At 63.5% G+C, this 40,966-nt stretch carries 41 protein-coding genes; 17 read left to right on the forward strand and 24 right to left on the reverse strand.

What is annotated here, in order from left to right; all coding sequences use genetic code 11:
- Positions 1–97 precede the first annotated feature (97 nt).
- Positions 98–1,063 (forward strand): integron integrase, encoded by a 966-nt coding sequence (locus H6X51_RS17525; protein ID WP_185268761.1) that lies wholly within the window; start codon positions 98–100, stop codon positions 1,061–1,063.
- Positions 1,064–1,214: 151 nt separating this feature from the next.
- Here H6X51_RS17525 and H6X51_RS17530 read toward each other — a convergent pair whose 3' ends face one another.
- Together H6X51_RS17530 and purL are read right to left on the reverse strand one after the other, a co-directional pair.
- Positions 1,215–1,574, reverse strand: a complete 360-nt coding sequence (locus tag H6X51_RS17530) for a hypothetical protein (protein ID WP_185268762.1) — start codon at positions 1,572–1,574, stop codon at positions 1,215–1,217.
- 165 nt (positions 1,575–1,739) lie between these two features.
- The gene (gene purL / locus H6X51_RS17535; protein WP_185268763.1) at positions 1,740–5,633 is read right to left on the reverse strand and encodes a phosphoribosylformylglycinamidine synthase; all 3,894 of its coding nucleotides are present in this window, start codon (positions 5,631–5,633) and stop codon (positions 1,740–1,742) included.
- Positions 5,634–5,804: 171 nt separating this feature from the next.
- On the opposite strand from purL, the gene mltF reads away from it, so the two are divergent.
- On the forward strand, positions 5,805–7,244 hold the full coding sequence (gene mltF, locus H6X51_RS17540) for a membrane-bound lytic murein transglycosylase MltF (protein WP_185268764.1): 1,440 nt from the start codon (positions 5,805–5,807) through the stop codon (positions 7,242–7,244).
- Between the two features lie 357 nt (positions 7,245–7,601).
- On the opposite strand, the gene tadA is transcribed toward mltF, so the two are convergent.
- From tadA to H6X51_RS17560, 4 genes are all read right to left on the reverse strand, one after another.
- Positions 7,602–8,054 carry a tRNA adenosine(34) deaminase TadA gene (gene tadA, locus H6X51_RS17545; protein ID WP_185268765.1) on the reverse strand — a complete coding sequence of 151 codons (453 nt, stop codon included), beginning with the start codon at positions 8,052–8,054 and terminating at the stop codon, positions 7,602–7,604.
- A 104-nt stretch (positions 8,055–8,158) separates the two neighbouring features.
- The gene (cysN, locus tag H6X51_RS17550; RefSeq protein ID WP_185268766.1) at positions 8,159–10,063 is read right to left on the reverse strand and encodes a sulfate adenylyltransferase subunit CysN; all 1,905 of its coding nucleotides are present in this window, start codon (positions 10,061–10,063) and stop codon (positions 8,159–8,161) included.
- 24 nt (positions 10,064–10,087) lie between these two features.
- Entirely contained in the window at positions 10,088–10,993 is a 906-nt protein-coding gene (cysD, locus tag H6X51_RS17555) for a sulfate adenylyltransferase subunit CysD (RefSeq protein ID WP_185268767.1), read from the reverse strand.
- A gap of 119 nt (positions 10,994–11,112) precedes the next feature.
- Positions 11,113–11,871 (reverse strand): Nif3-like dinuclear metal center hexameric protein, encoded by a 759-nt coding sequence (locus H6X51_RS17560; protein ID WP_185268768.1) that lies wholly within the window; start codon positions 11,869–11,871, stop codon positions 11,113–11,115.
- 139 nt (positions 11,872–12,010) lie between these two features.
- On the opposite strand from H6X51_RS17560, the gene H6X51_RS17565 reads away from it, so the two are divergent.
- Positions 12,011–13,150: a S1C family serine protease gene (locus H6X51_RS17565; RefSeq protein ID WP_185268769.1), complete on the forward strand. Its 1,140-nt coding sequence runs from the start codon at positions 12,011–12,013 to the stop codon at positions 13,148–13,150.
- Positions 13,151–13,166: 16 nt separating this feature from the next.
- Here H6X51_RS17565 and hisC read toward each other — a convergent pair whose 3' ends face one another.
- The 10 genes from hisC to H6X51_RS17615 form a co-directional block, all read right to left on the reverse strand.
- A complete protein-coding gene (hisC, locus tag H6X51_RS17570; protein ID WP_185268770.1) occupies positions 13,167–14,228 on the reverse strand; it encodes a histidinol-phosphate transaminase in 1,062 nt (353 codons plus the stop codon).
- Positions 14,229–14,474: 246 nt separating this feature from the next.
- Positions 14,475–15,785: a histidinol dehydrogenase gene (gene hisD / locus H6X51_RS17575; RefSeq protein ID WP_185268771.1), complete on the reverse strand. Its 1,311-nt coding sequence runs from the start codon at positions 15,783–15,785 to the stop codon at positions 14,475–14,477.
- A 32-nt stretch (positions 15,786–15,817) separates the two neighbouring features.
- Complete coding sequence (gene hisG / locus H6X51_RS17580; protein WP_185268772.1) at positions 15,818–16,459, reverse strand: ATP phosphoribosyltransferase; 642 nt, start codon at positions 16,457–16,459, stop codon at positions 15,818–15,820.
- An 11-nt stretch (positions 16,460–16,470) separates the two neighbouring features.
- On the reverse strand, positions 16,471–17,736 hold the full coding sequence (gene murA / locus H6X51_RS17585; protein ID WP_185268773.1) for a UDP-N-acetylglucosamine 1-carboxyvinyltransferase: 1,266 nt from the start codon (positions 17,734–17,736) through the stop codon (positions 16,471–16,473).
- A 25-nt stretch (positions 17,737–17,761) separates the two neighbouring features.
- The gene (locus tag H6X51_RS17590) at positions 17,762–18,001 is read right to left on the reverse strand and encodes a BolA family protein (protein ID WP_185268774.1); all 240 of its coding nucleotides are present in this window, start codon (positions 17,999–18,001) and stop codon (positions 17,762–17,764) included.
- Complete coding sequence (locus H6X51_RS17595) at positions 17,988–18,332, reverse strand: STAS domain-containing protein (protein ID WP_185268775.1); 345 nt, start codon at positions 18,330–18,332, stop codon at positions 17,988–17,990. Before H6X51_RS17595 ends, H6X51_RS17590 begins: the two co-directional genes overlap by 14 nt.
- Positions 18,329–18,976 carry an MlaC/ttg2D family ABC transporter substrate-binding protein gene (locus H6X51_RS17600; RefSeq protein WP_185268776.1) on the reverse strand — a complete coding sequence of 216 codons (648 nt, stop codon included), beginning with the start codon at positions 18,974–18,976 and terminating at the stop codon, positions 18,329–18,331. The genes H6X51_RS17595 and H6X51_RS17600 overlap by 4 nt, the downstream gene beginning before the upstream one ends.
- A 12-nt stretch (positions 18,977–18,988) precedes the next feature.
- Entirely contained in the window at positions 18,989–19,453 is a 465-nt protein-coding gene (gene mlaD, locus H6X51_RS17605; RefSeq protein ID WP_105646303.1) for an outer membrane lipid asymmetry maintenance protein MlaD, read from the reverse strand.
- 18 nt (positions 19,454–19,471) lie between these two features.
- Positions 19,472–20,254, reverse strand: a complete 783-nt coding sequence (gene mlaE, locus H6X51_RS17610) for a lipid asymmetry maintenance ABC transporter permease subunit MlaE (protein WP_185268777.1) — start codon at positions 20,252–20,254, stop codon at positions 19,472–19,474.
- A complete protein-coding gene (locus H6X51_RS17615) occupies positions 20,251–21,069 on the reverse strand; it encodes an ATP-binding cassette domain-containing protein (RefSeq protein WP_185268778.1) in 819 nt (272 codons plus the stop codon). Before H6X51_RS17615 ends, mlaE begins: the two co-directional genes overlap by 4 nt.
- A gap of 408 nt (positions 21,070–21,477) precedes the next feature.
- Between H6X51_RS17615 and H6X51_RS17620 the strand changes: the two genes are divergently transcribed.
- From H6X51_RS17620 to H6X51_RS17665, 10 genes are all read left to right on the forward strand, one after another.
- Positions 21,478–22,449: a KpsF/GutQ family sugar-phosphate isomerase gene (locus H6X51_RS17620; RefSeq protein ID WP_185268779.1), complete on the forward strand. Its 972-nt coding sequence runs from the start codon at positions 21,478–21,480 to the stop codon at positions 22,447–22,449.
- The gene (locus H6X51_RS17625) at positions 22,446–22,976 is read left to right on the forward strand and encodes a KdsC family phosphatase (protein WP_185268780.1); all 531 of its coding nucleotides are present in this window, start codon (positions 22,446–22,448) and stop codon (positions 22,974–22,976) included. Before H6X51_RS17620 ends, H6X51_RS17625 begins: the two co-directional genes overlap by 4 nt.
- On the forward strand, positions 22,973–23,542 hold the full coding sequence (gene lptC / locus H6X51_RS17630; protein WP_185268781.1) for an LPS export ABC transporter periplasmic protein LptC: 570 nt from the start codon (positions 22,973–22,975) through the stop codon (positions 23,540–23,542). The genes H6X51_RS17625 and lptC overlap by 4 nt, the downstream gene beginning before the upstream one ends.
- Positions 23,529–24,065 (forward strand): lipopolysaccharide transport periplasmic protein LptA, encoded by a 537-nt coding sequence (lptA, locus tag H6X51_RS17635; RefSeq protein WP_185268782.1) that lies wholly within the window; start codon positions 23,529–23,531, stop codon positions 24,063–24,065. Before lptC ends, lptA begins: the two co-directional genes overlap by 14 nt.
- Positions 24,052–24,777: an LPS export ABC transporter ATP-binding protein gene (gene lptB / locus H6X51_RS17640; protein ID WP_185268783.1), complete on the forward strand. Its 726-nt coding sequence runs from the start codon at positions 24,052–24,054 to the stop codon at positions 24,775–24,777. The genes lptA and lptB overlap by 14 nt, the downstream gene beginning before the upstream one ends.
- 96 nt (positions 24,778–24,873) lie before the next feature.
- Positions 24,874–26,376 (forward strand): RNA polymerase factor sigma-54, encoded by a 1,503-nt coding sequence (locus H6X51_RS17645; protein ID WP_185268784.1) that lies wholly within the window; start codon positions 24,874–24,876, stop codon positions 26,374–26,376.
- 96 nt (positions 26,377–26,472) lie between these two features.
- Entirely contained in the window at positions 26,473–26,781 is a 309-nt protein-coding gene (gene hpf / locus H6X51_RS17650; RefSeq protein WP_185268785.1) for a ribosome hibernation-promoting factor, HPF/YfiA family, read from the forward strand.
- A gap of 16 nt (positions 26,782–26,797) precedes the next feature.
- Complete coding sequence (gene ptsN, locus H6X51_RS17655; RefSeq protein WP_185268786.1) at positions 26,798–27,253, forward strand: PTS IIA-like nitrogen regulatory protein PtsN; 456 nt, start codon at positions 26,798–26,800, stop codon at positions 27,251–27,253.
- Between the two features lie 4 nt (positions 27,254–27,257).
- Positions 27,258–28,112 (forward strand): RNase adapter RapZ, encoded by an 855-nt coding sequence (gene rapZ, locus H6X51_RS17660; RefSeq protein ID WP_185268787.1) that lies wholly within the window; start codon positions 27,258–27,260, stop codon positions 28,110–28,112.
- A complete protein-coding gene (locus tag H6X51_RS17665; RefSeq protein ID WP_185268788.1) occupies positions 28,109–28,387 on the forward strand; it encodes an HPr family phosphocarrier protein in 279 nt (92 codons plus the stop codon). Before rapZ ends, H6X51_RS17665 begins: the two co-directional genes overlap by 4 nt.
- Before the next feature lie 124 nt (positions 28,388–28,511).
- Here H6X51_RS17665 and pmbA read toward each other — a convergent pair whose 3' ends face one another.
- Positions 28,512–29,870, reverse strand: coding sequence for a metalloprotease PmbA (pmbA, locus tag H6X51_RS17670; protein ID WP_185268789.1), 1,359 nt, complete (start codon positions 29,868–29,870; stop codon positions 28,512–28,514).
- Positions 29,871–29,965: 95 nt separating this feature from the next.
- Between pmbA and yjgA the strand changes: the two genes are divergently transcribed.
- From yjgA to egtB, 3 genes are all read left to right on the forward strand, one after another.
- Positions 29,966–30,493, forward strand: a complete 528-nt coding sequence (gene yjgA, locus H6X51_RS17675) for a ribosome biogenesis factor YjgA (RefSeq protein WP_185268790.1) — start codon at positions 29,966–29,968, stop codon at positions 30,491–30,493.
- A 114-nt stretch (positions 30,494–30,607) separates the two neighbouring features.
- Complete coding sequence (gene egtD, locus H6X51_RS17680) at positions 30,608–31,591, forward strand: L-histidine N(alpha)-methyltransferase (protein ID WP_185268791.1); 984 nt, start codon at positions 30,608–30,610, stop codon at positions 31,589–31,591.
- On the forward strand, positions 31,588–32,808 hold the full coding sequence (egtB, locus tag H6X51_RS17685; protein WP_185268792.1) for an ergothioneine biosynthesis protein EgtB: 1,221 nt from the start codon (positions 31,588–31,590) through the stop codon (positions 32,806–32,808). Before egtD ends, egtB begins: the two co-directional genes overlap by 4 nt.
- A 167-nt stretch (positions 32,809–32,975) precedes the next feature.
- On the opposite strand, the gene H6X51_RS17690 is transcribed toward egtB, so the two are convergent.
- The 7 genes from H6X51_RS17690 to bioB form a co-directional block, all read right to left on the reverse strand.
- A complete protein-coding gene (locus H6X51_RS17690; protein WP_185268793.1) occupies positions 32,976–34,781 on the reverse strand; it encodes a phenylacyl-CoA dehydrogenase in 1,806 nt (601 codons plus the stop codon).
- A 419-nt stretch (positions 34,782–35,200) separates the two neighbouring features.
- The gene (locus tag H6X51_RS17695; RefSeq protein ID WP_185268794.1) at positions 35,201–35,509 is read right to left on the reverse strand and encodes a flagellar basal body rod C-terminal domain-containing protein; all 309 of its coding nucleotides are present in this window, start codon (positions 35,507–35,509) and stop codon (positions 35,201–35,203) included.
- 48 nt (positions 35,510–35,557) lie between these two features.
- On the reverse strand, positions 35,558–36,262 hold the full coding sequence (bioD, locus tag H6X51_RS17700) for a dethiobiotin synthase (RefSeq protein WP_185268795.1): 705 nt from the start codon (positions 36,260–36,262) through the stop codon (positions 35,558–35,560).
- 12 nt (positions 36,263–36,274) lie between these two features.
- Entirely contained in the window at positions 36,275–37,069 is a 795-nt protein-coding gene (gene bioC, locus H6X51_RS17705) for a malonyl-ACP O-methyltransferase BioC (protein WP_185268796.1), read from the reverse strand.
- Complete coding sequence (locus H6X51_RS17710) at positions 37,062–37,778, reverse strand: alpha/beta fold hydrolase (RefSeq protein ID WP_185268797.1); 717 nt, start codon at positions 37,776–37,778, stop codon at positions 37,062–37,064. Before H6X51_RS17710 ends, bioC begins: the two co-directional genes overlap by 8 nt.
- Entirely contained in the window at positions 37,775–38,947 is a 1,173-nt protein-coding gene (bioF, locus tag H6X51_RS17715; RefSeq protein ID WP_185268798.1) for an 8-amino-7-oxononanoate synthase, read from the reverse strand. Before bioF ends, H6X51_RS17710 begins: the two co-directional genes overlap by 4 nt.
- A gap of 30 nt (positions 38,948–38,977) precedes the next feature.
- The gene (bioB, locus tag H6X51_RS17720; RefSeq protein ID WP_185268799.1) at positions 38,978–40,027 is read right to left on the reverse strand and encodes a biotin synthase BioB; all 1,050 of its coding nucleotides are present in this window, start codon (positions 40,025–40,027) and stop codon (positions 38,978–38,980) included.
- 79 nt (positions 40,028–40,106) lie between these two features.
- On the opposite strand from bioB, the gene H6X51_RS17725 reads away from it, so the two are divergent.
- Positions 40,107–40,823, forward strand: coding sequence for a ComF family protein (locus tag H6X51_RS17725; protein ID WP_185268800.1), 717 nt, complete (start codon positions 40,107–40,109; stop codon positions 40,821–40,823).
- Positions 40,824–40,966: the final 143 nt, after the last annotated feature.

The following is a 40,966-nucleotide window of genomic DNA, read 5'->3' on the forward strand; positions in this document are numbered from 1 at the left end:
TCAAGAGGTCGATCCTGTTTCACTATGGTGGACTATGCATGGCACCTAACCCATACGAATAAGTGAAGAGCCATAAAAAACCAGAAAGGACTTCCCGATGGATCACCTACCAGCCAAGCCGCGCCTGCGGGAGCAGTTCCGCTCTGTGATTCGCCTGAACCATTACAGTATCCGTACAGAAAAAAGCTACTGGTACTGGATTCGTTACTACATTCGCTTTCATGGTATGCGCCACCCTCTGGAGCTGGGCCCTGGGGACGTGAACGCCTTTCTCAGCTGGCTGGCAACTGACCGTCAGGTCGCCGCTGCTACTCAGAATCTGGCTCTAAATGCCTTGGTGTTTCTTTACGCACGAGTGTTTGAACGTCCCTTGGGTGATATTGGTAATGCTATTCGGGTAAAACGCCCTCCCAGGCTACCCGCCGTACTGACGCATCAGGAGGCAATGTCAATCATAGAGCGGCTGACAGACCCTTATCAGCTGTTGGCATCGCTGATGTATGGTGCAGGGCTGCGGGTGGTCGAGTCAGCACGCCTGCGGGTTAAGGACATCGACTTCCAGCGCCAGGTTATTACTGTCCGGGACGGCAAAGGTGGCAAGGACCGCACCACCTTGCTGCCTGCATCCCTGATTGCGCCGTTGCTGCGGCGCAAAGAGGAAATCCAGACCGGATGGAGGCATCACGAGTCGTTTTACAAGATTCCCGTTTCTCTGCCTTTTGCGCTGCGGCGCAAGTATCCCAATGCCTCTCGTTCACTGGAGCGGCAGTGGCTTTTCCCTTCCAGCGCCATTTGCCTTGATGATGAAGGGCAGAGCGTACGGCATCATTTGCATGTCAGCACCATTCAGCGCGCAGTTAAGTTGGCTGTGCGCGACGCCGGAATTAACAAGCCTGCTGGTTGCCATACGTTCCGCCATACGTTCGCCACCGAGCTGCTGCGCCGTGGGAGCGATATCAGAACGGTGCAAACCCTGTTGGGCCATGCGGATGTTCGGACGACTCAGATATATACCCATGTGCTTGGACAAGGTTTCGCAGGTGTTCAAAGTCCATTGGGGTAGTTTCCCCATGGTTTCGGGCACGCTACCGCCCTACCCGTTCATCCCGAGCATAACCATTATTATCTGGTGGGATATGGAGGCTGTCCGATGCTTGTAAAGGAGAGTCTGCAATCCCTGCTTGGCTTAACCATAATGCAGGCATCTGGCCATTTCAATCAGGGTTGGGGCAGTCGATGGTCTCATAGCCGGTGCCGTGGGCTTTGTTGATCAGCTTGTTTGCTTGTTCATAGCCGAGGCGCTTGGCTTTCGGCACATCGCTGGTTTTGATTTCGTGGAGGTGGATGCCCAGGGTTGGGGCGCCGCAGACGGTTATTACGGCCATGCCGGTTTGGGTGGCGCAGGTTGAGGTCAGGACGTTGATGCCGGCGTTGGTTAGGGTGGTGGTGCTGTCGGTTAGGGTGGTGGTTGGGGGTTGGCATTGTTTGGTGCCGTCGGGTTTATAGATGTGGGTGGTTTGGGTTGTGCAGGCGGTGGTTAGGAGGAGTGTGGCTGTTAGGGTTGTTGCTTTCATGGGTTGGTCTCTGTAATGAATGAACTATGGGGAATATATTAGCTCTTTCCCCCTCTCCCCAGCCCTCTCCCGCGAGGGGAGAGGGAGCGGTGATGTGTTAGCGGGTAGCGTGTGCATACAAAAATCCCGGCGCTGGGCCGGGATTTTTGTGGTGCGGGTTGAGGGTTAGCCTACCCATACTCTTGCGTTGCGGAACATGCGCATCCAGGCGCCGTCTTCGCTCCAGTCATCGGGGTGCCAGGAGTTTTGTACGGTGCGGAATACGCGCTCCGGGTGCGGCATCATGATGGTGACGCGGCCGTCGCGGTTGGTCAGGCCGGTGATGCCGCGGGGGGAGCCGTTGGGGTTGGCTGGGTACCGGTCGGTCATGCGGCCGTTGTTGTCGACGAAGCGCAAGGCGACGCTGCTGCTGGCTTCGCAGGCGTCCACGGCGGCGCTGTCGGCGAACTCGGCGTAGCCTTCGCCGTGGGCGATGGCGATCGGCATGCGGGAGCCGACCATGCCGCTGAGGAATACCGACGGTGACGGTTGCACTTCGACCATGGCCACCCGTGCTTCGAACTGCTCGGAGCGGTTGCGTACGAAGCGCGGCCAGTGGTCGCTGCCGGGGATGAGTTCGCGCAGGTTGGACAGCATCTGGCAACCGTTGCACACACCCAGGGTGAAGGTATCCGGGCGGGCGAAGAAGTCGGTGAAGGCCTGGCGCGCCTGTTCGTTGAACAGGATCGACTTGGCCCAGCCTTCGCCGGCGCCCAGTACGTCACCGTAGGAGAAGCCGCCACAGGCGACCAGGCCGCGGAAGTCGGCCAGGTCGATGCGACCGCTGAGGATGTCGCTCATGTGTACGTCGATGGCAGTGAAGCCGGCGCGGGTGAACGCGGCGGCCATTTCCACCTGACCGTTGACGCCCTGCTCACGCAGGATGGCTACCGCCGGGCGCATGCCGGTGTTGATGAAGGGTGCGGCGACGTCTTCGTTGATGTCGTAGCTGAGCATGGCCTGCAGGCCGGGGTTGCGGTCGTCGGCCAGGCGTTCGTGCTCCTGGTCGGCGCATTCGGCGTTGTCGCGCAGGCGCTGGATCTGCCAGCTGGTCTCGCTCCAGGCCTGTTGCCAGTCGGCGCGGGTACCGTTGAGTACGGTTTCGCCGGCGAACCAGAAGTTCAGCACCTGCTCTTCGGTCGGACGGCCGATGACGGCGCTGCAGTCGCCCAGGCCGGCGGCGGACAACTGGCTGAGGACGGCTTCGGTGTCATCCTGGCGTACCTGGATCACCGCACCCAGTTCTTCGTTGAACAGCGCGGCAGGCAGGTCGCTGGCGTTGTCAGCCAGTACATCGAGGTTGATATCCAGGCCGCAACGACCGGCAAAGGCCATTTCCGCGACGCTGGCCAGCAGGCCGCCGTCGGAGCGGTCGTGGTAGGCCAGCAGCAGGTCATCCTGGTTCAAGCCTTGGATCACGGCGAAGAAGGCCTTGAGGTCTTCGGCGTCGTCCAGGTCCGGAGCCTGTTGGCCGATGCGGTTGTACACCTGCGCCAGCGCGGAGCCGCCGAGGCGGTTCTGGCCGCGGCCCAGGTCGATGAGGATCAGGTCGGTATCGCCCTGATCAACGCGCAGTTGCGGGGTCAGGGTGCGACGTACGTCCTGTACCGGGGCGAAGCCGGTGACGATCAGCGACATGGGCGAGGTGACGCTCTTGTCCTGGCCGTTGTCGTTCCAGCGGGTCTGCATGGACATGGAGTCCTTGCCCACCGGGACGGTGATGCCCAGTTCCGGGCACAGTTCCATGCCGACCGCCTTGACCGTGTCGTACAGGCGGGCGTCTTCGCCGGGGTGGCCGGCGGCGGCCATCCAGTTGGCGGACAGGCGGATGTCCGACAGATTTTCAATGCGCGCGGCGGCCAGGTTGGTGACCGTCTCGGCCACCGCCATGCGACCGGAGGCCGGGGCATCCAGCAGCGCCAGCGGGGTACGCTCGCCCATGGCCATGGCTTCGCCGGTATGCACGTCGAAGCTGCTGGCGGTTACCGCGCAGTCGGCAACCGGCACCTGCCAGGGGCCGACCAGCTGGTCGCGGGCGACCAGGCCGGTGATGCTGCGATCACCGATGGTGATCAGGAAGTTCTTGCTGGCCACGGCCGGCAGGCGCAGTACGCGCAGCGCGGCTTCTTCCAGCGCGACAGCGCCGGTGAAATCATCGCCCTGCTCCGCTTCGCGGCTGACGCTGCGGTGCATGCGCGGCGGCTTGCCGAGCAGGACCGACAGTGGCATGTCCACCGGCTGGTTGTCGAAGTGGCTGTCGTTGAGCACCAGCAGCTGTTCTTCGGTAGCCTCGCCAACCACGGCGAAGGGGCAACGCTCGCGCTCGCAGATTTCCTGGAAGCGCTCGAAGTCGGCGTTCGGCACGGCCATGACGTAGCGTTCCTGAGATTCGTTGGACCAGATCTCCAGCGGGCTCATGCCCGGCTCGTCATTCGGTACATTGCGCAGCTCGAAGCGGCCGCCGCGGCCACCGTCGTTGACCAGTTCGGGGAAGGCGTTGGACAGACCGCCGGCGCCCACATCGTGGATGAAGGCGATGGGGTTCTTGGCGCCCAGCTGCCAGCAGCGGTCGATGACCTCCTGGCAGCGGCGTTCCATTTCCGGGTTCTCGCGCTGCACCGAGGCGAAATCCAGGTCCTCGGCACTGCTGCCGGTGGCCATGGACGAGGCCGCGCCGCCGCCCAGGCCGATCAGCATGGCCGGGCCGCCGAGCACGATCAGCTTGGCGCCCACCGGGATCTCGGCCTTCTCGACGTGATCGGCGCGGATGTTACCCATGCCGCCGGCGATCATGATCGGCTTGTGGTAGCCACGGATCTCCGGGCCGCGGGGCGAGGCGACGGTCTGCTCGAAGGTACGGAAGTAGCCGGTCAGCGCGGGGCGACCGAATTCGTTGTTGAACGCGGCGCCACCGAGCGGGCCGTCGATCATGATCTGCAGCGGGGTGACGATGCGGCCCGGCTTGCCGTTGTCCTCTTCCCAGGGCTGCTCGAAGCCGGGGATACGCAGGTTGGATACGGTGAAGCCGGTCAGGCCGGCCTTGGGCTTGCCGCCGCGACCGGTGGCACCTTCGTCGCGAATCTCGCCGCCGGAGCCGGTGGAGGCGCCGGAGAAGGGGGCAATGGCGGTCGGGTGGTTGTGCGTCTCGACCTTCATCAGGATGTGGATCTGTTCCTGATGGGCGCGGTATTCGCCGGTACCCGGCTCGGGGAAGAAGCGTCCACCGACGAAGCCTTCGATCACCGCGGCGTTGTCCTTGTACGCGGATAGCACGCCATCACTGCGCATCTGGTAGGTGTTCTTGATCATGCCGAACAGGCTCTTGTCCTGCGCCTGGCCGTCTATATCCCAGCTGGCGTTGAAGATCTTGTGCCGGCAGTGCTCGGAGTTGGCCTGGGCGAACATCATCAGTTCGACATCGCTGGGGTTGCGGCCCAGTTCGATGAAGCTCTGCACCAGGTAGTCGATCTCGTCATCGGCCAGCGCGAGGCCGAGGTCCAGGTTGGCCTGTTCCAGCGCAGCCTTGCCGCCGCCGAGGATATCCACGCGGTTGAACGGCTTGGGCTCGGTGTGGTGGAACAGCTGGGCGGCAGCGTCGATATTGTCCAGCGCCTGCTCGGTCATGCGATCGTGCAGCAGCGCGGTGACCTGCTGCAGCTCGGCGGCGCTGAGCTGGCCACTGACGTAATAGGCGATACCGCGCTCCAGACGGGAGATCATCCGCAGGCCGCAGTTGTGGGCGATATCGGTGGCCTTGCTCGACCAGGGCGAGATGGTGCCGAAGCGCGGAACCACCAGTACCAGGTTGCCGCTGGGCTCTTCGACATCAACCGATGGGCCATATTTGAGCAGACGCTCGAGAACCAGTTGATCCTGCTCATCCAGTTCGCCGGTCAGATCGGCAAAATGCATGAATTCGGCATACACAGCACTTACGCCGGGAACATGCTGTTGCAGACGGGCAAGCAGCTTGTTGCGTCGGAAATCGGAAAGGACTGGGGCTCCACGCAGGATATGCATGTTGGTATCGGCCTCGGAGATTTGGGATATTGGAAAAGAAGGCGCATAGGATAACCCATGCTGCGCGTTCGGGCTATTGTACCGGCGGAACTGTGCGACCAGCCGCGCACAACCATCCCCTGAAACAATCCTGCCCTATTGCCGCTGGATGGATTTACATATACTTGGCGCATGTTACAGAACCTGTTTCGCCGCCCCGCTGCCCCTGCCCTGGCCATCCTGTGCTCGGTGCTGCTGAGTGCCTGCGAGCAGCCCAGCCGCCTGGAGCAACTGCGCGCCGACGGCACCCTGCACGTCATCACCCGCAACACCCCGACCACCTATTACCAGGGCCGCCACGGCGATACCGGGCTCGAATACGAGCTGAGCAAACGCTTTGCCGACAGCCTGGACCTGGAGCTGAAGATGGTCGCCAGCCCGACGCTGGACGACCTGTACCAGCAGCTGGCGCAGGACAAGGGGCCGCATATCGCCGCTGCCGGATTGACCGCCAACCCGGCCCGGGCTGACCAGGTGCGCTTTGCCGAGGCCTATCTGCAGGTGACGCCGCAGGTGGTCTACCGCCGTGGCGATCGCCAGCCGCGCGGCATTGAGGATCTGTACGAGCGGCGCATCCTGGTGCTCAAGGGCAGCACCCTGGCCGACCAGTTGCGCCAGCTGCAGACCGAGCACCCGGAGTTGGTGTTCGAGGAATCGGACCATCTGGAAACGGTCGACCTGCTGCGCATGGTCAATGACGACGAGATCGATTTCGCGGTGGTGTATTCCAACGAGCTGATCGTCAACCAGGCCTTCTACCCGGCGGTACACGTCGGCTTCGACCTCGGCCCGGCGCAGCCCATGGCCTGGGCCCTGGCCGGCGGTGAGGACGACAGCCTGCTGCAGGAAGTGAATCGCTTCTTCGATGAGATTCGCGCCGACGGTACTCTTGATCAGTTGCTGGAGCGTTTCTACGGGCATGCCGATGTGCTCGATTATGTCGGCGCGCGCGCCTTCGCCCGGCATATGCAGCAACGCCTGCCGCGCTTCGAGAAGCTGTTCCGCCAGGCCGGTGACCAGCAGGGGCTGGACTGGCGCCTGCTGGCGGCCATGGCCTACCAGGAATCGCTGTGGGATGTGGATGCCCGCTCCCCGACCGGGGTCCGCGGGCTGATGATGCTGACCCTGCCGACCGCCAAGTTCGTCGGCGTGACCAACCGGGTCGACCCGGCGCAGAGTATCGCAGGCGGCGCCCGTTACCTGATCTGGGTGCGCGACCAGTTACCCACCGACATCCCCGAACCCGACCGCACCTGGTTCGCCCTGGCGGCGTACAACGTCGGTATCGGTCACCTGGATGATGCGCGCATCCTGACCCGGAATAACGGCCGCGATCCGAACCGCTGGATCGATGTGAAGGATCATTTGCCGCTGCTGTCGAAGAAGCAGTGGTACAGCCAGACTCGTTATGGTTATGCCCGTGGTGGCGAGCCGGTGCATTATGTGCAGAACATTCGCCGCTATTACGAGATTCTTACCTGGGTGACCCAGCCGCAGGCGGAGACTCCGCAGATGCCGGATGAGCAGTATCACGCGCCGGGGATTCTGGAGCAGTTGCCGCAGGGGATTTGAGGTGACTGGCTATGGGCTCCCCCTCTCCCCCGGCCCCTCTCCCGCGAGGGGCGAGGGGTGACTTGGCTGCATTCACGTTATCTTTCTGAAAGTGAGATGTTAGAAGTAGTCAAACGAGCCTTTTGCCTGTTTGTACAGCGCATATCCCCCGGTTCGCATAGACAAGCTTTCTCTCTTCGAACTGGACAGCGAAACCAACAACATAAGTAATAAGCTACCCAACAGTATCAGTTAGGTGCATGCCGCAACACAGGTCTGAAAACCTATTTTTCTGCCAGGAAAACTAAGCGATATCAGCCAAGTCACCCCTCGCCCCTCGCGGGAGAGGGGCCGGGGGAGAGGGGGATACGCATTGACCTACCGCCGAGCCCGGAAAAACTCCGTCAGCAACACCCCACACTCCTCCGCCAACACCCCCCCCTCCACCAGCACCCGGTGATTCAACCAGGGCTGGTCCAATACCTGCGCACGGCTGACCACCGCCCCCGAGCGCGGCTCGCTGGCGCCGAATACCAGACGGTTGATACGACTGTGCACCAGCAGGCCCGAGCACATGGTGCAGGGTTCCAGGGTGACGTAGAGGGTGGTGCCGGGCAGGCGGTAGTTGCTTTCGACGAGGGCGGCCTGGCGCAGGGCGACCATTTCGGCGTGGGCGCTGGGGTCGTGGCTGCTGATGGGTTGGTTGAAGCCGCGGCCGATGATCCGGCCATCACGTACCAGAATGGCACCCACCGGCACTTCACCCAGTTCGGCGCCCTTGCGCGCTTCGGCGATGGCCTCGCGCATGAAATCGATATCAGCTGGTTTCATCTGGAATCTGTTGCCGCCCGTCTGTCACATCCCATGGACGGCAAAGGATACACAATCGCGCGGAAAAGGTGGCGGGCATTGCTGCCCGCCGGTGGGGTACATCTTCAGATCAGCGAGCGCTCGCGCAGCAGTTCGATGACCTTGTCGACGCTGGCCGCCAGATCCAGCTCGGCGGTATCGATCACCAGGTCGGCATCCTCGGGCGCTTCGTAGGGGTAGGAGATGCCCGGAATGGTGCCCTCTTCCCCGGCGGCATACAGCCCGGACGGGTCGCGCGCCTGGCACACGTCCAGCGGGGTATCCAGATGCACCATCAGGCAGCGGTCACCCAGGATATGCCGGGCGGTGGCGCGGCTCTCCGCGGTGGGTGCGACGAAGGCAGCCAGTGCGATCAGGCCCGCCTGGTTCAGTTGGCGAGCCACACGGGCGCCCTTGTGCAGGTTCTCCGCGCGGCCAGCGGCATCGCGGCCCAGGCCCTTGCTCAGGTCCTGGCGCATGGTCTTGCCATCCAGCACGAAGCAGGCGCGGCCACGATCGAACAGGCGGCGTTCCACGGCATAAGCCAGGGTGCTCTTGCCGGCGCCGGACAGGCCGGTGAACAGCAGGGTGACCGGCTCCTGGCCGTAGCGCACGGCACGCTCCTTGGGGGTGACGTGGGCGAATTCGCCATGGCTGTCAGTGCCCTGCTGCTGCGCCTGCGCCTTGGCCACGATCATGCCCGCGCCGACGGTGCCATTGGTCAGTCGATCGATGACGATGAAGGCGCCAGTGGTGCGGTTGGCGCGGTAGTCGTCATAGGCGATGGGCCGCTCCAGGGCCAGCTCGACCCGGGCGATTTCGTTCAAGGCCAGCTCGCTGGCCTCTTCATGGGCCAGGGTGTTCACATCCTGGCGGAAGTGGATACGGGTGAAGGAGCCCGGGCTGTAGCTGGTCGCACGCTTGATGTCGTACTTGCGGCCCGGCTGCATCGGCTGCTCGGACATCCACACCAGGCTGGCCTCGAACAGGTCGCCGATCACCGGGCGATTATCCACATGGGCAAGCATGTCGCCGCGGGAGATGTCGATTTCATCCTCCAGTGTCAGGGTCACGGCCTGCCCCGGTCCGGCGGCATCCAGTTCACCATCGAAGGTGACGATGGACTTGACCCGGCTGGTCTTGCCCGAGGGCAGGGCCACCAGTTCATCGCCCTTGTTCACCACGCCGGAGGCAATGGTGCCGGCAAAGCCACGGAAGTTGAGGTTCGGCCGGGTCACCAGTTGCACCGGGAAACGCAGGTCGGTCAGGTTACGGTCAGCCGACACTTCCACGGTCTCCAGGATTTCCATCAGCGACGGGCCGGTGTACCACGGGCTGCGCTCGCTGCGGTTGACCACGTTGTCGCCTTTCAAGGCGGACATGGGCACGAAGTGCACCGAGCTGTTGGCCAGGGTGTCCAGCCCCTTGGCGAACTCGCTGTAATCGGCGCAGATCTGGTTGAAGACCTTTTCGTCGAAGTCCAGCAGGTCCATCTTGTTGACCGCGACAACGATATGCCTGATCCCCAGCAAGGATGCGATAAAGCTGTGCCGGCGGGTCTGGGTCTGCACGCCGTAACGTGCATCAATCAGGATGATCGCCAGGTCGCAGGTCGAGGCGCCGGTGGCCATGTTGCGGGTGTACTGCTCATGGCCGGGGGTGTCGGCGATGATGAACTTGCGCTTGGCGGTGGAGAAGTAGCGATAGGCGACATCGATGGTGATGCCCTGCTCGCGCTCGGCCTGCAGGCCATCGACCAGCAGTGCCAGGTCGACTTCCTCGCCGGTGGTACCGGACTTCTTCGAGTCGCGGGTGATGGCTTCCATGTGATCTTCATAGATCATCTTGGAGTCGTGCAGCAGGCGCCCGATCAGGGTGCTCTTGCCATCGTCGACGTTACCGCAGGTGAGGAAGCGCAGCAGTTCCTTGCGCTCGTGCTGCCCCAGATAGGCCAGGATGTCCTGGCTGATCAGATCAGATTGGTGACTCATTGCAAAATTCTCCGGGCTGGGCGCTTAGAAGTAGCCTTGGCGTTTCTTTTCTTCCATCGATCCGGCCTGATCGTGGTCGATCACGCGGCCCTGGCGCTCGGAAGTACGGGTCAGCAGCATTTCCTGGATGATTTCCGGGAGGGTGGCGGCGGTGGATTCCACGGCGCCGGTCAGCGGGTAGCAGCCCAGGGTCCGGAAACGCACCATTTTCATTTCCGGCGTTTCACCGGGGTTCAGCGGCATGCGCTCGTCGTCGACCATGATCAGCGAGCCGTCGCGGTTGACTACCGGGCGCTCGGCGGCGAAGTACAGCGGTACGATCGGGATGCCTTCCAGGTAGATGTATTGCCAGATATCCAGCTCGGTCCAGTTGGACAGCGGGAACACGCGAATGCTCTCGCCCTTGTGCACCTTGCCGTTGTAGATGTTCCACAGTTCCGGGCGCTGGTTCTTCGGGTCCCAGCGGTGATGCTTGTCGCGGAACGAGTAGACGCGTTCCTTGGCACGGGATTTCTCCTCGTCGCGGCGGGCACCGCCGAAGGCGGCATCGAAGCCGTATTTGTCCAGTGCCTGCTTCAGGCCCTGGGTCTTCATCACGTCGGTGTGCACCGCGCTGCCGTGGGTGAAGGGGCCAATGCCCTGGGCCACGCCTTCGGGGTTCATGTGCACCAGCAGGTCCAGGTCCATCTCCTCGACCATGCGCTCGCGAAAGCTGTACATCTCGCGGAATTTCCAGCCGGTGTCCACGTGCAGCACGGGGAACGGCAGGCGGCCGGGATAGAATGCCTTGCGCGCCAGGTGCAGCATGACCGCCGAGTCCTTGCCGATGGAATAGAGCATCACCGGATTCTGAAACTCGGCGGCAACCTCACGAATGATGTGGATGCTTTCAGCTTCCAGCTGTTTGAGATGGGTCAGTTTTTCCAGCATGGGGTACTCACGGTGAACGAAGGGCATCAAAGGAATGCGGCATTGTAACAAAGCGATGCCCTTCTAATAAGCAACCCTTCAATACCTTTAAGTTATAAGCATATTCACCGCGGGCAGCCCTATACCGGATTGTCGATATCGATGAAGCGGTGTTCCACCCCGAACTGCTCGACCAGGTGCTCACCCAGCGCCTGCACGCCGTAGCGCTCGGTGGCATGGTGCCCGGCGGCATAGAAGTTGATGCCGCATTCGCGGGCGATGTGGATGGTCTGCTCCGATACCTCACCGGTGATGAAGGCATCCACACCGAGTGCCACCGCCTTGTCGATATAGCCCTGCGCGGCACCGGTGCACCAGGCGATGCGCTTCACTGGCCGACCGTGCCCACTGATGAACAGCGGCTCACGTCCCAGCGCCAGGTTCAGTTGCTGGGCCAGTTCCTCACCGCTGAGCGCCTCGCTCAATTCACCCTGCAACCCCACCGATCGGGGGTTATTCGGTTCCAGCCCGCCGGTGATGTTCCAGCCAAGCCGTTGCGCCAGTTGCACGTTGTTACCCAACTTGGCGTGCACGTCCAGCGGCAGGTGATAGGCGACCAGGTTGATACCATGCTCGAGCAAGGCGCGGATGCGCCGCTGCTTGAGGCCGGTGATCGGCGCCGCTTCGCCACGCCAGAAGTAACCGTGATGCACCAGCAGCAGATCAGCCCCCTGCGCAACCGCCGCATCGATCAGTGCCTGGCTGGCGGTGACCCCGGTCACTATGCGCGAGACGCTCGGCCGCCCTTCGACCTGCAGGCCATTGGGACAATAGTCCTGAAAGGCGCTGCAATCGAGCAGGTTATTGCAATAGGCCACCAGCCCGGAACATTCAGTCATTACTTACCCCCTGATATAAAAGCGATTTTCCTGTATACAGGATGAAGATACCAAGCGTATAACAGCGGCATCTGCACAATCATATTAATCTCTTTATAATGACAAACTCCTAGGGGCTGTTCCCGTTAAAGGTAACCCAGTGAAAGGTTTTCTGCGTAATTTGGGCTGGCCTGCAGTCTGCGGCCTGTTATTGGCTCTGGTAATCCTGCAGCAGTTCCCGCAGTGGCTCGGGCTGCCGGCAAAATCCAACTATCAAATGGCTCCGGCAATGGCCCTGCCCACCTCTGCCGGCGTGGTTTCCTATAGCGATGCGGTAAGCAAGGCCGCACCGGCGGTGGCCAATATCTTCACCACCAAACAGGTCAATACCCCGAACGCCAACCAGCCATTCAACAGTCCATCGCTGCGCGATTACGCCGACAGCATGCCGGCCCCGTCGCGCCGCCAATCCAGCCTCGGTTCGGCAGTGATCCTGCGCAAGGACGGCTACCTGCTGACCAACAATCACGTGGTCGCCGGCGCCGACGGCATCCTGGTAGCGCTGCAGGATGGTCGCGAGGCGATTGCCGAGCTGATCGGCACCGACCCGGAAACCGACCTGGCGGTCCTCAAGATCGACCTGCCCGACCTGCCGGCGGTCACCCTCAGCCCGGCCGAGCAGCAGCGTACCGGCGATGTGGTCATGGCCATCGGCAACCCCTTCGGTCTCGGCCAGACCATCACCATGGGCATCATCAGTGCCACCGGCCGCAACCAGTTGGGGCTGAACACCTACGAGGACTTCATCCAGACCGATGCGGCGATCAACCAGGGCAACTCCGGTGGCGCGCTGATCGACGCCTATGGCCGGCTGATCGGCATCAATACTGCGATCTTCTCCCAGTCCGGCGGCTCCCAGGGCATCGGTTTTGCCATCCCGGCACCGCTGGCGATCAACGTCATGGAGGAGATCATCCAGCGCGGCCGGGTCATCCGTGGCTGGCTGGGCGTGGAGGTACAGCCATTGACCGACGAGCTGGCCGAGTCGTTCGGCCTGATCCAGACCCACGGCATCGTGGTCTCGGGGCTGTATCGCAATGGCCCGGCCTGGTCGGCCGGGCTGCGCCCGGGTGACGTGATCATGAAGATCGATGGCCAGGCGGCCCGCAACGGCCGCCAGGCAATGAACGTGGTGGCCCGTGCCACACCGGGACAGAAGGTCGAGCTGGAAGTGCTGCGCAACGGTGAAGCACTGAACTTCACCGCTGAGGTTGGCGTGCGGCCAACCTTCGGCTCCTGATACGCCCGGCAGCGACTCAGCCGTTCAGCAGGCTGCCGAGGGCATCCAGCAGCGCCTGGTTCTGCTCCGGCGTACCGACGGTAATGCGCAGGAACTGCTCGATACGCGGCTGGCGAAAATGCCGCACTATCACCCTGCGCTCACGCAGGCCCGCGGCCAGCTGCGCGGCATCGCGCTGCGGGTGCCGCGCCAGCACGAAGTTGGCAGCCGAAGGCAGCACCTCGAAGCCCAGCTGTGTCAATGCCGCGCTCAACTGCTCGCGGCTGTCGATGACCGCCCGACAGCACTGCTCGAACCAGGCCTGATCCTCGAAGGCGGCAACCGCGCCGACGATCGCCAGCCGGTCCAGCGGATAGGAGTTGAAGCTGTTCTTGACCCGCTCCAGCGCCTCGATCAGGTCCGCATGACCGACCGCCAGGCCGACCCGCAGCCCAGCCAGCGAGCGCGACTTGGACAGGGTCTGGGTCACCAGCAGGTTGGGATAGCGATCGACCAGGGCAATCGCGGTCTCGCCGCCAAAGTCCACATAGGCTTCGTCCACCACCACCACCGAATCCGGGTTGGCCTGCAGGATCTGCTCGATGCCGGCCAGCGGCAGCAGCATACCGGTCGGCGCATTGGGGTTGGGGAAGATGATGCCCCCATTGGCACCACGGTAGTCCTCCACCCGGATGCTGAAGTCCTCCGCCAGCGGCAGCACCCGTGCCTCGATGCCATACAGGCCGCAGTACACCGGGTAGAAGCTGTAGCTGATATCCGGCATCAGCACCGGCTTGCCGTGCTGGAACAGTGCATGGAAGATGTGCGCCAGCACCTCGTCGGAGCCATTCCCAACGAAGACCTGGGCGCTGCTCACACCGTAGTAGCTGGCGATGCTGTCCTTCAGCGCATCGGCATTGGGCGCCGGATACAGCCGCAGGCCGTCATCCAGCTGACTGCGGATGGCGTCGATTACCTTCGGCGACGGGCCATAGGGGTTCTCGTTGGTGTTCAGCTTGATCAGGTTATCCAGCTTGGGCTGCTCGCCCGGTACATAGGGCACCAGATCCTTTACAAAGGGACTCCAGAAACGACTCACGGCAAGACTCCAGAACAGTAACGGCTCACCAGTCGGGAGCCTGGATCAAAATCAGGGTCTGACTCACATAATACTTACGCAATGCTCTCTCAACGCCGTCATCCTCGGCGCAGGCCGAGGATCCATTAACCCCGTGCAGTCAGTGGATCCTTCGCCTTCGCGAAGGATGACGGCATGAGCCGGGGCTAACGTCATAAAAATTGGCAGGCCCGGACTATCATCAAGGGCAATGTAGCCGGACACTCATCAAGGCTTGATACGATACTCTGCACTACGCGCGTGGGCCGTGAGGCTTTCGCCACGAGCCAGCACCGAGGCGGTCTTCGCCAGTTCCGAGGCGCCTTCCGGGGAGCAGAAGATCACCGAGGAGCGCTTCTGGAAGTCATAGACACCCAACGGCGAGGAAAAGCGCGCAGTGCCGGAGGTCGGCAGCACGTGGTTCGGTCCGGCGCAGTAGTCGCCCAGCGCCTCGGGGGTGAAGCGGCCCATGAAGATGGCGCCGGCATGGCGGATCTGCCCCAGCATCGCCTCGGGGTCGGCCACCGACAGCTCCAGGTGCTCCGGAGCGATGCGGTTGGCCACTTCGCAGGCCTGCTCCAGGCTGTCGACCTTGATCAGCGCCCCGCGATTCTCCAGCGACACACGCACCATGTCGCTACGCTCCAGGCTACCCAGCAGCTTGTCCAGGCTGGCCTGGACCGCATCCAGGAACTGCGCATCCGGTGACAGCAGGATCGACTGCGCGTCCTCGTCGTGCTCGGCCTGGGAGAACAGGTCCATGGCGATCCAGTCCGGATCGGTCTGGCCATCACAGATCACCAGGATTTCCGACGGGCCGGCAATCATGTCGATGCCAACCTGGCCGAACACCGCGCGCTTGGCGGTCGCCACATAGATGTTGCCGGGGCCGACGATCTTGTCCACCGGCGGCACCGTCTCGGTACCATAGGCCAGCGCCGCCACCGCCTGCGCACCGCCTACGGTGAACACCCGATCGACACCGGCCAGGCAGGCCGCGGCCAGTACCAGTTCGTTGATCTCGCCACGCGGGGTCGGCACCACCATGACTACCTCGGGCACCCCGGCGACCTTGGCCGGGATGGCGTTCATCAGTACCGACGACGGATAGGAGGCCTTGCCACCCGGCACATACAGGCCAACACGGTCCAGTGGCGTGACCTGCTGGCCGAGTACGGTACCGTCGGCCTCGGTGTAGCGCCAGGACTCCTGACGCTGGTGCTGGTGATACACCCGGACCCGCTCGGCGGCCACTTCCAGTGCCTGGCGCTGCTCGCTGGTGATGCGCTGCAGGGCCAGTTCCAGGCGGGCGCGATCCAGCGTCAGATCGGCCATGCCGGCCACATCCAGCCCGTCAAAGCGACCGGTGTATTCGACCAACGCCGCGTCGCCACGCTGGCGCACGGCGGCGATGATTTCCTCGACCCGCTCGTTGACCGCCTTGTCGGATACCCCTTCCCACGCCAGCAGGCCATCGAGATGATGGTTGAAATCAGCCTGGTTGGCGTCCAGACGGGTGATTTTCAACGGCGTGTTCATGGCGTGTTCCTCAACGGTAGGGATAGTACATATCAGCTGGCGCGGCGCTCGACGGCGTCGCCCAGCAATTGGATCAGGTTTTGTATCCGGGCGTGCTTCATCTTCATCGACGCCTTGTTGACGATCAGCCGCGAGCTGATGTCAGCAATCAGCTCCTGCGGCTCCAGGCCGTTGGCCTTGAGCGTGTTGCCGGTATCGACCACGTCGATGATCTTGTCCGCCAGGCCGACCAGCGGTGCCAGCTCCATGGAACCGTACAGCTTGATCACTTCCACCTGGCGCCCCTGGGCGGCGTAGTAGCGGCGCGCGACATTGACGAACTTGGTCGCCACCCGCAGCCGGCCCTTGGGCTCGGGGGTGTTCACCGGACCGGCGGTCATCAGCCGGCAGTTGGCGATCTTCAGGTCCAGTGGCTCGTACAGGCCCTTGCTGCCGTACTCCATGAGCACGTCCTTGCCGGCCACGCCCAGGTCGGCGGCGCCCTGCTCCACGTAGGTCGGCACATCGGTGGCACGCACGATCAGCAGGCGCACGTCCGGGTCGCTGGTACTGAAGATCAGCTTGCGGCTCTTGTCCAGATCCTCCACCGGTTCGATACCCGCCAGCTTCAGCAGCGGCAGGGTATCGTCGAGGATGCGGCCCTTGGACAGGGCGATGGTCAGGCTATTGCTCATGTGGATTTCTCTCAGGCGGAAACACGGCGGATGCTGGCACCCAGCATCTGCAGCTTTTCCTCGATGCATTCATAACCACGGTCGATGTGGTAGATCCGGTCCACCAGGGTATCACCGTCGGCCCACAGGCCGGCAATCACCAGGCTGGCCGAAGCGCGCAGGTCGGTGGCCATGACCGGCGCGCCCTTGAGCCGCTCGACCCCGGTGACGATGGCGGTGTTGCCCTCGACCTGGATATGCGCGCCCATGCGGCTCATTTCCTGCACGTGCATGAAGCGGTTCTCGAAGACCGTTTCGATCACTGTGCCGGTACCCTCGGCCACCGCGTTCATCGCCATGAACTGTGCCTGCATATCGGTAGGGAATGCCGGATACGGCGCGGTACGCAGGTTCACCGCGCGCGCGCGGTTGCCCTTCATGTCCAGGCTGACCCAGTTCTTGCCGGTGTCGATCTGCGCGCCGGCTTCTTCCAGCTTGAGCAGAACGGCTTCGAGAATCGCCGGATCGGTATCCTTGAGCTTGACCCGGCCACGGGTGGCAGCGCCGGCCACCAGGAAGGTGCCGGTCTCGATGCGGTCGGGCATCACCGAGTAGGTCGCGCCATGCAGGCGTTCGACGCCATCCACGGTAATGGTATCGGTGCCATGGCCCTTGATCTGGGCGCCCATGGCGATCAGGCATTCGGCCAGATCCACCACTTCCGGCTCGCGTGCGGCGTTGTGGATCACCGTCTGGCCACGCGCCAGGGTGGCGGCCATGAGGATGTTCTCGGTGCCGGTAACGCTGACGGTATCGAATGCATAATGCGCCCCGCGCAATCCGCCTTCCGGCGCCCGGGCCTTGATGTAGCCGCCCTCGACGGTGATTTCCGCGCCCATGGCCTCCAGGCCACGGATGTGCAGGTCCACCGGCCGGGAGCCGATGGCGCAGCCACCGGGCAGGGCCACTTCGGCATAGCCGAAGTGCGCGACCATCGGCCCCAGTACCAGGATCGAGGCGCGCATGGTCTTGACCAGCTCATAGGGCGCCACCAGGGTGGTGATGCTGGTCGGGTTGACCTCGACGTTGAGCTTGTCGCCCACCACCGGCTGCACGCCCATGCGGCCGAACAGCTCGATCATGGTGGTGATGTCGTGCAGGTGCGGCAGATTGCAGATGGTGACTGCCTCGTCGGCCAGCAGGGTGGCGGCGAGGATCGGCAGCGCCGAGTTCTTCGCCCCGGAAATGCGGATTTCACCATCCAGGCGGTTACCGCCGGTGATCATCAGTTTGTCCATACGGATTCTCTTGTGCGGGATCGTTTCAGCGACGATCGTCCCAGGCTTGGCGGGTGAAGAATTTCATGGTGACCGCATGGATCCGGCCATCGGCAATCGGCTCGTTGAGCAGGGCATAGATCCGCTGCTGACGCTTGACCGGCGACAGTGCCGCCAGCTCATCGCTGATCAGCAGCAATTGAAAGTTGCAGCCCTCGCCGTCCACTTCCACCTGGGTGCCAGGCAACTGCTGTTCGATCAGGTTCTTTACTTCACTGGCCTGCATTGGGTATCTCCAGGGTGCTGTCATTCGCAGCAGAAAGGGTTTCCAGCCATTCATCCAGTCCGCACACGGCGGCCATGCTCAGCAGTCCGACGGGCAGTCCGCTGGCCTGCAGTCGCACCTGGTGCTCAGTGGCAGTACGCGCCGCCGACAGCAACAATGACAAGCCGACACTGTTGCTGCGGGTGACGCCCGACAGATCCAGGGTCAGCGGCTGGCCGGCGCTGGCCGCTATGGCGCCGGCCAGCTCATCGCGCAGCGCTATGGCGCTGACGAAGTCCAGCTCGCCTTCCAGTCGCAGCCGTTCGGCATCACGCAGCAGACGTGCCTTCACTCGCCGGCCTCTTTTTCAACAATCTCGCGGGACTCGGCAACCACACTGCCCCAGTTGGCGATCACCGCATCCAGGTCGTTGCGGTTGGCCTGCATGGCCTGGGCGAACTGGTCACGGAACAGCAGGCCGATATTGATGCCTTCGACGATCACGTTGCGCACTTTCCACTGCCCATCGAGATTGACCATGGTGTAGGTGACCGGATAGACGTTGCCGTTGTTGGCCCGCACTTCCATATTCACACTGGCACGCTCATCGGTCTGCTGCGAGCCCTTGGCCGGCGGCAGTACGGTGATGTTGCCGCTGTCGAATTCGAGCAGGGCATTGCCGTAGAACTCGACCATGCTGCGCTTGAAGGTATCGATGAAACGATTCATCTGCTCCTCGCTGGCGCTGCGGCTGTAACGCACGGTCATCACGCTCCGGGCGATGCCCTGGAAATCCACCACCGGGTCGAGCACTTCGTTGAGGCCTTCGAGAAAGGCATTGGAATCCTGCTTGTAAAGCTCGCGGTTGGCATTGAGCACTTCCATGACCCGCACGGAGGTATCTTCCACCACCTGGTGCGGGGTGGCGGCCGCAGCCTGGGCCAGCAGTGGCGTGCTCAGCAGCAGAGCCATTGCCCATGTCATGAAGTTGCGCATGTTTTTCTCCTGTTAGTCGTCTTTGCTGACGGTATTGAGCAAGAAGCGGCCGATCAGTTCCTCAAGCACCAGTGCCGACTGGGTATCGAGGATCTCGTCACCATCGGCCAGCACCAGGTCATCACCGCCCACGGAAATGCCGATGTACTTCTCGCCCAGCAGGCCGGCGGTGACGATCGAGGCGGTGCTGTCGGCCGGCAGGGTGTCCACATCGGAGTTGATGGTCATCTCGACCAGGCCGGTATAGCGGTTCTTGTCAAAGGTGATGCGTTTGACCTGGCCGATGGTCACACCGGCCATGGTCACCTTGGAACGTGCGGTCAGACCGGAAACGTTGTCGAAGTGGGCATACACGGTATAGGTGTCACCATTGGTGCTCAGGGTCAGGCCACTGACGCGCAGGGCGAGTATCAGCAGGGCCAGCAATCCAGCCAGGATGAACAGGCCGACAGTCAGTTCCAGTTTACGGGTGCGCATGGCAGTTTCCTTGGCAGATCAAAACATCAAAGCGGTGAGAATGAAATCCAGGCCCAGGATGGCCAGGGAGGCATAGACAACAGTACGGGTGGTCGCCCGGCTGATGCCTTCGGAAGTCGGTTCGCAATCATAGCCCTGGAACACCGCGATCCAGGTCACCACCACAGCGAAGACCACGGCCTTGATCAGGCCATTGAGCACATCGGCGCCGAACAGCACCGAATTCTGCATGTTGGACCAGTAGGAGCCGGAATAGACGCCCAGCCAGTCCACCGCGACCATGGCGCCACCCCAGATACCGACCACGCAGAAGATCAGCGACAGCAGCGGCATGGAGATGAAGCCGGCCCACAGGCGCGGCGCGATCACGTACTTGAGCGGATCGACGCCAATCATTTCCAGGCTCGACAGCTGCTCGGTGGCCTTCATCAGGCCGATCTCGGCGGTCAGCGCGGAACCGGCACGCCCGGCGAACAGCAACGCGGTGACCACCGGGCCCAGTTCACGCAGCAGGGTCAGGGCGACCATCTGCCCGACCGCCTGCTCGGAGCCGTAGTCCTTGAGAATGTTGTAGCCCTGCAGCGCCAGCACCATGCCGATGAAGATGCCGGAGACGATGATGATCGCCAGCGACAGCACACCCACTGCATACAGCTGCTTGAGCAGCAGGCTGAAGCCATTGCCGTAGCGCGAGCGTCCGGCCAGCGCCTGGAACAGGAAGATGCCGGAACGGCCGATGGCGGCCACCACATCCAGGCCGACCCGGCCCAGCGATGCCACCCTATCCACGAGACTGCTCAACGCTTGCGCTCCTTCTGCAACAGGTCATCCACATAGTCCGTCGCCGGGAAGTGGAACGGCACCGGGCCATCCGGCTCGCCCTGCATGAACTGGCGAATGCGCGGGTTATCGGAGTTCATCAACTCGTCCGGCTTGCCATGCCCCAGCACCTGGCCATCGCCCACCACGTACAGGTAGTCGGCGATGCTGGCGGTTTCCGCCAGGTCGTGGGACACCACGATGCTGGTCAGCCCGAGCGCATCGTTGAGCAGGCGGATCAGGCGTACCAGCACCCCCATGGAGATCGGGTCCTGGCCGACGAACGGTTCGTCATACATCATCAGCTCGGGGTCCAGGGCAATCGCCCGGGCCAGCGCCACCCGCCGCTTCATGCCACCGGACAGCTCGTCGGGCATCAGCTGGTTGGCGCCACGCAGGCCGACCGCCTGCAGTTTGAGCAGGACGATATCGCGGATCATGTCTTCCGGCAGCTTGGTATGCACCCGCAGCGGGAAGGCGACGTTCTCGAACACATTCAGGTCGGTGAACAGCGCGCCGCTCTGGAACAGCATGCCCATGTGCTGGCGCGCGGCGAACAGCTCCTCGCGACCGAGCCGGGGGATATCCTCGCCGTTGACCAGGATGGCGCCGCTGTCCGGACGCAACTGCGCGCCGATCAGCCGCAACAGGGTGGTCTTGCCACAACCGGACGGCCCCATGATGCCGGTGATCTTGCCGCGGGGAATACGGATGTCTACATTATTGAAGATAATCCGCTCACCCCGGCTGAAGGTGACCTGCTGCAGATCGACGATGAAATCCGATGATTCGGGCATAGTGTTGGGTGGCCTTACCTGTTGACCGACGCAATGACGGAAAAATGAACGGAGTAATATACCAGTTCGGCGGATGCAGCCCAAGCTGGGCATCTTTCATTTTGTGTTCCCAGAGATGGCTGGCTGCTTCGGGGCCATGGATTGCCACGTCACTTCGCTCCTCGCAATGACGATGTCTGATCAACCTGTGGGAGCCGCGCTGTGGGAGCCGCGCCCCGCGGCGATGGGTTTGCGGGCAGCCCGCTATCGCGCCGGGGCGGCGCTCCCACCACCAACAACACCAACATCACCACAAGCGGCGCCCTCCAGGAAGTTCGGGAATATCTCCACAGTGGGAGACAGCACAGATGAGTTGAGCGTCACAAAACGCTATACTCCGCGCTGACTGCTCAACAGAAATCAAAGACCATGCCAGAATTCGATTACACAGCTTCAGCCCAGCGCACCATTCGCCTCGAACGTGACGCCGTCGACAGCCTGCTGGGCCGGCTCGAAGGCCATTTCGATACGGCCTGCGCCACGCTCATCGAGTGCCCCGGGCGCATCGTGGTCACTGGCATGGGCAAGTCCGGGCATGTTGGCCGCAAGATCGCCGCGACACTGGCCAGTACCGGTTCACCGGCCTTCTTCGTGCACCCCGGCGAGGCCAGCCATGGTGACATGGGTATGATCACCCGCCAGGACGTGGTCATCGCCCTGTCCAATTCCGGCAATACCGCCGAGGTGGTGACCCTGCTGCCATTGATCAAGCGCCTCGGCATTCCGCTGGTCAGCATCACCGGCAACCCCGACTCGACCCTGGCCCGCGCCGCCGTGGCCAACCTGGATACCGGCGTCGAACAGGAAGCCTGCCCGCTGAACCTGGCACCGACCTCCAGCACCACCACCGCGCTGGTCATGGGCGACGCCCTGGCCATCGCGCTGCTCGAGGCGCGCGGCTTCAGCGCCGAGGATTTCGCCTTCTCCCATCCCGGCGGCAGCCTCGGCCGGCGCTTGTTGCTGCTGGTCGACGACATCATGCACAGCGGTACGCAGATGCCGCTGGTATCACCGGCCGTGCCACTGCGCGACGCGCTGCTGGAAATGACCCGCAAGGGCCTTGGCCTGACCGGCATCACCGACGACCAGGGCGTGCTGGTCGGTGTCTTCACCGACGGTGACCTGCGCCGCACCCTGGATCAGGATGTCGATATCCGCAATGCGCGCATCGAGCAGGTCATGACCCCGCGCTGCAAGACCGTGCGCCAGGGGGTACTGGCTGCCGAGGCGCTGAAGGTGATGGAGGACAGCAAGATCAGCGGGCTGTTCGTGGTCAACGAGCAGGGTCTGCCGGTCGGCGCCCTGAACATGCATGACCTGTTGCGTGCGGGGGTGGTATGAAACCTGAACTGACTCTGCTGGAACGCGCCCGGGATATTCGCCTGGCGATCTTCGATGTGGACGGCGTACTCACCGACGGCCGCCTGTACTTCATGCCCGATGGTACCGAGTTCAAGTCGTTCAACACCCTGGACGGCCACGGCATCAAGCTGCTGATCGCCTCCGGTGTGCAGACCGCGATCATCAGCGGTCGCAACTCACCGCTGGTGGAACGCCGCGCCGCCAACCTGGGTATCCAGCACCTGATCCAGGGGCGCGAGGACAAGCTCACCGCGCTGGCCGAGCTGCGCCAGCGGGTACCGGTGGAGCTGGAGCAGATCGCCTTCCTCGGTGATGACCTGCCGGACCTGCCGGTCATGCGCCGGGTCGGGCTGGGCATGGCGGTGGCCAGCGCCGACGGCTTCGTCCGCGAACATGCCCACGGGGTGACCGTCAACGCCGGTGGCGCCGGTGCAGCGCGGGAGTTCTGCGAACTGATCATGCGCGCCCAGGGCACCCTGGACGCAGCCCAGGCGGCCTACCTGTGAAGATTCCGCGCTACCTGGTCACCGGTGGACTGGTACTGCTGGCCGTGGTTCTGGCGCTGGCGGTGGGCTACTGGAACATTCGCCCGGCCAGCTTCACCCCGCAACTGGTGCAGGACCCGCTGCAGCCGGACTTCTTCATGGACAACCCGCGGATTCGCCAGCTCAACGAGCAGGGCCAACCAGCCTATGACTTGACCAGCATCCGCGCCGCCCACCAGGTTGGCGAGGACATCACCGAGCTGGATGAGCCCAGGCTGGTGTATTACCGCGAGGGCGACCAGCAACCCTGGAACCTGCGTGCCCGCTACGGCGAGGTCAGTGCCGACGGCGAACGCGTCGAACTGAGCCAGAATGTGATCATCGAACAGCCATTGGCCGGCCAACCGGCTCGGCGCCTGTCGACGCCGGCGCTGAGTGTCTTTCCCAGCCGCCACTATGCCGAGACCGACCGCAGCGTCAGGATCGAAGCCGGCGGCGTGACCACGGCCACCGGTATGCAAGCTAACTTCAACGACGGCCGCATCGAGCTGCTGTCCAACGTAAGAGGCGAACATGAAGCGCGTTAGAACCCTCTGTCTTGCCCTGCTGGCCGGCGTTGCCGCGCCAGTGATGGCGCTGCCTGATGACGCCAGCCAACCGATTCGCATCCAGGCCAACTCGGCGACCCTGGATGATCGTCGCAACACCGCCGTGTACAGCGGCAATGTCATCATCACCCAGGGCAGCATGCGCCTGACCGGCAGCCGCGTCACGCTGAATACCGACCAGGCCGGCGAGGTCAGCAAGATCGTCGCCCAGGGCTCGCCAGCCACCTACCGGCAGACCCCGGATGCGGACAGCAAGCCGGTGGACGCCCGCGCACTGACCATCGAATACCATGCCGACGTCGAGCGCGTGGTGCTGATCGACCAGGCCTTTCTCGAGCAGGCCGGCAACACCTTCCAGGGCCAGCGCGTGAGCTATGACATCCAGCGCCAGGTAGTGGATGCCGGCCGCGCCAGCAGCGGTGATGACGACACCGCCGAGCGTATTGAAATCATCATCCAGCCACGCAAGCGTACCGAGCCGGCGACCAATGACGAAACTTGAAGCACGCCACCTGGCCAAATCCTACAAGTCACGCAAGGTCGTGCAGGACGTCTCGCTGTCGATCAACAGCGGCGAGGTGGTCGGTCTGCTCGGCCCCAATGGTGCCGGCAAGACCACCTGTTTCTACATGATCGTCGGGCTGGTCAAGGCCGATCACGGCAACATCCTGATCAACGAGCAGGACGTCACCCGCCTGCCCATGCATGGCCGGGCGCGCCAGGGTATCGGCTACCTGCCGCAGGAGGCCTCGATCTTCCGCAAGCTCAGCGTGGCCGACAACATCATGGCGATCCTGCAGACGCGCAAGGACCTGAACCGCCAGGGCCGTGAGGGCAAGCTCGACTCGCTGCTGCGTGAATTCCACATCCACCACCTGCGTGACAATCTCGGCATGAGCCTGTCCGGTGGTGAACGCCGGCGAGCGGAAATCGCCCGTGCACTGGCCACCGACCCGCAGTTCATCCTGCTCGACGAGCCGTTCGCCGGGGTCGACCCAATCTCGGTCAACGACATCAAGCAGATCATCGAGCATCTCAAGGACAAGGGTATCGGTGTGCTGATTACCGACCATAATGTGCGTGAGACCCTGGATATCTGCGACAAGGCGTACATCGTCAACGATGGCCATATCATCGCCGAAGGGAATGCCGAAGCCGTGCTCGCCAACCAGCTGGTACGCGATGTGTATCTGGGGCATGCCTTCCGCCTGTGAAAACCGTCGGATTTCAGGCATGCTAGCGGGCAATTGGCCATGATTTTATTTTGCTCATCAATGGCTTGAAATGAACAAGGCACATCGCGACACACTATGAAACCAACGCTCGTCCTCAAGATGGGGCAGCAGCTGACGATGACACCGCAGCTGCAGCAAGCCATCCGACTGCTTCAGCTGTCCAGCCTCGACCTCCAGCAGGAGGTGCAGGAGGCGTTGGAAGCCAATCCGCTGCTGGAAATGGCGGACGATGGCGAGGATGACTACTCCTCCAATACCGCGGACAACGCCGGCGGCGACGAGGATGCACCTGCCACCGCCCTGCCCGAGCCGGCGGCACTGGATGTCATAGACCAGCACAGCCACAGCGAGGAAGAAGGCAACTGGAACGAGCAGATCCCCAGCGAACTGCCGGTCGACACCCAGTGGGAGGATATCTACCAGACCTCCGCCAGCTCCCTGCCCAGCTCGGATGACGAGGACTGGGATTTCACCTCGCGCACCAGCAGCGACGAGACCCTGCAGAGTCATCTCGAATGGCAGCTCAACCTGCTGCCGCTGTCGGATACCGATCACCAGATCGCCATCGCGCTGATCGATGGTATCAACGCCGACGGCTACCTGGAGGAGTCTCTGGAAGACATCCAGGCCTCCCTCGACCCGGAACTGGGCGTGGAGCTGGACGAGATCGAGATGGTGCTGCACCGCATCCAGCAGTTCGAGCCGGTCGGCGTCGGCGCCCGCAACCTGAGCGAATGCCTGCACCTGCAATTGCGCCAGCTGCCCGACAGCACGCCGATGCTGGAGCAGGCCAAGCGCGTGGTGCGCGATTACCTGGAGCTGCTCGGCAGCCGCGATTTCGCCCAACTGATGCGGCGCACCCGGCTCAAGGAAGACCAGTTGCGCGAGGTGATCGCGCTGATCCAGACACTCAACCCGCGTCCCGGTGGGGAAATCGCCTCCGGCGAGGCCGAGTACGTGATACCCGACGTCATCGTGCGCCGCGACCAGAACCGTTGGATCGTCGAGCTGAACCAGGAAGCCGCGCCGCGGGTACGGGTCAACAGCCAGTACGCGTCCATGGTCAAGCGCGCCGACAGCAGCGAGGACAATACTTATCTGCGCAACCACCTGCAGGAAGCACGCTGGTTCATCAAGAGCCTGCAGAGCCGCAACGAGACGCTGATGAAGGTGGCCACGCAGATCGTCGAGCACCAGCGCGGCTTTCTCGAACACGGCGAAGAGGCCATGAAGCCGCTGGTACTGCACGATATCGCCGAGGCGGTGGGCATGCACGAGTCGACCATCTCGCGGGTGACCACGCAGAAATACATGCACACCCCACGCGGCATCTTCGAGCTCAAGTACTTTTTCTCCAGCCACGTCAGCACCAGCGAGGGCGGTGAATTCTCCTCCACCGCCATCCGCGCGCTGATCAAGAAACTGGTGGCGGCAGAAAACCCGAAGAAACCATTGAGTGACAGCAAGATCGCTGGTTTACTGGAGGAACAAGGCATCCATGTGGCGCGGAGGACCATCGCCAAATATCGCGAATCGCTCAACATCGCGCCATCGAGCGAACGCAAACGGCTGGTCTGAATCGACCTGGGTCAATGAAAGCGAACACAAGAAGTGGCACCATGGGGGTAACTGGACAAGCTACCCCGGTTCATCAAGCCAATCAGGAGAAGTGTTATGCAAATGAAAATTACTGGTCTCCAACTCGATGTGACAGATGCTCTGCGTGACTATGTGACCGAGAAGATGGCGCGCCTGGAGCGGCACTTCGACAAGATCATCAGTGCCCAGATCACCTTGGAAGTGGACAAACTGCAGCAAAAGGCCGAAGGTACGCTGCACATTGCCGGCAACGATCTGGTTGCCGAAGCGCAGCACACTGATATGTATGCCGCCATTGACCTGCTGGTCGACCGTCTGGACCGCCAGCTGATCAAGCACAAGGAAAAACACATTGGCCGCCAACAAGGCGTCAACGACCGGTAAGTCCAAGCAGCGAACCATGCAAATAAGTCAAATACTCTCCCCCCAGCTCACCTTCGCGGCAGTGCAGGGGGGCTCCAAGAAACGCGTGCTGGAGCTGATCGGCAAGTTGATCGCCCAGCACACCCACCTGGATTCGGATGTCGTCTACGAAAGCCTGATCGCCCGGGAAAAACTCGGCTCGACCGGCTTCGGCAACGGCATCGCCATTCCCCACTGTCGCCTGGAGCAATGCACCGAGGCGGTGGGGGCCCTGCTGCAACTCGACAGCAGGATCGATTTCGACTCCCTCGACGGTGAGCCCGTCGACCTGATCTTCGTCCTGCTGGTGCCCCATGAGGCCACCGAGCAGCACCTGCAGATACTCAAGATGCTGGCCGAAAAACTTGACCAGGAAGAGTTGCGCGAGGCACTGCGACAGGCGCCGGATGCACAGGCCCTGTACCGGGTCATGGTTGGCGCCAACGGAGACTGATGACATGCGCCTGGTGGTCGTCAGCGGACGCTCCGGCTCCGGCAAGAGTACCGCTTTGCATCTGCTGGAAGACAATGGTTTCTACTGCATAGACAACCTGCCGGCCGGCCTGCTGCCGGAACTGGCCAGGCAGGCCAACAATACCGACCTGAGCCTGCCGAAGGTGGCCATCAGCATCGATGCGCGCAACCTGCCCAGCGATCTGCAGCGCTTTCCCGAGCTGCTCAAGCAGGTGCGCGATGCCGGTATCCACTGCGATGTGCTGTTCCTCGCCGCCACCGACGAGGTGCTGATCAAGCGCTTCTCGGAAACCCGCCGCAAGCATCCGCTGACCGATGGCAACCTGTCACTGGGCGAGGCGATCGCCGCCGAGCTGAAGGTGCTCGAACCCATCATCGACCTGGCCAGCCTGAAGATCGATACCAGCCACCTGACCCTGTACCAGCTGCGCGACCTGCTCAAGCAGCGCCTGCTGAGCAGCCAGAGCAACAGCCCCTCGATTCTCATCCAGTCGTTCGGCTTCAAGCGCGGCGTGCCGGTGGATGCCGACCTGGTATTCGACGTGCGCTGCCTGCCCAACCCCTACTGGAAGCCCGACCTGCGCCCGTTCTCCGGCAAAGACAAGCAGATCTGCGACTACCTGGATGCCGAACCCGATGTGCAGGACATGTACCAGGACATCTTCCACTTCCTGCAGAAGTGGCTGCCGCGCTATGCCGCCGGCGAACGCAGCTACATGAGCATCGGCATCGGCTGCACCGGTGGCCATCACCGCTCGGTGTATATCGCCGAGCGGCTGGTCCGGGAGCTGAGCGTGCACTCCTCCAACCTCCTGATTCGCCACCGTGACCTGCCATGAGTCAACTGATCCAACGCGTCCAGATCATCAACAAGCTCGGCCTGCATGCCCGCGCCGCCGCCAAGTTCGTCAACGTGGCCAAGCAGCATGGCTGCAGCGTGCAGGTCGGCGGTGATGAGCAGCGCATGGTCGATGGCAAGAGCATCATGCAGGTCATGATGCTGGCGGCGAGCAAGGGCACCGAGCTGTGCATCTGCTGCGAAGGCGAGCAGGCCGAACAGGCCATGGAGGACCTGGTCTGCCTGATCAATGACTATTTCGGCGAAGGCGAGTAGCCCCAGCCACCAACTGAGCGACACCCCACTTCCTCACCGGCAGCAGGCGTAGCGCCTGAACGCGGACCGGCCTTTCGGGTTGTCGCGCGCCTGCGCGACGACGGGGTGGGGATAATGGAGCGCCTCAGGCACCCCCAACGGTCATACCGTCCACCAACCAACTGCCGGTGAGGTAGTTGCCACGCCGTTCGATATCCGAGCCCACGCAGCGCAGATTGCGGAACATATCCCGCAGGTTACCGGCGATGGTCACCTCGCGTACCGGATGACTGATCACACCGTTTTCCACCCAGAAGCCACCAGCGCCCCGGGAATAGTCCCCGGTCACGCCATTGACGCCCTGCCCCATCAGCTCGGTGACCAGCAGGCCGGTACCCATCTCCTGCAGCAAGGCCGACAGATCCCCGGCATTGGAGCCGATATGCAGATTGTGCACGCCACCGGCATTGGCGGTGCTCGACAGCTTCAGCCGCCGTGCGGAATAGGTGCTCAGCACCCAGCTCTGCAGAATACCCTCGCGAATGAACGCCTGTTCCCGCGTAGCCAGCCCGTCGCCATCGAACGCGGCGCTGCCCAGCGCCTGGCGCAGATGCGGGCGCTCATCGATATGCACCCACTCGGGAAACACCTGGCTGCCCATGGCATCCAACAGGAAGGTCGACTGGCGGTACACCGCACCACCGGAAATCGAGCCGATCAGGTGCCCGAGCAGGCCCGCGGCCTGGTCGGCGGCGAACAGCACCGGCACCCGTGCGGTCTTCACCGGCCTGGCACCGACCCGCGCCAGGGTCCGCTCCGCCGCCTTGCGGCCCAGCGCCTCGGTACCCATCAGCCGGTCACCGCGGCGGTCGACCGTATACCAGTAGTCGCGCTGCATGCCTTCATCGGTATTGACGATCAGCACCGCAGACGCGCTGTGCCGCGAACCCAGCGAGCTGCCGATGAAGCCATGGCTGTTGCCGTAGACCCGGCAGCCCTGCTGGCTGCTGATATTGGCACTGTCGCTGCTCAGCCGTGGATCAACCGCCAGCGCCGCCGCCTCGCAGGCCAGGGCACGCTCGATCGCCGCCTCGGCATCCAGCGCCCAGGGGTGGTACAGGTCCAGATCGGGCAGATCATGCGCCATCAGCTCAGCCTCGGCCAGACCGGAACAGGGGTCGGGCGAGGTATTGCGGGCGATCGCCAGTGCCGCCTCGACAGTGGAACGGATGGCCTCGTCGGACGTATCCGAGGTGCTCGCCGAGCCCTTGCGCTGATCCAGATACAGGGTGATGCCGAAGCCCTGGTCGCGGTTGAGTTCGACCGTCTCCACCTCGCCCTGGCGCACACCGACGGACAGCCCGGTATTCTGGCTGACCGCCACCTCGCAGGCCGAAGCGCCCTGGCGACGGGCTTCGTCGAGGATGAAGGCCACTCGCTGTTCGAGCATCCGGCACAGGGCCTGGGGGTCATCGTGCTGCTGGTCGGGAAGCTGTTCGGTCATAAGATCTCCTCGTAGACGCGCATTGTACCCCGGACAGACACCCTGTGAACGGGTATCATGGCGCATTGAACAGAACCGGCGCACGGGCGGCAACCATGACAGATTTTCCAGAAGAACACGACGACGGCCAGCAGGAAGACGAAAAGAGCAAGAGCCAGGTCAAACGCGAGATGCATGCGTTCCAGGAGCTGGGCCGCCGCCTGGTCGAACTCAAACCCACACAGCTGGACAAGCTGGAGCTGACCGACAAGCTGCGCGCCGCCCTGGAAGAAGCTCACCGCCATACCGCCCGCGGCGCCCTCAAGCGCCACCTCAGTTTTGTCGGCAAGCTGGTGCGCGAACAACCGGATATCGAGGCGATCCAGGCCTACGTCGACCGCCTCGACAGCAGCAGCCAGGCCCATGCGCAATACTTCCACCAGCTGGAGCGCTGGCGTGATCGCCTGCTCACCGGCAACCCGGAAGAACAGCAGGCATTCATCGATGCCTACCCCAACGCCGACCGCCAGACCATCCGCCAACTGGTGCGTCAGGCAAGCAAGGAAGCCGCCGAGAACAAGCCGCCGGCCGCGGCGCGCAAACTGTTCAAGCTGATTCGCGAAGTGGCGGAACACGCCGACTGATGGCCCTGGGCTCGGTGGCGCGTCGGTGCCACCGGGTTGCCCTTCCGTCATCCTGAATGGCGTTCCCGGGCGACTGTGCTAGGTTCAAGGAGACCCCCAAGCACAGGATTCGCCGTGAATATAGCCACGCCCCTGCCCCGTCTGGAAAATCTGCTACCGCCTGATCAGGACCACGAACACCGGCAACTGCTCGATGGGCTGTTGCAACCACAGGCCTGCATCAACCCCAAATACTTCTACGATGACCGCGGCTGCGAGCTGTTCACCCGCATCTGCCAGCTCGATGAGTACTACCCCACCCGCACCGAAGCGGCCATATTCGAGCAGTGCGCCGATGAAATCAGCGCCGCGCTGACCGGGCATGCACAATGGATCGACCTGGGCTGTGGCGACTGCAGCAAGTCGCGCCGCTGGCTGGAGCACATCACTCCGGCCAGGCTGATCGGCGTCGATATCGCCGGCGACTTCCTGCAGGCCTGCCTGGCCGACATCGCCGATGGCCATCCCGAACTGGAATGCGTCGGCGTGGTCAGCGATTTCACCCGGCGCCTCGACCTGCGCCGGCTGCTCGCCGAAGACCCCGACAGCCCGCCGGTGTTCTTCTATCCCGGCTCATCGATCGGCAACTTCGCCCGCACCGATGCCCTGCGCCTGCTGCGCGGCATCCGCCGGCACTGTGGCGAGCACGGGCAGTTGCTGATTGGCGTTGACCTGGTCAAGCCCAGCCACATCCTCGAGGCCGCCTATGACGATGCCGAGGGCGTCACCGCCGCATTCAACCTGAACGTGCTGGAGGTGGTCAACCAGTTGCTGCCGGCGGACTTCGATCCCACCGCCTTTCGCCACCAGGCGGTCTACGACCCACGTAACTGCCGCATCGAAATGCGCCTGGTGGCCAACAGTCCGCAAACCGTACGGCTGGGCAGTACCGCGGTGCGCCAGTTCCAGCGCGGCGAGCATATCCTCACCGAATATTCCCACAAGTACACCACCACCGGTTTCAGCACCCTGCTGGCCGAGGCCGGCTTTGCCCGGCAGCAGCTGTGGACCGATCCGCGCCACTGGTTCGGCGTGTTCCTGGCGGAGCCGCAGGCATGACCCTGCAGCCACCACCGGCCGAGGCAAGCGTGTTGCAGTCGCGCTACCACAGTGTACGCGACTACAGCATGCAGCTGATCGAGGGGCTCAGCGCGGAGGACTGCCAGCTGCAGTCGATGGCCGAGGCCAGCCCGATAAAATGGCATCTGGCCCATACCAGCTGGTTCTTCGAGACTTTCATCCTGTCCGCTCTGCCGACACCGCCAGCGCGCTTCGATGACGCCTTCGCGGTACTGTTCAACTCCTACTACGTGGGCATAGGCCCGCGCCATGCACGGCCCGAACGGGGCATGCTGTCACGGCCATCACTGGATCAGATCCTCGCCTATCGCCAGCATGTGGATACCCATATGCGTGAAGCCCTGTCTTCCCCGGACTTTCCCCAGGCCATGCTGGCGCTGGTGGAACTGGGGCTCAATCATGAACAGCAGCACCAGGAACTGATCCTCACCGATCTCAAGCATCATTTCTCCCGCAACCCGTTGAGTCCGGCCTGGCGCGATACCGGCCCCGACCAGGCGGTGACCGGGCATGGCCGTCTGCTTGCCGAGCCCGTCGCCTTCGCAGGCGGTCTGGTCGAGATCGGCCATGCCGGTAACGGCTTCCACTATGACAATGAAGGACCACGGCACCGGGTCTGGCTCGAACCCTTCCAACTGGCCAGCCGCAATGTGAACAACGGCGAGTACCTGGCCTTTATCCGCGACGGCGGCTATCAGCGTCCCGAGCTGTGGCTGTCGGATGGCTGGGACCAGGTCTGCGCCGAAGGCTGGCAGGCGCCGCTGTATTGGCAGCACAGCGATAGCGGCTGGCAGGTATTCACCCTGCATGGCCTGCAACCCCTGGCCACCGACGCCAGCCTGAGCCATGTCAGCTTCTACGAGGCCGATGCCTATGCGCGCTGGGCCGATGCCCGCCTGCCAACCGAGGCCGAATGGGAGCACGCGGCAACCCAGGGCGGGCTGCTGCATGGCCTGTTCGATGAGGTCTGGCAGTGGTGCAACAGCGCCTACCTGCCCTACCCCGGCTTCCGCCCCGCTGCCGGAGCGGTCGGTGAGTACAACGGCAAGTTCATGATCAACCAGATGGTATTGCGCGGCGGCTCGCTCGCCACCCCGGCCAGGCATAGCCGGGCTTCGTATCGCAATTTCTTTCCGGCGGGCGCGCGCTGGCAGTTCAGTGGAGTGCGGTTGGCCTGGGATGGTAGAGCGGCGTAGCCGGCCGCTTTTCGGGGTGTAGCGCACCGGCGCTACGCCGGCGATCTTGCCGTCAGTCCCCCTCTGTCGTCGAGCAGGTGCTCGACAACCCTATAAACAGACCGTAATTGCAAAAAAGGCCGCCCCCGTTACCGGAGGCGGCCTTGTTGATCACTCAACGCCAGCTATCAATAGCCCAGCGAGAAGTTCTCTTCGTCCATATCCATCAGGTTGGCGGAACCGGACAGCATGGCTTCGACGTGGGCGCGGGTGCGCGGCAGGATGCGCTGGTAGTAGAAGCGCGCAGTCTGCAGCTTGGCCTTGTAGAAGGCTTCGTCACCGGTGCCGGCAGCCAGTTTCTCGGCGGCGACGCGGGCCATGTCGGCCCAGAAGTAGGCCAGGCAGACGTAGCCGGAGTACATCAGGTAATCCACCGACGCGGCACCGACCATCTCGCGGTCCTTCATCGCGGCCATGCCGACCTTCATGGTCAGGTCAGCCCATTCCTTGTTCAGGGTCGCCAGCGGGCCGACGAATTCCTGGATGGATTCGTTGCCTTCCTGGGTCTTGCAGAACTTGTGCACAATCTTGGTGAAGTTCTGCAGGGTGGCACCCTGGGTCATCAGTACCTTGCGGCCCAGCAGGTCCAGCGCCTGGATGCCGGTGGTACCTTCATAGAGCATGGAAATGCGCGAATCACGCACGTTCTGCTCCATGCCCCACTCGGAAATGAAGCCGTGGCCACCGTAGATCTGCACACCATGGTTGGCCGCTTCAAAGCCCACTTCGGTCATGAACGCCTTGGCGATCGGCGTCAGGAACGCCAGCAGGGAGTCGGCCAGCTTCTTCTGTTCCTCGTCCTGGCTGCGCTTGATGATGTCCACCTGCTTGGCAGTGAAGTACACCATGGCACGGTTGCCCTCGGCGAAGGCCTTCATGGTCAGCAGCATGCGCCGCACGTCCGGGTGCACGATGATCGGGTCAGCGGGCTTGTCCGGTGCCTTCGGGCCACTCAGGGCACGCATCTGCAGGCGCTCGCGGGCATACTTGATGCCACCCTGGAAGGCCACTTCGGCATGGGCCAGGCCCTGCAGAGCGGTACCCAGGCGCGCGGTGTTCATGAAGGTGAACATGGCGTTCAGGCCCTTGTTCGGCGGCCCGATCAGGAAGCCGGTGGCGCCGTCGAAGTTCATCACGCAGGTGGCGTTGCCGTGGATGCCCATCTTGTGCTCCAGCGAGCCACAGGTCACCGCGTTGCGTTCGCCATTCTCACCCTCGGCATTCGGCAGCACCTTGGGCACGATGAACAGGGAAATACCCTTGGTGCCGGCCGGTGCATCGGGCAGGCGCGCAAGAACGATATGGACGATGTTCTCGGCCATGTCGTGCTCACCGGAGGAGATGAAGATCTTGGTACCGGAAATGCGGTAGCTGCCATCGTCGGCCGGCTCGGCCTTGGTGCGCAGCATGCCCAGGTCGGTACCGCAATGCGGCTCGGTCAGGCACATGGTGCCGGTCCACTGGCCGGAAATCAGCTTGGTCAGGTAGATCTGCTTCTGCTCTTCGGTGCCGTGGGCTTCGATGGTGTTCATCGCGCCATGCGACAGACCGGGATACATGCCCCAGGACCAGTTGGCCTGGCCAACCATTTCACTCAGGGTCAGGCCCAGCGAGTCGGGCAGGCCCTGGCCGCCGTACTCGGGGTCCAGCGACAGGCTCGGCCAGCCACCTTCGACGAACTGGGCGTAGGCTTCCTTGAAGCCGGTCGGGGTCTTCACGCCCTCGGGGGACCAGGTGCAGCCCTCGGTATCGCCAACACGGTTCAGCGGTGCGATCACCTGTTCGCAGAACTTGGCACCCTCGTCGAGAATGGCATCGATCATGTCGGGAGTAGCGTCTTCGCATCCCGGCAGGCTGCTGTAGTGTTCTGCATAACCCAGTACTTCGTCGCGTACGAAACGGATGTCGCGCAGGGGAGCCTTGTATTCTGGCATGGGTACTGACCTCAACGATTATTTCAGGATTCGGAACGGCGACGAGCCGGACGGCCCATTCAAACACGTGTTTGAAACTTACGTTTCACGCCTGGCATTGTCAAGCCCCGGCGGATGAAAAACCGGGGAATGCGCATCAGGGAGAGTAGCAATAAAGGTGCGAGGTCGGGGGATAAAGGGGCTGGGGGACCGAGGGTTTGCCTGCAGTTTGGCAGCGGCGGCTGGTCCGTATCGCCCCGGGGCGGGGCTTGTATGGTTTTCCTACAGGAAGGAAGATGTTGGGGGGATTGATTGTAGGAGCGGCGCCCCGCCGCGATAGCAGACCACTCAGCGGCACCTCCATCGCGGCGAGGCGCCGCTCCCACCCATAACCCGGAGAGCCCGGAGAGCCCGGAAAAACAGCAAAAACGGACCTGAAATCAGGCGTGAATATCGATCAGGGTGCCCAGTGCTTCATCGGCGGTGTCGATGATCGCCGCGCCCGCCTCGACCTCGCGCTGGGCCTGCTGCAGTTCCACCAGGCTGTTGGCCAGGTTCACCGGGCGGTTGCTGTCTACCCGGGTACTGGCCGCCGGCTGTCCGGTCGCCGGTTGCAGGGGAATGGCACCCGCTGCCGCCGGATTCGTCGGGGCCCCGGCGCGGGCGATCTCTGCCGCAGCGGTATTGGCACGGTACTGGCCCTGACGCACGGCGTCGAAGCCGGAGGACAACAGATCAAGCGAGGCCATGGCACAGACTCATATAGTGGCAATATGCCAATTCAAGCACATTCCCGCTCAGGATGACATGCCGCTGGTCGGAGCGATCAGTGTATCGAGCTGCAGGTGTGCAGCCACCGCCGCCGCACTGAGCGGCTCGATACGCGGCACCACGCCCAGGCAGGGCGCCGGCAACAGCTCGCGCAGGGTCTGCAGGTTGTGCTGCTGGCGGTCCATCTGCGGATCGACCTGGTTGGCCACCCAGCCGGCCAGGCGCAGACCATCGGCGGCGATCGCCTCGGCGGTCAGCAAGGCGTGGTTGATGCAGCCCAGGCGTAGCCCCACCACCAGAATCACCGGGATACCCAGCTCGATAGCCAGGTCGGCCAGGGTCTGCCGGTCGTTCAGCGGCACTCGCCAGCCGCCAGCGCCCTCCACCAGGGTCAGCTGCGCGCCCCGCTCGAATACCCGAGAGCAGGCAGCGGCCAGTTGCCCGGCGGTCAGCGTCAGGCCTGCCTCGCGGGCGGCGATATGCGGCGCGATCGGCGGGGCCAGCGCCACCGGATTGAGCAGCTCGTAATCCAGCTGCGGATTGCATTCGGCCTGCAACGCCAGGGCATCATCGTTACGCAGGCCGGCGACGGTGGTCTCGCAACCGGCGGCCACCGGTTTGACCGCCGCGGTGCTCAGGCCGCGCAGCCGCGCCGCGTGCAGCAGACCGGCGGCGATGGTGGTCTTGCCGATTTCGGTATCGGTACCGGTGACGAAGTAGCGTTGGGACATGGGGGCTCCGGATCAGTTGGCGGCGGGTTTGAACATCAGTACCTGCGCCACCTGCCAGGTGGCTGGCAGGCCAGCCTCGCTGCGAAAGGCCTCATAGGCGGCGGTCAGCCGGCGTGCACGCGCGGCGCCGGTCAGGCCAGCGGGGCGGCCGGCATTGAGGTTGTGCGCGCCGAGGGATTTCAGCTCCTGGGTCAGTTCGCCCAGGCGTGAATAGAACAGCACGTGCTGCTCGACCTGGCAGCGCCAGTCGGCGAAGCCCGCCGCCGCCAGCAATGCCTGCAATTCATCCAGCGGCATGAAGCGGTTGACGTGGACAAAGTCGTCCACCGCCTGCCAGGCGCTGCGCAGCTCATGCAGGCTGCCGTCCAGCAGGGTATTGAAGGCCAGGCAGCCGCCGGGGCGCAGCACCCGCCAGGCCTCCGCCAGCGCCTGCGCCAGGTCGGGACACCATTGCAACGCCAGGCTGGAGAAGATCAGGTCCTGCGAGCTGCTGCGCAGCGGCAGTGCTTCGGCATCGGCGGCGACCCAGCCGGGCAGCGCCGGGCTGAGCTGACGGGCGTGGCGCAGCATGCCTTCGGCCAGGTCCAGGCCGATGACCGGCCGCTGGCAGCGATCAGCCAGTGCCCTGCTGAAGTAGCCGGTGCCGCAGCCCAGGTCGATGATATCCCGCGGTGCGAAGCTCTGCGGCAGGCGCGCCAGCAGGTTGCTGCCGACACTGCGCTGCAGGGCGGCGGCCCGGTCATAGGTGGCAGCGGCGCGGCTGAAGGATTCGGCCACCCGGCGCTTGTCGAGCATCTGCTCAGGCATGCTGCGCCTCCAGCCAGCCGGCGATCTGCTCGGCCAGCCACAGTGGCTGCTCCAGCGGCAGGGCATGGCCGGCCTGGTCATTGACGGCCAGGCGCGAGGGTTCATGCAGGGCGGCTATCGCCTCGGCGGCGGCTATCGGCACCAGCGCGTCCAGCGCGCCGAAGCAGTGCAGCATGGGCTGCTGCGGGCGAGCCAGCACTACCCGATTATCGAGCATGCCGAGCACCGCCAGGGCGTGCAGGCGCTGCGGCGCATCCAGCCCGTCCCAGCTCAGGGCCTTGGCCAGCTGTCTGGCCTGCGGACTGCCCTGGGCCACCAATAGCGCGAAACGCTTGAGGGTTTTCTCCGGCGCGTCGCGAAAGTCCTGGTAGAAGGCCTTGAAGGTGTCCGTTGGCATGGCCTGCGGCCAGTCCCGGCGCTCGACGAAGCAGGCATTGCTGGCCAGGGTGGCAACCCGGGTGAAGTGCTCGGGAAAGCGCCGATGCAACTGCACCGCCAGCATGCCGCCCAGCGACCAGCCGACCAGCACGCCCGGCCTGATCTGCTGGGCCAGGCTGCTGAGGTCGGTTTCCAGGCTGGAGAGCTGGATCGCCGGCAGCGGCAGGATCTCCACGCTGGTATCGGGCAGGCGTTCGAGCAGCGCGGCACGCAAGGGTTGCATGGTCTGCGGCGCCAGCGCCCAGCCCGGCAACAGGGTGATGTGTTTCATGGCTCCATCTCCGGCAGGCTGTTCAGGGTCTGTTGCAGGGCTTCCAGCAGACGCCCGACATCCTCCTCGCTGTGCGCCGCCGACAGGGTCACGCGCAGGCGGGCGGTCCCCTGCGGCACCGTGGGTGGGCGGATTGCGGTGATCAGGATGCCGCGCTGACGCAGCCCGGCGGACAACTGCAGGGCCCGTGCGCTGTCACCGATCAACAATGGCTGGATCGGTGTCGGGCTGTCCATCAACTGCAGGCCAAGCGCGCTGGCGCCGGCACGGAACTGTGCGATCAACCGCGCCAGGTGCTCACGGCGCCAGCTTTCCTCACGCAACAGCCGCAGACTGGCCAGGGTCGCCCAGGCGACCGCCGGCGGCTGGCTGGTGGTATAGATATAGGGCCGGGCGAACTGGATCAGGGTCTCGATCAGCTCGTCGCTGCCGGCGATGAAGGCGCCAGCGGTGCCAAAGGCCTTGCCCAGGGTGCCGACCAGCACCGGCACATCCTCCAGGCCCAGACTATAGTGCTCGACGATCCCGCCGCCGGTGGTGCCCAGGCAGCCGAAGCCGTGGGCGTCATCGACCATCACCCAAGCACCGCTACGACGCGCCGTGGCACAGATCTGCGGCAGCTGCGCCAGATCACCGTCCATGCTGAACACACCGTCGCTCACCACCAGGGTGTTGCCGGTGGCCTTGCCCAGCCGCTGCGCCAGGCTCTGCGCATCGTTATGCAGGTAACGGGAAAAACGCCCACCACTGAGCAGCCCGGCATCCAGCAGGGAGGCGTGATTGAGGCGATCCTGCAGCACGGTATCGCCCTGCCCGACCAGCGCGGTGATCGCGCCCATATTGGCCATATAGCCGCTGGACATCAGCAGCGCCCGGGGCCGGCCAGTGAACTCGGCCAGCGCCTCCTCCAGCTGGTGATGCGCAGCGCTGTGCCCGACTACCAGATGCGAGGCACCGCCACCCACGCCCCAGCGGCGCACGCCCTCGACCATGGCCTCGGCCACCGCCGGATGAGCGGCCAGGCCGAGGTAATCATTGCTGCAGAAGGCCAGCAGGGGCTGCCCATCCACGCTGACATGCACCCCCTGTGGCGATGCCAGCAGGGGGCGTTGACGATAGAGATGATCGGCACGGCGTTGGGCCAGGCGCGAAGACAGATCGAAGGGCATACAGACCTCAGCGCCAGCTTGCTGTTGCGGTCACACCGCGGCAGCGTTGGTGAACATCCGGCTGTCGCGCTGCTCGATCAGCGCCTGCTCGATGGCCGCCTGATGCACTTCGTCATCATGTTCCTGGCGCTCCTCGGGCTTGATACCCAGCCGGTCGAACAGACGCATGTCCTTCTCCGCCTGCGGGTTGGAGGTGGTCAGCAGACGGTCGCCGTAGAAGATCGAGTTGGCACCGGCGAAGAATGCCAGGGCCTGGGTCTGCTCGCTCATCTGCTCGCGACCGGCGGACAGGCGCACGTGGGATCTGGGCATCATGATCCGCGCGACCGCCAGCATGCGGATGAAGTCGAAGGGATCGATGTCCTCGGCATCTTCCAGCGGCGTACCGGCGACCTTGACCAGCATGTTGATCGGCACGCTCTCCGGATGCTCCGGCAGGTTGGCCAGCTGAATCAGCAGTCCAGCGCGGTCCTCCAGCGACTCACCCATACCGAGGATGCCGCCCGAACAGATCTTCATCCCCGCATCGCGCACGTAGGACAGTGTCTGCAGGCGCTCACCGTAGGTGCGGGTGGTGATGATGTTGCCGTAGAACTCCGGCGAGGTATCCAGGTTGTGGTTGTAGTAGTCCAGCCCGGCCTCGGCCAGCGCAGCGGTCTGCTCCCTGGTCAGCTTGCCCAGCGTCATGCAGGTTTCGAGACCCAGTTCACGCACGCCGCGCACCATCTGCAGCACATAGGGCATATCCTTCTCGGAAGGATGCTTCCAGGCCGCACCCATGCAGAAACGGGTGGCGCCGATGGCCTTGGCTGCCGCGGCTTCGTCCAGCACCTTCTGCACTTCGAGCAGTTTTTCCTTGTCCAGGCCGGTGTTGTAGTGGCCGGACTGCGGGCAGTACTTGCAGTCCTCCGGGCAGGCGCCGGTCTTGATCGACAGCAGCGTGGAAACCTGCACGCGGTTGGCGTCGAAGTGCTGGCGATGCACTGTCTGCGCCTGGAACAGCAGGTCGTTGAAAGGTTGGCGCAGCAGGGCCAGCACTTCTGCCGGAGTCCAGTCGTGGCGGGTAACAGAGGCAGTCATCGGAAGCATATCCTTGGAATCGGTGAGGACTTGTATATGCAACGCATGATAATGGCGGCGGGGAGACTGTCAACCACTTATGAAACACAAGGTTTACAACTGGCTACAATTTAACCAGATCAATCGATGCCTGCTGTGCCTGGGCAGTGCCGCGGGAATTGCCGAATGCATCTGCACAGCCTGTCAGGAGGACCTGCCCTGGCTCGGCAGCGCCTGCCGGCAGTGCGCCCTGCCCATGCCCGAGAGCGGGCTGCTGTGCGGTCATTGCCAGCACAACCCACCCGCCTTCAGCCAGGTGGTGACGCCCTTTCGCTACGCCTTCCCGCTGGACAGCCTGATCCCGGCATTCAAATACCAGCACAAGCTCACCTATGGCCGGTTGCTGGCGCAACTACTGTTGCAGGCCATAGTGCATCATTATCAGGAACATGAGCAGGCGCTACCGGCTCTGGTGATCCCCCTTCCCCTGCACCGCGCGCGGCAGGCGCAGCGCGGCTACAACCAGGCACTGGAGCTGGCCCGACCGATTGCCCGGCGACTGGGATTGCCGCTGGACCGGCACATCCTGCTGCGCCAGCGCGCCACCACCGCGCAACAGGGGCTGGATGCCCAGGCGCGCCGGCAGAACCTGCAAGGCGCCTTTGTCTGCCGCCAACCACAGCGCCTGGCCGGCAAGCATGTTGCGCTGGTCGATGACGTGGTCACCACCGGCACCACGGTCAACGAAGCCAGCCGCATCCTCTTGGCGGCCGGTGCAGCCAGCATCAGCGTCTGGTGCGTGGCGCGCACGCCCTAGCCTGCGGAGGCACTCATCAAACCCCGGCGTAGCGCAGGCGCGCTACACCCCCAGCGCAACCGGGCCGGGTTGTCGTATATGGTCTCCTCCCTCATTGCAAGGCTTTCAACATTCAATGACAAGAGCAGGTTGTCTGTCGTATA

The organism is Halopseudomonas xiamenensis (assembly GCF_014219065.1).
Lineage (GTDB): Bacteria > Pseudomonadota > Gammaproteobacteria > Pseudomonadales > Pseudomonadaceae > Halopseudomonas > Halopseudomonas xiamenensis.

What these genes read in the sequence shown, in the direction of transcription:
- H6X51_RS17525 (WP_185268761.1), top strand. Translation starts at nt 98, where the DNA reads ATGGATCACCTACCAGCCAAGCCGCGCCTGCGGGAGCAGTTCCGCTCT.
- H6X51_RS17530 (WP_185268762.1), bottom strand. Translation starts at nt 1,574, where the DNA reads ATGAAAGCAACAACCCTAACAGCCACACTCCTCCTAACCACCGCCTGC.
- purL (WP_185268763.1), bottom strand. Translation starts at nt 5,633, where the DNA reads ATGCATATCCTGCGTGGAGCCCCAGTCCTTTCCGATTTCCGACGCAAC.
- mltF (WP_185268764.1), top strand. Translation starts at nt 5,805, where the DNA reads ATGTTACAGAACCTGTTTCGCCGCCCCGCTGCCCCTGCCCTGGCCATC.
- tadA (WP_185268765.1), bottom strand. Translation starts at nt 8,054, where the DNA reads ATGAAACCAGCTGATATCGATTTCATGCGCGAGGCCATCGCCGAAGCG.
- cysN (WP_185268766.1), bottom strand. Translation starts at nt 10,063, where the DNA reads ATGAGTCACCAATCTGATCTGATCAGCCAGGACATCCTGGCCTATCTG.
- cysD (WP_185268767.1), bottom strand. Translation starts at nt 10,993, where the DNA reads ATGCTGGAAAAACTGACCCATCTCAAACAGCTGGAAGCTGAAAGCATC.
- H6X51_RS17560 (WP_185268768.1), bottom strand. Translation starts at nt 11,871, where the DNA reads ATGACTGAATGTTCCGGGCTGGTGGCCTATTGCAATAACCTGCTCGAT.
- hisD (WP_185268771.1), bottom strand. Translation starts at nt 15,785, where the DNA reads ATGAACACGCCGTTGAAAATCACCCGTCTGGACGCCAACCAGGCTGAT.
- hisG (WP_185268772.1), bottom strand. Translation starts at nt 16,459, where the DNA reads ATGAGCAATAGCCTGACCATCGCCCTGTCCAAGGGCCGCATCCTCGAC.
- murA (WP_185268773.1), bottom strand. Translation starts at nt 17,736, where the DNA reads ATGGACAAACTGATGATCACCGGCGGTAACCGCCTGGATGGTGAAATC.
- H6X51_RS17590 (WP_185268774.1), bottom strand. Translation starts at nt 18,001, where the DNA reads ATGCAGGCCAGTGAAGTAAAGAACCTGATCGAACAGCAGTTGCCTGGC.
- H6X51_RS17600 (WP_185268776.1), bottom strand. Translation starts at nt 18,976, where the DNA reads ATGCGCAACTTCATGACATGGGCAATGGCTCTGCTGCTGAGCACGCCA.
- mlaD (WP_105646303.1), bottom strand. Translation starts at nt 19,453, where the DNA reads ATGCGCACCCGTAAACTGGAACTGACTGTCGGCCTGTTCATCCTGGCT.
- H6X51_RS17615 (WP_185268778.1), bottom strand. Translation starts at nt 21,069, where the DNA reads ATGCCCGAATCATCGGATTTCATCGTCGATCTGCAGCAGGTCACCTTC.
- H6X51_RS17620 (WP_185268779.1), top strand. Translation starts at nt 21,478, where the DNA reads ATGCCAGAATTCGATTACACAGCTTCAGCCCAGCGCACCATTCGCCTC.
- H6X51_RS17625 (WP_185268780.1), top strand. Translation starts at nt 22,446, where the DNA reads ATGAAACCTGAACTGACTCTGCTGGAACGCGCCCGGGATATTCGCCTG.
- lptA (WP_185268782.1), top strand. Translation starts at nt 23,529, where the DNA reads ATGAAGCGCGTTAGAACCCTCTGTCTTGCCCTGCTGGCCGGCGTTGCC.
- lptB (WP_185268783.1), top strand. Translation starts at nt 24,052, where the DNA reads ATGACGAAACTTGAAGCACGCCACCTGGCCAAATCCTACAAGTCACGC.
- H6X51_RS17645 (WP_185268784.1), top strand. Translation starts at nt 24,874, where the DNA reads ATGAAACCAACGCTCGTCCTCAAGATGGGGCAGCAGCTGACGATGACA.
- hpf (WP_185268785.1), top strand. Translation starts at nt 26,473, where the DNA reads ATGCAAATGAAAATTACTGGTCTCCAACTCGATGTGACAGATGCTCTG.
- ptsN (WP_185268786.1), top strand. Translation starts at nt 26,798, where the DNA reads ATGCAAATAAGTCAAATACTCTCCCCCCAGCTCACCTTCGCGGCAGTG.
- rapZ (WP_185268787.1), top strand. Translation starts at nt 27,258, where the DNA reads ATGCGCCTGGTGGTCGTCAGCGGACGCTCCGGCTCCGGCAAGAGTACC.
- H6X51_RS17665 (WP_185268788.1), top strand. Translation starts at nt 28,109, where the DNA reads ATGAGTCAACTGATCCAACGCGTCCAGATCATCAACAAGCTCGGCCTG.
- pmbA (WP_185268789.1), bottom strand. Translation starts at nt 29,870, where the DNA reads ATGACCGAACAGCTTCCCGACCAGCAGCACGATGACCCCCAGGCCCTG.
- yjgA (WP_185268790.1), top strand. Translation starts at nt 29,966, where the DNA reads ATGACAGATTTTCCAGAAGAACACGACGACGGCCAGCAGGAAGACGAA.
- egtB (WP_185268792.1), top strand. Translation starts at nt 31,588, where the DNA reads ATGACCCTGCAGCCACCACCGGCCGAGGCAAGCGTGTTGCAGTCGCGC.
- H6X51_RS17690 (WP_185268793.1), bottom strand. Translation starts at nt 34,781, where the DNA reads ATGCCAGAATACAAGGCTCCCCTGCGCGACATCCGTTTCGTACGCGAC.
- H6X51_RS17695 (WP_185268794.1), bottom strand. Translation starts at nt 35,509, where the DNA reads ATGGCCTCGCTTGATCTGTTGTCCTCCGGCTTCGACGCCGTGCGTCAG.
- bioD (WP_185268795.1), bottom strand. Translation starts at nt 36,262, where the DNA reads ATGTCCCAACGCTACTTCGTCACCGGTACCGATACCGAAATCGGCAAG.
- bioC (WP_185268796.1), bottom strand. Translation starts at nt 37,069, where the DNA reads ATGCCTGAGCAGATGCTCGACAAGCGCCGGGTGGCCGAATCCTTCAGC.
- H6X51_RS17710 (WP_185268797.1), bottom strand. Translation starts at nt 37,778, where the DNA reads ATGAAACACATCACCCTGTTGCCGGGCTGGGCGCTGGCGCCGCAGACC.
- bioF (WP_185268798.1), bottom strand. Translation starts at nt 38,947, where the DNA reads ATGCCCTTCGATCTGTCTTCGCGCCTGGCCCAACGCCGTGCCGATCAT.
- bioB (WP_185268799.1), bottom strand. Translation starts at nt 40,027, where the DNA reads ATGACTGCCTCTGTTACCCGCCACGACTGGACTCCGGCAGAAGTGCTG.
- H6X51_RS17725 (WP_185268800.1), top strand. Translation starts at nt 40,107, where the DNA reads ATGAAACACAAGGTTTACAACTGGCTACAATTTAACCAGATCAATCGA.